The following is a 57671-nucleotide window of genomic DNA, read 5'->3' as shown; positions in this document are numbered from 1 at the left end:
ACCTTAACTTTTAAAGGTACGCCTACAGCGATGAATGATAACTGGGGATTCTTTATCCAGGATCATCCTAAAACGCTCGATCAGGATGGCGAATGGTATTATCAGGCATCCACTAAACAAATCATGCTTTATTCATCGTCTGATCCGAACGGCAGAAATATTGAAGCTTCGATATACACAGCAGGTATAAACATTGTTGGCCAGTCTAACATCGTCATCAAAGATATAGCCATTGCTGAGCAGCGCCAGTTTGGTATTAATGGTAAAAACCTTAGAGGGCTAACTGTAAAAAACGTAACCATAAGTGATGTCGGTCAGGATGGAATTTCGATATTAGGCCGCGGTAACAATGTAGTTATTGATGGTTGCACTATATCGGATATCAATAACAATGCGGTGGTGGTTTACGATCACTCCGGTTTTAGGTTCTTGAATAATACGGTTAAAAACATTGGCCTGGTTGTTGGTCGCGGTACCAACAGTTCTGGCAGTTTTGTAGGCCTACGTTACAATGCTAAAGCAGGCAGCGCCATCATACAGAACAACACCATCGAGAATGTGGGATATATTGGTATCGATTTCCGTTCGGCAAATGTTACTATCCAAAACAACCTGATCAAAAACATCAACCTCACTAAAAGTGATGGCGGTGGTATATATACCTATAGCGGGAAAAATCCCAACAACTATACTAACCAAAAAATAGTATCAAACATAATATTAAACTCCGTCGGATCGTATGACGGATCGTACAATGCCAACCAAAACGCGCATGGCATTTACCTGGATGACAGATCGCACGATATAGATATCCAGAATAATACTATTGCTAATTGCACCGGTTCGGGTATATTTTTAAATGGGGCAAGCCGTATCAACATCCAGAATAATACCTGCTACGGCAACGGTACGCAACTGCTGGTAAGTACAACGCCGGGTGCCGATCCGGTAAATAATACCATTTTGAGTAATATTTTAGTGGGTAAAAAGAAACAGGTAATGTCATTAAACCGTAGCCGGTTGTTACGTACGGCCGTGGCTTTGGCTAATTCAAACAAGCAGATGCAGGATATAAGCGACGACACTGCCCGGTTTGAGTATAATGCCAGCGCATCACCAAAAACAATAAACCTGAACGGTACTTATAAGGATGCAAATAACAAAACCTACACCGGTAAAGTTACCTTGCAGCCGTATTCATCAATTGTTTTAACTAAGTAAATAACAATATAGATAACCTGATAAACAGTATAAAAAGTATATGGGTAACGAGTATGATCTGATTTTAATTGGCGGAGGTATTGTAGGCCTGGCCACAGCATTTAAAATAAATTCACGTAACCCCGATCTGAAAATACTGTTGCTTGAAAAGGAAGACCATGTGGCCGCGCACCAAACCGGCCATAATTCGGGTGTTATCCATTCAGGTATATATTATAAACCCAATTCATACAAGGCGCGCTTGTGCATATCTGGCCGCAGGGAGCTGGTTGAGTTTGCCAAAGAGCACCGTATACCGCATGATATATGCGGAAAGGTGATCGTGGCAACTGATCCGTCGGAACTTACCCATATGAACCGTGTATTTAACAATGGTTTGGCCAATGGGGTAGAAGGCATTGAAAAAATTGGTATCGACCGTATAAAAGAGATCGAACCATATTGCAGCGGTATTGAAGGTATTTGGGTGCCTTGCACCGGTATAATTGATTTTGCGAGCGTTGCCACTAAATATAAAGAGATTATTGAGGCCCGCTTTCCGCAAAGCAGGGTGCTTACTGGTTACGAGGTAACAGGTATCGACCGCCAGGGCGATGTTACCACAGTAGCTACACCAAGGGGTATATTTAAAGCAAAAAATATAATAGCCTGCGCCGGTTTACAGGCCGACAGGATTGCACAGAAAACGGGTATTGATACCGATGCCCGTATTATCGGCTTTCGTGGCGATTATTACGATCTGTCTGAAAAAGGGATGAGTAAGGTGCGTAACCTGATCTACCCGGTGCCAGATCCTAAATTCCCGTTCCTGGGTGTGCACTTTACCCGAATGATACAGGGCGGGGTAGAGTGTGGCCCGAACGCGGTGTTCGTATTTAAACGCGAAGGATATGGCAAAACTGATTTTTCGCTGCGCGATACTGCCGCCGCTTTCGGTTTTAAGGGAACCTGGAAATTTTTTGCCAAACACTGGAAGTTCGGTATTGATGAGTATCAGCGTGCTTTCTCAAAACGCTTGTTTTTGGATCGCCTGCAAAAACTGATACCAAGCCTGCAAATGGACGATATTGTACCGGGCAGGGCGGGCGTTCGTGCTATGGCGGTGAGCAGCAACGGCGAAATGATAGATGATTTTAAAATTGAGCAGCAAGGTAACATGATACACGTGTTAAACGCGCCATCGCCTGCCGCAACGGCCTCCTTAGCCATCGGGAATGAGATTGCCGGTATGGCCAGCAAACAATTCGGGTACAATTAATATTATTATTTATTATTTTGACAATAAAAAGCTTTTTTATTATTATCTTCACATAATTTTTTACTTAATGATGTGAAAAATAAAATTTAACATCAATCTAATACATCCTATACAAAACAAGTTATCACTCTACTAAACATAATATGGGCAAAAAAGCATTAATTACAGGTATAACAGGGCAAGACGGTGCATACTTAACCGAATTGCTGCTGAGTAAAGGTTATGAAGTTCACGGTATTAAACGCCGCAGTTCATTGTTTAATACAGACAGGATTGACCACCTGTACCAGGATCCGCACGAGCTTAATCCGAAACTGGTTTTACATTACGGCGACCTGAGCGACTCAACCAACCTGATACGCATTGTACAGGATGTACAGCCCGATGAAATTTATAACCTGGGTGCCATGAGCCACGTAAAGGTGAGCTTTGATACCCCTGAGTATACCGCTAATGCCGATGGTATTGGTACCCTGCGTATACTGGAAGCAGTACGTATTTTAGGTTTAACTGAAAAAACCAAGATCTACCAGGCTTCAACCTCTGAGCTTTATGGTTTGGTACAAGCTGTGCCACAATCAGAAACTACGCCTTTCTATCCACGCTCGCCCTATGCGGTAGCAAAATTATACGGTTACTGGATCACGGTTAACTATCGCGAAGCTTACGGTATGTATGCCTGCAACGGTATCTTGTTCAACCACGAAAGCCCGCTACGTGGCGAGACCTTTGTAACCCGTAAAATTACCCGCGGTACCGCTAAAATAGCGATGGGCTTACAAGATAAACTTTACCTGGGTAACCTTGACGCGCAACGCGACTGGGGCCACGCTAAAGATTATGTTGAGGCCATGTACCTGATATTACAACAGGAAACTCCGGAAGATTACGTTATTGCTACAGGTGTAACTACCCGCGTACGTGAATTCGTGCGTATGTCGTTCGCTGAAACCGGTATCGAAATTGAATTTAAGGGTGAAGGCTCTGACGAAAAAGCTTATGTAGTAAGTTGCAGCAACCCGCTTTACCAATTGCCTGTTGGCAAAGAGGTGGTAGCGGTTGACCCTAAATACTTCCGTCCGACTGAGGTGGAGCTGTTGATAGGTGACCCAACCAAATCAAACCAGAAACTGGGCTGGAAACCGAAGTATGACCTGGCTGGCTTGGTTAAAGAAATGATGGCTGCCGACCTTGAACTGTTTGAGCGTGAAAAATTGCTTAAAGATTCAGGTTATTCTATCAAAAACCAGTACGAATAAGCTATCGTATCAACATCTGAAATTTAAATGGATAAGAATTCCAAGATCTATATAGCAGGTCATCGCGGCATGGTTGGATCAGCCATTTACCGTAAACTGCAAAAAGAGGGCTATACCAACATTATAACCCGTACATCAGCCGAGCTTGACTTGCGCGATCAGAAACAGGTGGCCGATTTTTTCGCTACTGAAAAACCTGATTACGTGTTTTTAGCTGCCGCGAAGGTAGGGGGCATTGTGGCCAACAATACTTACCGTGCCGAGTTTTTGTATGATAACCTGCAAATCCAGAACAACATCATACATAATTCGCACTTAAACGGTGTTACTAAGCTGATGTTCTTAGGTTCAAGCTGTATCTACCCTAAAATGGCGCCTCAGCCATTAGAGGAAGATTATTTGCTAACCGGTCCGCTTGAGCCTACGAATGAGCCTTACGCTATAGCCAAGATAGCGGGTATCAAAATGTGTGATGCTTACCGCGATCAGTACGGTTGTAATTACATTTCGGTAATGCCTACCAACTTATATGGTTATAACGATAACTATCATCCGCAAAATTCGCACGTGTTGCCGGCGTTAATCCGCCGTTTCCACGAGGCTAAGGAGTCGGGTGCGGCTACGGTTACCATTTGGGGCACAGGCTCGCCTAAGCGTGAGTTTTTGTTTGCCGATGATTTGGCCGAGGCCTGCTATTACCTGATGGAGCATTACAATGAGCCGGGTTTGGTAAACATAGGTACCGGCGAGGACATCGCCATAAAAGACCTGGCTTACCTGGTGAAAGATATTGTTGGTTTTGAGGGCGACATCGACTTTGATACCACCAAGCCCGACGGTACACCACGCAAGTTGATGGATGTTGGCAAACTGCATGGCTACGGCTGGAAACATACCATAGAGCTGCCTGAAGGTATCAAGCTCGCATACGAAGATTTTAAAAGCAAACTTTAACAGCTTTGAATGATAACGATAGCCTTGCCGATAAACGGTGAGGCTATTTTGTTTTATACTTGGCGGTATTAACCCGGCTTAGTACTTTAGTGTTATGGAAGAACAAAACGACAACCAATTAAACATAGAGCTATCTGAAGAGATGGCCGAAGGCATATATTCCAACCTGGCTATCATTACCCACTCAACATCAGAGTTTGTACTCGATTTTATTCGCATAATGCCGGGCGTGCCAAAAGCCAAAGTAAAATCGCGCATCATATTAACACCGGAACATGCCAAACGCCTGTTAACCGCTATTGAAGAGAACGTTGCCAAGTTTGAAGCCGCAAACGGCCGCATACGCATACCCGAGGATAATCCCGGCTTCCCGATGAACTTCGGCGGGCCGGTAGGGCAGGCTTAATGGTCAATAAATTATTTTATTTAGTATGAAGCTAAAGCTGGTTTTGATTTTAAGCGGGATTTGGTTCAATTCCTTGGCACAACAAGTTCCCAAGCGAGCTTCTTTTGAAGATACCATAAAATTTATTGAGCATGAAGTGGTTGATCTGACCGCTATTGGCGAGTTATTTCGTGTTAACGCTTTCGTTGAGATATACAAGCAGCCTGATTTGTATCAGGATTCAGTTTTAACGTTTTTAAAACAACATCATACTTATCAGCAAAATGTTATTGCTGCCTGCTCTATGATTGGCCTTCCGCGTGAGCAGTACTTGTCTTTATTATTATCCTATTATGATTTATATAACCACGGTTATATCAATGAAGAATTATTAGAGGATATTGTTGTTAATCCCGCTGATTCGAGGTATAAATTTATAAGCAATTACAATAGTGACAAAACGAAGCAATTGGCATTGCTGATACAAAAGGATAAAAGGTTGTCAAAAAAATTTAAAAAGGAGATGGCTAAAATAGCCAGTGGTAAAATTTATAAAGACCTCAAGGGAGGCGGCTTTATCCCGGATTAACTAAAATAAAAAGGCTCACTGTTTAGGTGAGCCTTTTTTGTATCTGTTTACCGGATGCTTATTCCCAAAGGTTGGCAGGGTAGGTGCCGTTCTCAACTAATTCAGAGATACTTTTTTGTACGATCGGTTTATCTTCTTTATAAGTAACACCAAACCATTTATTAGCGGTTGGGATTACTTTAAATGATGCCGTACCTGATTTTATCAGTTCGTCAGCTACCAGCGGAATAAAGAATTCAGCTTTCGGGTTGTTCTCGTTAGCATGAGCAAACTTCACAAACATTGGCTCGCTTTGCTTAAATACAGCCGGTGTAAAGCCCCAGAAGTTCATGGATACACGGGTATCATTCGGTAGCGGATATTCTACTCCCCCTTCTTCATACACTACGCTGCCATCTTCTTTAAAATATACCTGCGTACGCTCATTGATCTCAACCATGTTGCCATCCTCAACCTTACACACACCGCGTGATACTGAGCCATGCTCTGAAAGGGTTTTGTCTATCTGGTAACCGATCAGTGAATAAGTATCATCGCTAACCTCAGTTGTCAGGAATTTTGCCATTTTTTCAAAGGCATCATAACCATAAAAATCATCAGCGTTAATTACGCAAAAAGGTTCGGTAACCTGATTGCGGGCAGCTAACACCGCGTGGGCGGTACCCCATGGTTTAGCACGCTCAATCTCTTTATCAATACCATATTGCTTTAGGTCGAAATTTTGAAAAACGTAATCAGTTTCAACGCGGCCTTTTAGTTTCGGTTCAAATATGGCTTTAAATGGCTCGGCAAATTCTTCGCGGATGATGAAGCTTATTTTACCAAAACCGGCTTTGATGGCATCGTATATAGAGTAATCAATAATAGTTTCGCCGTTGGGGCCAAAGCCATCAATTTGCTTCATGCTGCCATAGCGGCTGGCCATGCCTGCTGCAAGTATCAGTAAAGTTGGTTTCATGTTGTTTTTATGTTATTGGAGTAATGTTAATTATTGATGAATGCTATTTTGAGCGTTTGGTTTTAAAAAAATGCAGATGCGATCAGTTTACGTTAAAATAAGTAACAATAATAAGCAGTAAATATCGGTAATGATAAGTGATAGACGCTTTTATTGATAATTTAACACGTTTACCGCAATAATAAAAAGTATTTAATAATAATCTCATCATTATTTCAAAATAATGCGGAAGCATTGCTTTTTGCCGGCTTTAGCCAACATCTAACATATTAATGCTGTTTTTTGTACGTAATTTTACGGCGATGGGTTATTCGAGTTTACAAGCCTGCGTTGCCGACCTTGAGCGCAATGGCCACCTGATACGTATTAAGGAAGAGGTTGATCCGTACCTGCAAATGGCAGCCATACACCTGCGTGTTTTTGAGCACGAGGGGCCTGCTATTCTGTTTGAAAATGTTAAAGGCAGTAAGTTTCCGGCAGTGTCAAACCTGTTTGGTACGCTGGAAAGGTCGAAGTTTATTTTTAAGGATACACTGGAGAAGGTAAAGACACTGGTGGATATCAAGAACGACCCCATTAAGGCCATTAAAAATCCGTTTAAATATGCTAATGTGGGTTTAACCGCACTCTCGGCTTTGCCTATGAAGGTAGGGCAGCGCTCGGCACCCGTCAGCTTTGGCCGTACCCAAATAAGTGAGTTGCCGCAGGTTGTGAACTGGCCTATGGATGGCGGCCCTTTTGTGACCATGCCTCAGGTATACACCGAGGATATTGAAAAGCCCGGCATCATGAACGCCAACCTGGGTATGTACCGCATTCAGCTTGCCGGTAACGAGTATGTGCTTAACAACGAGATAGGCCTGCACTACCAATTACACCGGGGCATAGGCGTGCACCAAACCAAGGCCAATGCCAAGGGGCAGCCACTAAAGGTGAGCATATTTGTAGGCGGCCCGCCATCGCACCCGGTGGCGGCAGTAATGCCATTGCCCGAAGGCTTGTCAGAAATGACTTTCGGCGGGGCATTGGGTAACCGCCGGTTCCGTTATTTTTATGACAGCGAAGGCTTTTGTATTTCGGCTGATGCGGACTTTGTAATAACCGGCACGGTAATGCCTCATGACAATAAACCCGAAGGGCCTTTCGGGGATCATCTCGGCTATTACAGCCTTACGCACCACTTCCCGCTGATGAAGGTGCACAATGTTTACCATCGTAAGGATGCAATATGGTCGTTCACGGTAGTGGGCCGCCCGCCGCAGGAAGATACCAGCTTTGGCGCGCTGATTCACGAGATAGCCGGATCGGCCCTGCCTAAGGAAATACCCGGGCTTGTAGCTGTAAATGCTGTAGATGCCGCCGGTGTGCACCCCTTGCTGTTCGCTATCGGCAGCGAGCGTTACACGCCGTATCTAAATGAGCGCCATCCGCAGGAAATATTGACCATAGCCAACCATATTTTAGGTAAAAACCAGTTGAGCCTGGCCAAGTACCTTTTTATTGCCGCTAAGGAAGACGACCCCAAGTTGGATATACATGATATAGGCGGTTTCCTGAAACATGTTCTGCAACGTGTCGACCTTACCCGCGATCTGCATTTTTATACCAAAACCACCATTGACACGCTTGATTACAGCGGCAGCAGACTAAACAGCGGCAGTAAGGTTACCATCACTGTGGCGGGTAACATTAAGCGTGAGCTTTGGAACGAACTTCCTGCCTGGTTCACGCTGCCAAGGCCATTTAGTGGCTTTAAAATGGCAATGCCGGGCGTGCTCGCCGTTGAGGTGCCCAAAAATATTACCACCAGCGATATGCCGCTGATGTTGGAGATACTGGAAGAAGCATTAGGCGATAAAGAATTGAGCGGCCTACCGCTGATAGTACTGTGTGATGATGCAGCTTTTACCGCCCAAAATATCAACAATCTGGTGTGGGTTACCTTTACCCGCAGCAACCCGTCGCACGATATTTATGGTATCGGCAGCTTTACCGAGCACAAGCATTGGGGTTGTACTGGTCCGCTGATTATAGACGCGAGGATAAAACCACACCATGCACCGGTGCTGGAACGGGATCCGGCTACTGAAAAACTGGTTGATAAAATGGGTGAAAAGGGTGGAGCTTTATACGGGATAATATAGTTACACTATAAGTCCTTTGTCATTTCGAACGAGGTACGAGGAGAAATCTGTCGCTTAACTATGAACGCAGACAAATTTATTGCTAATGCTTCGAAATGACATCATATAATGCGTAAAACTTACTCCTGCACAAAATTAGCCAGCTCGACAGAAGTTTCGTAGCTGGCATTTTTATAACGCGTAATCTTATCGTCAAGGCAAACAGTATCAATGCTGCCATCGGTATTGGTAAGCAACAGTTTTACCCTAACGTCGGGCTCATAGGCGTTATCAGTTTTTTGTAAGCTTTCAAGCAAGTCGTTCAGTTTATCAAGCGAGGCTTTGTCGCTAATGGTTTTGCTGCGCCATTTGTCTGCATAGTAAGTATCAAATTTTTCGCAGCTGATCTTAAACATGGTTTCGGTTTGGTAAGATATCGCTTCAACTTTAGCGGCTTTGAGGGTGTTCTCGGGCTTTGAATGCTGGCAAGCGCCAAACAAGCCCATACATGCAAAGGCTGCAAATAATCTTCTCATAAATCCTGGTTTTAAAAGCGAAAGCAATTTATCACTTTCAATAAATATCAGGAAAAATATCCTTTCTAAAAGGCCGTCCTACTTGATTTTTAAAAAATTTATGTGCTTGATGATGAGTTGATTTATATGTTAAGTTTCGTATATAGAAAATTTTTTTCATAAAAGGCGTTATTATAACATCCAATAACCAAAAGTATATCCATACACACTAATTAACCATCACTTATGCGTTTAAAACATTTAACACCAGCATTGGCGCTGTTTGCGCTTGCAGCATGCAGCAAATCGTCGCAGAATGACGTACAACCCGAATCCGTTGCAAACATAACCGATAGTACAAGTAACGAGATAGATTATTTTGCTGACGGTAGTTTACCCCAGGTTTGTGTTGATATGACGGACACAACCGACGATAGCCGCTTGCAAACGGATGCCGTATATGTAGGTAATCACAAATGGGCGAACGGAAAAACGCTAAAGATTTTTTTTATTAACGGCGGCGACTTTTTACAAGGTAAAGTAATGAAGTATGCCCGTAAATGGGCCGACCACGCTAACATTCATTTTGTGAAGACCGGTAATAAAGCCGAGTCAGACATACGGGTCGGCTTTAAGGTTAACAATAACAAAGGTTCATGGTCATACATCGGTACCGATGCCAATAATCATAAAGGTGAGCAAACCATGAATTTTGGTTGGTTTGACAGCAAAACAGAGGAGAAGGAGTTCAGCCGTACTGTAACCCATGAGTTTGGCCACGCCATAGGCCTGGCACACGAGCAAAGCAGCCCCGTGTCAGAAATTAAGTGGGACAAGCCAAAGGTATACGCTTATTACAAAAAGTATTATGGTTGGGGTAAAAAGAAGGTAGACCAAAACGTATTAAATAGATATCAGGATTCGGATGTGCGGAACACCAAGTTTGATCCGGCGTCAATTATGCAATACCCGGTTGATGCCTCATTAACACGCGATGGCATGTCAATAGGGTACAATTATTATTTATCCGCCAAGGACAAAAACTTTATAGGCCGGATCTACCCCGATTAAATATCTTAACAACGAAGGCGGATAACTATCCGCCTTTGTTGTGTTCTTTAATTTTTAAAGCTATTTATTTTGCAGACCGAATGTAGATCATCGGCTTACTGCCTGCTTGCGTTCTTAATACGTTTTTATAGCTGTAGGCAGTTTGCGTAATACCCGGTGACGCCTTTCCGTTTGTGCCTTGTTGGTCACCAAAATAAACCTGCGTTTGGTCGTTAATCGCCAGGTCATTGTGTTTAAATTTAGTGATGTTGTAACCGTTTATTACAATAAATATTCGGTTGTCTATCATACCACCTAAGTGAATAACATTACGTGAGGTGTATACGGTATCTGAACTGCGGGAAATGGCCAGCGGGCCATGCTCTACAAAGTCAAGCAATTCATTGTTAGAATTGACATAGTACGAAACGGCCTCAAATGAAAGTGAGCTGTTGTTTTTTACGATATAGCTCGAGGTGCCGTTACCCACCTTAATGGCATGTGTGCTAACCGAACTGCCCGCGGTAAGTTTCACGGTATAATTACCGGCTTTAGTGTAGGCATGTGTAGGGTTCGCATCCGTTGATGTGCTGCCATCGCCAAAATCCCATAAATAACTACTCCCGTTTTGTGAGGTGTTATTAAACGTTACAGATTCAGTCAAATAAAATGTTGTTCTTTCGGTTGAAAAACCCGCTACCGGGTCTTTTTTACATGATGATGCCGCGATAAGCACTACGGCCAACAGAGAGCAGATTTTTTTCATATCAGTGATAAGGATTAAATAAGGCTTACAAGATATGAAATTAATTGCAAGTTGGTTTTTTATCTTTGAAATAATTAATCGCCTGCTTAAAACAAGAACGCCGCCTTATTAAGGCGGCGTTCTTGTTTTTTTACTGATACTGTATGTAAATAGGTATCGGTTTATATTTCATTAGCTCGGCAGGGGTAAGCATACGCTTAGGCTCCTTTTTGATGTCGTTTTTGTAGAATAGCTTAAAGCCCGTGAATTGCACCGGCTCAGGGTATATCCAGTGGCGGTACGTGCCCAGTTTAAGCGATGGTTCGCCCCAGCCATCCATATCCATCACCACCTGTACTTCCGGGCGGGTTTTAATATCTTTTGTATTGGTAACCATTTTACGGGTAAAGCGGTGTACAACCAATATTTTGGGCGGCAGGTTGTTCTTTTTTACCAGGTCGGCCAGGTAGTTACTCACATAGTTTATATCGGCAGCATCATAAGTGCCTATGCGTTTGCCCGGCTTGCTGCCATCCTTCATGGAGAATTCAGGATCCATACCAAAATGCACGTTTGGCATAGCCAGGTATTTCTCCAGCAAAGGTAATTCTGTTTTAATATCGCTCAACGCTACCTGTACATCTAAAAATACCAGGGCGTCTATCTTTTTTGCCAGGTAAAGCACGGTGTCAATCTGCTTGAACGGCATACGGTAGCGGTACTTACCATCTTTGCCGCCGTCACCTTGTGCCACCACGGCAATGTAATGCAATGCAGGCACAACAGGTGTTTTAGGGTCAGCTTTTTCCCAGTTCTTTACTTCGGTTTTTAGCTTGGCCAGCATCTGGTCGGCAGGCAGCTCACCTAAAATGCCCATCTTTTTTGAGAACAGGTTACCATAAAAGGCAACCACGCGTTTAAAAGGTAATACGGCTCCGGGCAGCGGGTAGGCCGCCTTTTTTACCGGCCAGTAACCATTGGTATCGCCATTGGCCAGGCGAACGTTTAGCGAATCATACAATGCCGTATCCAACGGTGGATAGGTTGATTTTTTGGTGGTATCACCATCCTCGCTTTCCCCTTTAGCTGCGGTTAAGCCGGTTTTTGATGCCGGTTTGCCGTTGCCGGTGCAGTTAGATAATAACGTTAAGGTTGATAAACAAAATAATAATAACAGGAAGATGTGCTTTGCTCTCATGGCAGATTTAAAGGCAGTTTTTAGTTCAATTAAGTTGTAAATATAATGGAATGGCCCGGCTGTCAAGCTTTTATTTTACAAAACTTGCCAAACACGCCAAGCGGCAGTTTTGGCCCGGCGGTAGCTTGCAGATATAGTTCGCCGGTTTCAAAATTCTGAACCTGCGGATAGGCGCTTTTAACCAGGTTTTCAATAATTACGGATGAAAAACCCAGCGAGTAAGTGTTCAATATCAAAAAGTGTTCTTCGGGGTCGAGCAATTGTACCACGTCGCGCATCATCTCTTTAATGTGATCTTCCAGCTTCCATTTTTCACCGTTGGGGCCATGCCCGTAAGCCGGCGGGTCAAGGATGATGCCATTGTATTTTTTACCACGTTTAAGCTCGCGTTTTACAAATTTAAGGGCATCCTCAACCACCCAACGGATGTTGTTTAAACCCGAAATTTCCTGGTTCTCATTAGCCCAGGTAACTACCTGTTTAATGGAGTCAACGTGTGTGGTTTCGGCGCCCGCCGCGTTAGCAATAAGGGATGCGCCGCCGGTGTAAGCAAACAGGTTAAGCACCTTTGGGTTAGGTGTTTTAAACTTTTTAATGTTGCTGCTGATGTAATCCCAGTTAACGGCTTGCTCCGGGAATATGCCTACATGCTTAAATGAGGTTAACCCAAGACGGAACTTGATAGCAGCTTCAGGGTTTTTGTATTCAATATGCCAGCGGTCTGGTGTTTTGGGGCTCTTCTTTACCCAATCGCCCGCCGTTGCCGAACGGCCTTTGAATTTGATATGATGGCGTTTTTGCCATTCGCTTTCGGGCAGTGCCTTATCCCATACCGCTTGAGGTTCAGGGCGTATAAGTATCAGGTCGCCAAAGCGTTCCAGCTTCTCAAAGTCGCCGCAATCAATCAGTTCGTAATCTTTCCAGTGCGTAGGCGTAAGTAGTTGGATCATTATTATTTTTGCAGTCCGAAAGTCGGAAAGACCGAAAGTCCGGAAGTTTTTAGTTGCCTGAGAATAAAAGTTTAGGGGCAAAAATACTATATCTTTTTGAAGTGCGGAAGAGAGCGGAGTGCTAAAGTATTAAAGCCAGTAAGTAAATCGCGACGCTCATTACTTACTGGCTTCCGGACTTTCGGTCTTTTCTGTCTTTCCGACAACTACAGCTTTTCTTTTGCCGCTTCCATAAATCTGCTGGCAAACACAAAGTCGTTTAGCTCCTGGTTATCGGTATGGGCAATTTCTTTGTTTGAACCTTCCCACCATTTCTGGCCCTGGTGCAGAAACAGTATATGGTCGCCAATACCCATTACGGAGTTCATATCATGCGTAACTACAACGGTTGTAATTTCATACTCCTTGGTTAGCTCGGCAATCAGTTCATCTATCAGGATGGATGTTTTAGGATCGAGGCCGGAGTTGGGCTCATCCACAAATAAATACTTGGGTTGCATGGATATGGCGCGGGCAATGCCTACACGCTTCTTCATACCGCCTGAAAGCTCGGCAGGGTACAACTTATTCTTGCCTTTCAGGTTCACCCTTTCCAGGCAAAAGTTGGCGCGGTCAAGCTTTTCGCTTCTGGATTGGTTGGTGAACAGGTTGAGCGGAAACATGATGTTCTCTTCAACCGTCATGCTATCAAACAAGGCCGAGTTTTGAAAAAGCATACCTATTTCCGTACGGATAGGAACACGTTCTTCAAAGCTCATTTCCGTAAAGTTCTGTTCGTTGAAAAACACCTGTCCTTTGGTTGGCTCGTGCAGGCCAACAATGCATTTTAGCAAGGTTGTTTTACCGGATCCGGACCCCCCTATGATCAGGTTGTTTTTACCGGGTAAAAATTTAGCGCTGATGCCTTTTAGTACCTCATTGTCGCCGAATGTTTTAAAAATGTCCTTGATCTCGATCATAGCATTATACGGGATATAATAAGGTCAGCAAAAAGGATCATGATACAGCTCCAAACCACACCTTGTGTAGCCGACTGGCCAACCTCTAAAGCGCCGCCCGAGGTGTAAAAGCCCTGGTAGGCACAAACCGAAGTTATAATAAAACCAAAGGTGAATGATTTTACCAGAGATGCCTGTAAGGTGATGGGTAAAAAGCCATCGCGTAAGCCTAAAACGTAATCGGCAGGGGCAATGTCGCCGGATGCGGCGCAGGCAATGTAGCCACCGGCCAGGCCAAGGCATATTGATAATATATTAAGCATAGGCACCATGGTAATACCCGCAAATATTTTAGGAGATATTAAGTAGCCAGGGGCGTTAACACCCATAATTTCGAGCGCGTCTATTTGTTCGGTAACACGCATGGTGCCTATTTGCGAGGCAATGCTTGAACCTACACGGCCAGCCAGTACCAACGCTGATATGGTGGGACTGAACTCCAGGATGGTCGAATCGCGCGAGATGCTACCCGCTATGGTTGCAGGTACCAGCGGACTGGTAAGCTGAAAAGCCACCTGTATAACCGCTACGGCACCAATAAATAGTGATATTACACTGATGATGCCCAGCGAGCCTAAGCCTATGGAAACCATTTCGCGCATGATCTCGGCCCAGTATACACTGAACTTCTCGGGCTTTCTGAAACTTAATCTGAGTAAGAGTATATATCTGCCTAAACTGGTAAACATTAGTATCTGTATAAATCGGGTTAAAAGTACATTTTTAATATCAAACTGTTTGGTTGGCCCTTTTGCTGACAGGGAGATTGAGCAGCCGTACTAAAATTATGTATTAAAGCCGAAGAATGTAAAAATTGTTTGGTGCGCTGAATGAATTATACCGATATATGTAAACATACCGAGAATTGTTTACATATAGATTATGATTACAAGTTTTGAAAATATACATCAGTCGGTTACCAGCTTAGTTGATTTTGCGCTTTACTGGCGTTTTAAAGGCGAGACAATTCCTGACCGCGACCTTAAATTAATTGCGCCGTTAAACGCTCAAGGTGCTACATTTTTAAAAGATTTTTTGATAAAAGCCCAATTACACGCCAATGAACCGTTTAAAAAAGACTTTTTTGAAACAGAAGAGCATATCATTATGATGGACGATAATGCGGCGCGCATAAAGCAGTGGTTATATGGAAAAGGTGTACAACCGGATGAGCAGGTATATTTGTTATGGAATAGCAAAGTTGCAGCTGTTGTGCCGTTTAGTGTGCTTGTTGAATACTTTGAAGATTTTTACTACCCATCGTCAGACGATCTGACGGTGTTTGATGGACAACTAAACTGGGCTTTATTGTTTCATCATGCGGAAGTATTGTTTTGGGGATCGGGCCGACCAATTCCTATATAGCTTACCATAACTGGCATCCTCTACCATTTGTAAACGTTATTTAATCTTTGATTATTTTTTAACTTCACATAAAACCATTTCAAAAACGGCTTGTTGCATTATTTAGAAAGCGAACCCACCACACGCTAATCAACCTTACAATTTATTAGAAGTTCCTGTTTCATTTTGAGCTGATTCACCCTGTTAGGCGTGTTAATTTTTTGTTTGCGTTTTTTTTACAACATCTACCGTATATGAAAGAAGTATTGTTATTAAGTGATGGCTCGATCCATAGCGACCGCGCCCTGCGTGTGGCTGCCAAAATTTCGCGGCTTGCCGAAGTGCCTTTAGTGCTGGCCAACGTGGCCGATGTTAAGGCTGGTGTTAAAGTGTTGGTTTCGGGCAGGTTTGAGGAGGCGACGGAATCGCGGGAAACAGAGGGTAACGTCTACGGTGAAGAAATAGACGCCCACGGCTTAAATGAGCAGGAGCTGGCTCAACTAATCAATCAAAGAGCTTCATCATTACTGATAAGCGGTATTAGCGACAGTACTACCCTTTGTTTACACAAAATACTTAGCCGCATTACCTGCCCCATGCTGGTACTGCCCGAATATCATACCTTTAATGGCTTTAAACGCATTACCTACATGGCCGATTTGCGTTACTGCCAATTGCCTATTGTGCGTTACCTGGCTAACATGGCTAAGGATAATGATGCCAGCGTGCACATTGCCCACTTACCTGCCAGCGGCCTGCCCCGTATGGATGAAAACTACGCCCTCGAAGTTTTTAACGATGGCATACGCCGCTATGTAAAATACGATAATCTGAAATTTAGCAACACCACCGAGCGCGACCTGCAAAAAGCGACGGATGTAATTATCAATACGATGAAAACAGACCTGCTGGCGTTGGCTAACCATCAATACCACTTTAGGGAAGTGCTGCAGGGCAAGCTCAACGGCGAGGCAATGAATGCCCTGCGCGTGCCGGTGCTGGTGTTTCCGGGATGATTTAGATATCTACAGATAAAATTTAATCCAAAAGACTAAATCAACTATGGTGAAAAATAAGAATTGATGAAAAGCGAAGCGCTTAATGTCTTTAAGTTCTTCAAAAAAGTATTTCTTTAAAACGTATGTTAACAGGTATGATATTACTGTAAAAATCATACCTGTTGCAATTCCATAAATCACTATGCCCCAAATTCCTAATAATGCATCCGGTGATACATATAAGTTCAGGAATGGCAAATATAGAAATACTAAAGCCAGCAAGTTATTTATAACAAGTAAAGCAATGTAGATGACACTGGCAGCTTTAGAAGGCTTTTGGGTCGACTGCATGTTCAATTATTTTCTTATAAACGCTGATACATCCGCCTCGTTCCCTTTAAATGCGCCGGATATACCTGCCTTTAACCCGGCCATAGCCGAGGCAAAGTGCCCTGCCTCCGCAATGCCCGCACCCGTGGCGCGTTTGTAAAGAAAGCCGGCCATATAGGTATCGCCGCAACCGGTGGCATCTTTAAATTTCAGCGGTTTATAAACCGGGATATTATGAAATTCGCCATCAGCATAAATTATCGAGCCTTGTGTACCCAATGTAATTACTACCTCTTTAACGCCCAATCCGGCCAATTGCTTTGCACCTTCATGTATATTGGTAGTACCGGTAAGTACGGCAACTTCATGCTCATTCACTTTCAGTATATGTACGTAGGGTAGCAGTGTCAGTTTGTCTTTCCAATCAATGGCGACAACATTGGTACCGACAACTTCGCGCAGCAAACCCTGTGCATCCAGCGAAAGGGTTCCTTTTGCTGACAGCACCTCAAAAATAGCCGCGTCCATATCATCAGCCAGTAAAGGCCCTAAATGATAATAGCGGGCATTGGTATCAGCTACATCAGCAACCGTAAAAGCATCCGCCTTTTGCAGCACACGCTGGGTGCGATGGTCCGAGTTTCCGGCATAGCTGTTCTCAAAGTAAACGGTATGTTCGCTGGGCAGTGCGGTAAGGTTAATACCTGCATGCCGTAACCCCTCTGCATAAGCAATTTGCTCCTGAGCCAGGGCGGTAATCAGTTTATAGTTCACCGGCATCTGCCTCATGGCATGCGAAAAGTAAAAGGCCGTACCGCCAGGCATATAAACTTCGTGCTGCGGGTTAACCACCTTATCGTGCGTAATGTGGCCAATGCAGCATATATCGTAAATAGTATTATCTGTGCTCATGAAATAAGGTTGAAACGGTAAAGGTAAAATTAGTATTAACTTTAAGCTATATCTTAGCCCAACTATTCAACCAAAAAACGTTAAATCAACATGAAAAACGCCATCATTACCGGCGGTACCAAGGGTATGGGCCGCGCCATCACTATAGCATTGGTTAAGCAAAACATCAATGTATCCATCTGCTCGCGTAACGCTGCCGAATTGGATGCGTTTAAATCCGAATTGCTTACCATCAACCCCGAAATACAGGTGTTCAGTACTGTTGCCGACTGCAGCATCCTTGCTGAACTGAAAAATTTTGCCGAATTCACCGAGAAAAACATGGGCTTCGTCGATATTTTGGTAAATAATGTGGGTATGTTTAAGCCTGCCGCTATACTTAATGATGATGATGAATCATACCAAAAACAGATGGATACCAACCTGCGCCCGGCCTATGAATTATACCGTTTCTTCGGTAAACGCATGGTTTCTGTCGGTAAAGGGCACATCTTCAATATATGCTCTGTAGCCGGGCTTGACCCTATACCCGAGGCAGGGGTGTACAGCGTAACAAAGTATGCTTTGGTAGGTCTTAATAAGGTAATGAAGCTCGAAATGCAGCCACACGGTGTAAAGGTCACCGCAGTAATTCCGGGGTCAACGTATACCGACTCATGGAAAGGCGCACAGGTTGATACCAACCGGATGGTTTTACCCGAAGACGTTGCATCGGCCATTACAACTATTTTAAATATGAGTAACGGCGCGAACGTTGACGAGATCATCATCAAACCAACCTTCGGCCAGATTTAGAGACAAACTAACTGACAAAGCAATGGAAAAGAAACTTTATCGCGATGAGCTCCGCAAAAAAATAGGTGGTGTTTGCGCTGGCTTAGCCGACTACTTCGGCGTTGATGTATCAATAATCAGGGTGTTATTTGTAATAACCTTTGTTGTAAAAGGCTTTGGCGGCCTGCTATATGTAATACTTTGGATAGTGTTACCAAAACGTAACGAGTTTTTAGATCCAACGGTAAATTACAATGTACCGCCGCAGGATCCATACAATCCGTTTAAAAGCAGCAGTCAGCCAAACTTTACTATGCCCAACTTTGATGCTGCCAAGCCATTCGGCAGCGTGCCGCCTGTAAAGAAAAGCTCAAGCGTAGGCGTAATAACCGGCGCGATACTGATCATAATTGGAGGCGCCTTTTTGCTGGATGAGTTTAACCTGATACCTGATGTTGATTTTGATGTGCTTTGGCCTTTACTATTGGTAGGCGCGGGTGTCGCTTTCATCTTATCGGGCGCAAAAAAACAGCCATGGGAGCAAAAGGACTGGAATCAGCCCGCACCTGAACAGCCAGTTGCAGCAGAGCCTGAAAAAAAGGAAGAGCAAAACTTTAATGATAACCCTCCAACTGTATAAGCCATGAGAAACGATAAACTGATGACAGGCTTAGTGCTTGTTTTAATAGGGGTAGCGTATTTATTATCGCACTTTGGATATGTAGATATACACTGGATGAACTTTTGGCGCCTGTGGCCTATATTCCTGGTAATTGCAGGTGTTAACCTCATCTTCGCCAACAATAGATCGGGCACGGCAACGGCTATCAGAGCCATAGTTTTGGTAGGTGGTTTAGCGGTGATATTATTTGCCGATACCGGCAGCCGTTACTTTTGGGAGCCGCGCAACTTCCGTTACCATTTGGATGATAAAGGCTGGCATCGTAATGATAACAACAATGATGATGACGACGATGATGATAACGATAACCGCCGCGACATTGTTAAGGTAGAAGGTAACAGCAACTTTAAATACAATTACTCGCCTGATATTAAGATCGCCCAATTAAACATAATTGGCGGTGGCGCATCGTACAAGTTAAGCGATACCACGGAGACAGAACTGTTTAGTGCCCAAACCAAAGAGTTTTTGAATCGATATGAGTTTACCAACAGCAAAACCGATTCGCTTGCGGTATTGAACTTTAAAATGCGCGACCGCCAGGGAAAAAATAACTTTAACTGGAGTAGCGACCATGCAAATGAGGCTGACTTTAAATTGAACGCTTTACCGGTTTGGGATATCTATGTAAAAACAGGCGCGGCAGAGATTAATTTTGATCTGTCGAAATTTAAAGTACGCAAATTGGATCTCAATGGCGGTGCGGCATCGTTCACCGTAAAGTTGGGCCAACCGCTGGCTATCACTAACGTAGAGGTGTCAACAGGAGTGTCAGAGATTAATCTAAAAGTGCCTGAAGGCGCTGCATGCAGCATCACAACTGATTCCGGCTTATCATCAACAGATATAAACGGCTTTACCAAGGTAGATGATAACCGCTACGAAACTCCAGGCTTCGCATCAGCCAAAAACAAGATGTACATCAAAATGAAAGGCGGCATATCTGACTTTAATGTAAGTAAATATTAATTCCTTTTCACAATTGCTATATAACAATCGCTAAGCCGGCCGTAACAGGTCGGCTTTTTTGTTATTTTTAAGATTAGATCAATTACTTTTGCCGGGTAATTGATCTACTAAATGAAAAAACACCTCGATATAACGGTTACCGGTAAAGTGCAGCATGTTTTCTACAGGGCATCAACCAAGGCCGTGGCCGATCAGCTGGGTGTTAGGGGCTATGTTAAAAACCAACCCGACGGCAGCGTTTTTATTGAGGCCGAGGCCGACAAGCTTACACTTGATATGTTTATTGACTGGTGTAAGGAGGGGCCGGAGGATGCCGCCGTTGCCGCCGTTGAAACCCATGAGGGCGAATTGAAAAACTATCGTAATTTTGAGGTTGTAAAAAAATCAGGCGCGCAGGCGCAGGGTTAAAAACTATAGTCATTGTCAACTGCTAAAAAATTTGCCGGGCAAACCGCTGTTTATGGCTTAACCACCATATTGCCACGCATACTCACGTTTTTTTTAACGCCTGTTTATGTAAAAACCTTTACCACCAGTACCTATGGTATTTTAAATACCATGTACAACTGGACCACGCTACTTAATCCGTTGCTGGCCTTTGGTATGGAAACCACCTACTTCAGGTACCTGAACAAGCATCCCGAAAAAAAGCAGAGCGTGTATGATAACTCCTTCGGGGTAATTTTGCTAATGATTGGTTTGTTGTTGTTTGTTACCCTGCCTTGGGTTAACCACCTGGCCGCCTGGATAGCTATTGATGATAAAACCCCGGTATCTGAATATGCGCTTTATATAAAACTATTTATTACCGTAATGGCGCTTGATGCCATTTGCGTAGTGCCCTTTGCCAAAATACGCGGCGAAGGCCGGCCGGGCCGGTATGGCTTTATAAAAGTAGCCAACATACTGATCTTTGTTGGACTTAACCTGTTCCTCATTTTTGGTATACCTTTCATAATTGATAACGGCTTACCCGGTGCAAACTGGATGGCGGGTTGGTACCGCCCGCATTGGCTGGGTTATGTATTTATTTCAAACTTGGTTGCCAGCAGCGTAACCGTGCTGATGATACTGCCCGAGCTGCTGCATTTTAAACTGCGGTTTGACAGGCAGATGCTGCGCGAAATGCTGGGTTACAGCTGGCCTGTGCTGATTGCCAATTTTTCATTCATTATCAATGAGAACCTGGATAAACTGCTTTTGGGGCAGTTGCTGCCTATTGATGTTGCCAGCGAGCAGGTAGGTATTTACACGGCTTGTGCCAAAATATCGGTGTTCCTGAACATTTTTATCCAGGCGTTCAGGCTGGGGGCGGAGCCCTTCTTTTTCAGCAGTGCCAAAAACAAAAACTCCGGGCAAATATATGCCCGCATCATGAATTATTTTGTGATCGCTATCTGCGTCATCTTTATAGGTATTATAGCCAACATTGAGCTGCTTAAGTTCTTCATCAAGGCGAAGGGTGCTATACAGCGCGACCTGTACTGGTCGGGCTTGCGGGTGGTACCTATTCTGCTTTTTGGTTACCTGAGCCTGGGTATATACATGAACCTTTCGGTATGGTATAAGCTGTCTGATCAAACCCGCTATGGCCTGTACATTTCGGGTATCGGCGCGCTTGTAACCATTGTTCTGAACGTGATCTTCATCCCATCATACAGTTATATGGCTTCGGCCTGGATATCACTATTGGCTTATACGCTGATGGCTGTACTGTCATATGTATGGGGGCAAAAAAACTACCCTATTCCGTATAACCTCAAAAAAAATCTGGCTTATATATTAAGTTCGGCGGCAATTGTTTACCTGTCGTTCGTGGTATTTAGCCGTAACATTTTTGTGGGTAACGGCTTGTTGCTTGCCTATGGCGCAACCGCCTTTTATTTTGAACGTAAAGAATTATTGAGCATATTTAAGAGATGATCGTACGAGTAATTAACAAGTCGGCCAATGCGTTGCCGGCTTACGAAACTTTGCATGCCGCCGGTATGGACCTCCGTGCCGACCTGCAGGAACCTGTAACATTGCAACCGCTTGAGCGCCAGCTGATACCAACAGGGTTGCATATTGAACTGCCTGAAGGCTTTGAAGCGCAAATACGCCCACGCAGCGGCCTGGCGTTTAAGCATGGCATCAGCATAGTAAACTCTCCGGGTACGGTAGATGCCGATTATCGCGGCGAGATCAAGGTATTGCTGGTAAACCTATCCAACCAGGATTTTGTAGTTAACCCCGGTGAGCGCATTGCGCAAATGGTAGTTGCCCGTCACGAAAAGGTAGAATGGCAGGAAGTTGAGCTGCTGAATGAAACAAGCCGCGGTACAGGCGGTTACGGACATACCGGTATCGGGTAGTCAGGTTATATTTCAAAGATGAAAAAGTTGTTGATTATGATACTGCTGCTGCCTGTTGCGGCCGTTGCCCAAAGTAAAAAGGGGGCAAAGGCTAACAGCGTGGTGATGGTTGTGGGCAAGCCCATGACCTCGCTGGACAGCATTATGGTAAAGCAGCTTTTTTTTTCGGCCATCCGCGAAAAAACTATTGAGAACTTCACCCTCGCGGCTGATCTGTTTAACCGTTGCCTGCAAATTGATCCGGCTAATGACGCGGCCATGTATGAGCTTGCCGCCCTGCGCAAAACCCAGAAACGTGAAGCGGATGCCCTGGTGTTGCTGGAGCGCGCGGTTACGGTTAATCGCGAAAATGAGTGGTATTGGGTTGCACTGGCCGATAGTTATCAAAAGACCAATGACCTGGACAAACTCGAGAATGTGTATGACGAGTTGATCCGCATCAATCAAAAGCCCGATTATTACTTTGATAAGGCTAACGCCTATTTTTTATTAAAAAAATACGACGCGGCTTTAAAGGTTTATAACCAGTTGGAAGGATTGACCGGCTTAACCGATGATCTGCTCATCAATCGCCAAAAGGTTTATCTTAAGCAAAATAAACTGGATAAAGCTACCGCAGAGCTGGATACCATGATTGCCGGCAACCCGAATGAGTTGCGCTATTATTTGCTTCAGGCCGAATTGTATAACTCAAACGGTTTTAGCGATAAGGCTTTGAAGGTGCTGGAACAGGCTGCCAAACTTAACCCGAACAATGGTATGCTGCATTTGGCGTTAGCAGAAATTTACCGGGATAAAAAGGATATTGACGGAAGTTTTAAGCAGCTATCGGTTGCGTTTGCCAGTGCCGATGTTGACGTTAACCAAAAGATCAAGATCATTCTTAGCTATCTGCCCAAACTGCAGGAGCCCGCGGCAAGGGCCAGCGCGCTTGAGTTGAGCCGAATATTAGCCAATACCCATCCTGACGATGCAAAGGCGCAGGCCTTGTATGCCGATATGCTGGTGCAGAATGAAAAGTATGCCGATGCCAAGCCCTTGTTTCGGAAGGCTATCCAGTTAAGCAAGGATAATTACGCCGCCTTTGAACAACTGGTGCGTATTGAGCTATCGGAAAATAAGGTGGACGATGCCATTCGTGATGGCGAAGAAGCCATGACCTACTTCCCTAACCAGGCCTGGATGAACTACCTGCTGGGTACGGCTTATTACCAAAAAAAGAATTACTCCAAAGCGTTAAGCTATCTTAAAAATGCAGCGTCCCTTAACACGGACGATAATAACCTGGCCGGATTTGTTTATTCCGTTTTGGGTGATTGCTTTCATGAATTAAAGAACGATAAGGCATCGGACGATGCTTACACCAAATCGCTCACGTATAACCCCGATAATGCGTACACGCTGAACAATTATGCGTACTATTTATCGTTAAGAGGAGAGCAATTGGATAAGGCTGCGCAAATGGCCAAACGCGCAAATGAGCTGCAGCCCAATACCGCCTCGTTTGAAGATACTTATGCCTGGATACTGTTTAAACAAAAAAAATACACTGAGGCTAAAGTATGGATGGAGAAGGCGCTGGTGCACGATAAAAATAATAGTGCGGTACAAACAGAACATTATGGCGATATAATGTTTTATTTAGGCGATACCGAAGCTGCCGTGCAAAACTGGAAAAAAGCAAAGCAAAACGGCAGCAAATCGGCAGTGTTAGAGCGAAAGATCAATGAAAAAAAATACGTGGAATAAAATATTTGTAGTAGCCTTTGGTTTGCTGGTGTTTGCAAGCTGTAAATCAAAAAAACAGGTAGTAGTAAACCGTAATGCAACAGCAACGGTAAAACCGGCAAGCGATGTAGAAACCAGGCTGGCTGCTATCCGTTCAAAACAGCTTACTTTCAATACCTTTTCGGCCAAGGCCAAAACGCAGTTAAACATCAATGGTAATGATCAGGATGTAACGCTGAACATCCGCATTGCCCGCGATAAAAAAATATGGGTGTCGGTAACCGCAATATTAGGAGTAGAGGTGGCGCGGGCACTCATAACGCCAGACAGTATACTGGTGCTGAACAAATTTCAGGGCGTGTACCTGAAAAAGCCATTTAGCTACATTCACAAATTTGCCAGCAAGCAAATTGATTATACCACACTGCAATCATTATTGGTAGGCAACGCCATACCTAAGCTGCTTAACGAAGATATTACATTTGAACCTTCGGCAAACAATATTACCGGTTCAGGCAAGCTGGATGAGCTGATGTATAAGCTTGTTTTAGGGCCTGATATGCGGGTAACGCAAACCAGTTTGGCTAACGAGCAGTTGCAGCAATCGTTACAGGTTACCAACAATGTTTTCATCCAAACGCCCGATAATAAAGTAGTGCCATCGCAAATTGATATCGCATCTGTTGTGAAAAAACAAAAAATACAGGTTAATTTGCGTTACAATAAAGTTGAGTTTGACCAGCAGCTCGATTATCCTTTCAGCATTCCTGACAAGTATTCGCCCGCTGCCGATTGATCCTTTAAATAAGCTTAATGAAATTATTTAGACTATTACTACTCTTTATCAGTACCTGCGTAGCCGTAAATACCTTTGCGCAAAGCAGTGCCGAGCTTAAGCGCCGTAAAGAAAAGCTCAACGATGAGCTGGCCGAACTTAACCGCGAATATGATAAAGTAAGAAAAGATAAAAGCGTTTCTATTAAGCAGCTCAACATCCTGAAAGCGCAGATAAACCTGCGCGAGGATAAGATCAAGACCATCAATAGCGAGGTGCGTAATTTGGATAACCAGATATCAGAAAATACCAACACCGTACATACCCTGCAAGGCCAGCTGGATCAGCTGAAAAAAGATTATGCCGGCATGGTACTGTTTGCCTACCATAATAAAAGTGCCTATAACAAACTGATGTTTGTTTTCGCGGCTAATGATTTTAACCAGGCATACAAACGGCTTAAATATTTGCAGCAGTTTGGTAACTATCGCCAAAGGCAGGCCGAATCTATACAAGGCACGCAAAAGGACCTGGGCGTTAAGATCAATGAGCTTGATCGTACTAAAAAAGAAAAACGCACATTATTGCAGGATCAGGAGAAGGAAAAACAGAACCTGGACAGGCAGCGCTCAGACCAGGCCGTTGTGATAAACAAATTATCAAAACAGCAAGGTTACCTGAAACAACAGCAGCGTACCAAGAGCAAGCAGATCAGCTCAATAAACAGGCAGATATCATCAGCTATCCGTAGGGAAATTGCCGAGGCAAGGCGTAAAGCAGAGGCCGAGGCCCGCGAACGTGCCGCCGCCGAGCGTGCCCGCGCAGCGGCAGCCGAAAGGGATAATAAACCGGCGCCGGTTGCGGCAAACAGGCCAAAAGAAATTACTAAAAGCTCAAGCAATAGCGAGGTGTTGAACGCTACACCGGAAGCCGCCCGTTTATCAAACGATTTTTTGGGTAATCGCGGAAGTTTACCATGGCCCGTAGCCAACGGCACAATAACTCAGGGCTTTGGTACGTATTATATAGAGGGGATTAAAACCGAGAACACGGGCGTGGATATACGCACAAGCGGCGGGGCAGCAGTAAGAGCTGTATTTAGCGGCGAAGTGAGTAACGTAGTTAACGTTAGTGGTACCTACCTGGTAGTGATCAGGCACGGTGAATACTTTACGGCATATTCTAACCTGCGTTCGGCAAGTGTAGCAAGGGGGCAGAAGGTTAGCACAAAACAAACCATAGGGGTTGTAGCAACTGACGGTGCCACCGGCGAAACGGAAGTGCACTTTGATTTATACAAAGGCCAAACCCCGGTGAACCCTAAAATATGGCTTGCGCCTGATTAATTGGGAAACCATATAAGATAGTAATTGTATATATTTGTACGCTAATTGAATATCATGCACAATTCAGTTTTTTTGTTTTTGAATATTGGTACGGGCGAACTGATGCTGATATTTTTTGTAGCCCTGCTGTTATTCGGTGGCGAAAAGCTGCCGGGACTGGCACGCAGCCTGGGCAGGGGTATAAGGGATTTTAAGGATGCATCAGAAGATGTGAAGCGTGAAATCAATAAGCAGATCAACAGTTTTGACGAGGACAAGCCAAGCAAAACAAAACAGATTGCCGCTGCCGAACCCGCTGAAGAAAATATTGCTGTTGTCGAAATAAATGAGCATACCGACAACCATGTAGCCGAAAATAACGTACATGAAGAAGTAACAGCTACTGAAATTGCCGCTAACCCTGTTGAAGACAGCAGCGCTGATGAAGAACCTGAAGTAAAAAAGCCTGATTTTACCAGGCCGGCCAATACATTTGAGTACAAAGGCTGATACAAGGACGAATTATTTTAATCATACATAAAATTTAGAGATCATGGGATTAGGAACACCGGAAATTATTGTAATCGTTGTGGTGATCTTGTTGCTGTTTGGGGGTAAAAAAATTCCTGAACTTATGCGAGGTTTAGGCAAGGGTGTTAAAGAGTTTAAAGATGCGAGCAACAATCCATCTGACGACAATGTTACCGCTACGCATACCAACGAGCATACTAACACTACCAAAGCTAACTCGTAACGTTTGCTTAAGTTGTTCGCCCACATGGCGAGAAAAAGGTATTTAAAACTTATCTGTTGATAATTGTATATTCAACGGATAAGTTTTTTATTTTAGCCCCATGGCTAATTTCTATTCCTCTTTAACTGAAATAAAAAGTAAGTTAAAAAGCGGAGAGGCAACGGTTGAAAAACTTGTTGCCGGGTATCTTGATCAGATTAACACTTACGCGCACCTCAACGCCTTTAACGAGGTGTTTGCTGATGAAGCCGCCGCGCAAGCCAAACAGGTTGATGCGCGTATAAAGCAGGGTACTGCCGGCAAATTGGCCGGTATGGTTATCGCCATAAAGGATAACATTTGTTACGAAGGCCATAAAGTTTCAGCTTCCTCAAAAATTCTTTCTGATTTTACTTCCATATTCTCATCAACCATAGTTAAGCGGTTGCTTGCTGAGGATGCGGTGATTATAGGCCGTTGCAATTGCGACGAGTTTGCCATGGGCGCCGCTAACGAGAATTCATACTACGGGCCGGTACAAAACTTTGCGGATACTACACGTGTTTCGGGTGGCTCCTCCGGCGGTTCGGCAGTGGCGGTACAGGCTAATATGTGCCATGCCGCTATCGGCACAGATACGGGTGGCTCGGTGAGGCAGCCGGCATCATTTTGTGGTATGATAGGCTTTAAGCCTACCTATGGCCGTATCTCTCGTCATGGTATTATCGCGTATGCTTCATCATTCGACCAGGTAGGGCCAATAACCCGCTCGGTTGAAGATGCCGCCTTGTTGTATGAGGTAATGGCTGGTGCCGATGAGTATGATAGTACGCTTTCTCGTCAGGCGGTTAATGCTACACCGGTAATTGCCGATGCTTCAAAGAAGCGTATTGCATACTTACAGGAGGCTGTATCAAGCCGGGGCGTAGACACCGAGGTTAAAGCCGCGCTGGTAAATACAATTGACAAGCTGCGTGCCGAAGGCCATACGGTTGAGCCTATCAGTTTTGAATACCTGGATTACCTGGTGCCAACATATTACATTTTGGCTACAGCCGAAGCATCATCAAACTTGGCGCGTTACGATGGGGTGCACTATGGCTACCGCAGTCCGGAAGCTACCGATTTGCAATCCACCTATAAAAAATCACGATCCGAAGGTTTTGGCAAAGAGGTAAAACGCCGCATTATGCTGGGTACGTTTGTGCTTAGCGCCGGTTATTACGATGCTTATTATGCCAAGGCGCAAAAGGTGCGCAGGCTCATCCGCACTAAAACCGAAGAAATACTTAATCAGTACGATTTTTTATTGGTACCTACCGCGCCCGAACCGGCTTTTGAGATAGGTAAAGGCGAAACAGACCCGGTACGTTCATACTTGGCCGATATATTTACGGTGCAGGCCTCACTGGTTGGCGTGCCGGCCATATCATTACCCGTAGGCAATAATAGTAAAGGATTGCCGTTAGGGTTACAATTGTTAGCCAGGCATTTTGCTGAGCAGGAGCTATTCAACTTCGCTGAATATTTCCTGAAGCTATAAAAAATTAATACTTTAGTAAATTGTGCAACTGTGCGCCTTTACTAACCGTATAAAAATCCCTAACGAATGAAGAGATTATTTACGTTTTTTATCTGCTTTTTATCTATCCAGCTTGTAAAAGCTAATTCACTCGACTCCGGCAGGTATAAATTTTTAAGCATAGCATCAACAGGCTATCATCAACAACGAGATACCATTATTGTGCCAATAGCCGCACAGGTAATTCCGCCCGCTAACCAGGAGTTCAGCATATTTAAGCGCCGCCTTGATTCTGTTCAGAAAGATATACAGCTTGATTACAACGAGTACGTACAAAGCTATATAGATGCCTATACCCGCCGCAGAGGGGGGATGGCAGATGTGATTGGCAAATCACAATATTATTTCCCTATCTACGAAAAGGCTTTTCGTGATATGGGCGTTCCCGAAGAAATAAAATTCCTTTCCATTGTAGAGTCAGAGCTTAACCCTAACGCCGTGTCGCGAGTAGGCGCTACCGGCCCATGGCAGTTTATGTTCGCTACCGCGCGCCTGTATGGCTTATCAATGGATAATTATGTTGACGACCGTAAAGACCCGATACAGGCCAGCTACGCTGCGGCAGCTTACCTGCGCGATGCCTACCAGGAGTTTGGCGACTGGCTGCTGGCCATAGCCTCATATAACTGCGGCAAGGGCGCGGTAACCCGTGCCATTGAAAAAGCAGGAGCTAATGATTTTTGGTCGATACGCCCGTACCTGCCTGCCGAAACGCGTGGCTATGTGCCCGCATTCATCGCCATGGCCTATGTAATGAATTATTATAAACACCACAACATAACACCGCAAGCCTGCAACTTCTCCATAAAAACCGATACGGTGATGGTAAACAAGTTTGTACCGCTACAAGGTATTGCCAAAGTGCTTGATGTTGATATGAAAGAACTTTGCCTGCTTAACCCTGCTTATAAAAAGCAAATTGTAAATGGTACAGCGCAGGCACCACGCCGCTTGGTAATACCGCAAGCGGCAAAAGAAAATTATGCTGCTTTATACGAGGCCTTGAACGGCGCAGGCTTTAATGCCCCGGCAAGGGTGCGTTACGCCAGTAACACCACCAACGATGGCGGTGAAGATGCTGAATCCGCACCGGTGAAAGCAACCCGCCACAAAGTACGCCGTGGCGAAACTTTAGGCGCCATTGCCGACCGTTATGGCGTAGAGGTGCAGGATATTAAGGTATGGAACAATTTGCGCAGCAATCGCGCCGTAATTGGACAGGTGTTGCGTTTAACTGCACCTGAACAGGCCGCCCCGGTAAAGCCATCTAAAAACATAAAGGAATTTGTTACCTACAAAGTAAAGCGTGGCGATACGCTTAGCGAGATTGCCGCTAAGTTTGAAGGTGCCTCAGTTGAAAAAATAAAAGAGCTGAACGGCCTGCGCAAAGGCCGCATACAACCCGGAATGACGCTTAAGATAAGCGGCGTTTAAATATAAGGCTCTCATTATCAATGGGTCAAAATAATACTTGCGGCGCTCGCTAAAAGTATTGTAATTTTGACCCATTGACCTTCAATTTGAGATGATGAAAAAACCCAACCGTAAACAGGATGCCCTGGATTACCATGCCAAGGGCCGTCCCGGTAAGATTCAAGTAGTTCCAACCAAACCAACCAATTCTCAGCGCGATTTAACCATGGCTTACTCGCCCGGAGTAGCGGAGCCATGCTTGCGTATAGCCGATAATACCGAAGATGTTTATAAGTATACTGCTAAGGGTAACCTGGTAGCGGTAATAAGCAACGGGACTGCTGTATTGGGTTTGGGAAACATTGGTCCTGAAGCCAGCAAGCCGGTTATGGAGGGTAAAGGCCTGCTGTTTAAAATATATGCCGATATTGATGTGTTTGATTTGGAGTTGAACGCCAAATCGGTTGATGACTTTGTTAATATAGTAAAAGCGCTTGAGCCAACCTTTGGCGGCGTAAACCTTGAGGATATATCAGCCCCCACCTGTTTTGAGATAGAACGCAGGCTGAAAGCCGAGATGAACATCCCGGTGATGCACGATGATCAGCACGGCACGGCTATAATATCCGGTGCTGCGTTGATGAATGCCTGCCAGATACAGGGCAAAAAGCTCGACAAGATAAAAATGGTAGTGAATGGCGCCGGAGCGGCGGCTATTTCCTGCTCTAAAATGTATCTTTCATTAGGTGTAAAAAAAGAGAACCTGGTGATGTTTGACATCAACGGTTTGCTTACCCCTGATCGTACTGATCTGGATGATATACGCCTTGAGTTTGCCACCAACCGTACAGATATTAAAACTTTGGCCGAAGCCATGAAAGGTGCTGACGTTTTTGTGGGCCTTTCGGCAGGTAATGTGGTAACACCGGATATGCTAAAGGCGATGGCTAAAAACCCTATCGTGTTCGCTATGGCTAACCCTGAGCCGGAGATCAATTATGATTTGGCTGTTGCCGCCCGTAAGGATATTATTATGGCTACCGGCCGTAGCGATTTTCCTAACCAGGTAAATAATGTTTTGGGTTTCCCATACATCTTCCGTGGCGCGCTTGATGTTCGCGCAACAGCTATTAATGAGGAAATGAAGATTGCCGCGGTACATGCTATTGCCGAAATGGCTAAAAAGCCTGTGCCCGAAGAGGTTAATCTGGCCTATAATTTAACTAACCTCAAGTTTGGTAAGGATTATATTATCCCTAAACCAATGGATCAGCGTTTGATCACCGAAGTATCTGCCGCGGTGGCGAAAGCGGCTATTGAGTCGGGTGTAGCCCGCGCAGTAATAACTGATTGGGATGCCTATGCCGAAGAATTACGTAACCGCTTGGGTGGCAATGATAAAGTACTGCGGAATCTTACCAGCAAAGCCAAGCAAAACCCTAAACGCGTAGTTTTCGCCGAAGCCGATACCTACAAAATATTGCGTGCCGCGCAGATTGTGAAGGACGATGGCGTAGCCCAGCCTATTTTATTGGGTAACGCCGAGAAGATCAAACAGATCATCCGTGATAACGACCTTGATTTGGATGATGTGCAGATCATCGATCCGCGCGAAGGTAAATGCGAGCGGTTTGAAGAATATGCCCAATATCTTTATAAAAAGCGCCAGCGCCGTGGTATAACCTTGCTGGAGGCACGCAAAGCTATAACCGACCGTAACTATTACGGTGCCTGCATGGTACAGTTTGGTGAAGCCGATGCGCTGATCTCCGGCCTGACGAAAAATTATGCAACTACTATAAAGCCTGCGTTACAAATCATCGGTATAATGGACGGCGTTAACCGGGTAGCCGGTATGTACCTGATGATTACACCGAAAGGGCCGGTCTTCTTTGGTGATACCACGGTGAACGTCGATCCAACGGTTGAGGAACTGGTTGATATTACCGTGCTGATTGAGCGTACCGTACGCCAGTTTAGCGTTGAGCCAAGGGTGGCATTACTGTCCTACTCTAACTTTGGCTCAAATGATGGTGATGTGCCCGAAAAAAGCCGTAAGGCAGTGAAAATGCTGCACCAAAGGTATCCGGATATGATAGTTGATGGCGATGTACAGGCCAATTTTGCCTTGAATGCAAACCTGCTGGCAGATAATTTTCCGTTCTCAACCCTAAACGGTAAACCGGCCAATACACTGATATTCCCTAACCTTGAATCGGGTAATATAGCTTATAAATTGCTGCAGGAGCTTGGTGGCGCCGAGGCTGTGGGCCCTATATTGCTGGGTATGAAAAAGCCGGTACACGTGCTGCAATTAGGCAGCTCGGTGCGTGAGATTGTGAACATGATCACCATTGCGGTTATTGACGCGCAGGAGAAAGAAAAAACGGCCGCCCAAACCTCAATAAAACGCAAATAAATGTACGCTTACATAAGTGGAAAGCTCACTTTTAAAAACCCGGCTTTCGTAGTGGTTGAAGCAGGCGGTGTGGGTTATCACATCAATATTTCGCTGCATACTTTTTCACAACTGGAGCATGAAAGCGTTAAACTTTTTACGTGGCTGCACGTAAAAGAGGATGCCCATACATTGTATGGTTTTGCTGAAGAAGGAGAAAGGCGTTTGTTTCTGCATTTAATATCTATATCAGGCATAGGGCCAAACACCGCGCGCATGATGCTGTCGTCCATCACCCCGGATGAGATACAGGCAGCCATTGTTAATGGTAATGTTCCGCTTATTCAACGTATAAAAGGCATCGGGCCAAAATCGGCGCAACGTATTGTGCTAGAATTACAGGATAAGCTGCGTAAAGAAGGCCCGGATACATTAACGCGTGTGGTAGTTAGCAAAACAGTGAAAGACGAAGCCCTTACGGCGCTGGTAACCCTGGGTTTTGCACGTAACGCTGCCGAAAAAGTGATTGACCAGGAACTAAAACGTACAAACGAAGAACTTACTGTAGAGCAGCTGATAAAGTTTGCTTTAAAAAGTTTATAATTAACCGGTGCAGGCTTGTTATTGAAGAGTTTGCACCGGTTTTTTCTTTTCTCCCTTAATAAAGTTAAACCTGAGCATTTTTTATGGGCATTGCTATTTAGTGAGTTTTAAAAAGTGTATAAATTACCGATTATTTAAGCGTTACTTTTGAAAGGGACTTTTACCGGAAAAATTTTTCTTTGCGTTGCTTTGTGCTGCTTTTTAGGCGGACTTGGTAACGTATTTGCCCAGCAAAAACCGGTTAAAAGAGATAGCGCTAAAGTGCGTGTTCCTATCAAGGCGCCGCAGTCGCGTACAAAAAGGTCGCGCGAGGGTTATTTTCTGCCAGATCCGCCTAACCTGGACCGCAGTGTGGAGTATGATCCGGTAAGCAACCAGTACGTACTTATTGAGCGTGTGGGCAATTTACTGCTGCGCCCGCCGCGTTATATCAGCTTTGCCGAATATTTGCGGCTTACGCAAAAGGAATCCATCCGTCAAAACTTTCGTTCATCTGCCGATCAGTATGCTTATGATTCGCAGCAGGAAGGCTTTGTGCCACGTATTAAAGTGCGTGGGCGAACTTTTGAAAAAATATTTGGCAGTAACGAGATCAGTATCAAGCCACAGGGTTCGGCAGAGATGATCCTGGCCGGGCAGATCAACAAAAACCAAAATCCGTTATTTAACTCGCGCCAGCGCAGTCAGTTCAACTTCAATTTTGACCAGCGCATACAATTAAACGTTACCGGTAATATTGGCGACAGGCTCAAGATCACCACTAATTATAATACCGATGCCCAGTTTCAATTTGATAACCAGTTTAAGCTGGACTATACAGGTAGAGAGGATGACATTATACAAAAGATAGAGGCGGGTAATGTGAGCATGCCGCTTAATACCTCGTTGATTACCGGTAGCCAGGCCTTATTTGGAGTTAAAACCAAACTTCGTTTCGGGCGGTTAGATGTTACCAGCATTTTTTCGCAGCAACGATCGCAATCGCGTACCATTACCATAACCAACGGGCAGCAGCAGGGCGAGTTTAGAGTAACGGCTGCGGATTACGAAGCTAACAAGCACTACTTTTTGGCGCAGTACTTTCGCAGTAATTACAACAACGCGTTGCGCAACCTGCCGCTCATCAGCTCAAATATCAACATAACTAAAATAGAGGTTTGGACAACCAACCGTACTAATAATACCACCGACTCACGCGATATTTTGGCCTTCCTTGATTTGGGTGAGAACCGGCCATATAATACAACGGTTGTACAAGGCGGTACATCAGCTTTGCCTGCGGCTTTTACCGGGCCCGGCTTTCCGCAGCAATCAAACAACCTGCTAAGTCAGTTACCCGCCGCAGCAAGGCAAACCAACTCTAACGCAGTAAACAGCTTGTTTTCCGGAACCGGTAACACAGACAATTACGCCAAGCTCACCTACGCCCGTAAGCTAACTGATCGGGAGTTTACCCTGCATTCGCAATTGGGTTATATATCGCTTAACTATCCGCTAAATAACGATGAGGTGCTGGCCGTAGCTTACCAATACACTTATAACGGCCAAACGTACCAGGTGGGGGAGTTTTCGAGCGATGTATCGGTTGATCCTAACACACCGCGGGTGTTGTTTGTAAAGTTGTTAAAGAATGAACTGCTTAAACCCCGGTTGCCGTCGTGGGATTTGATGATGAAGAACATTTACTCGTTGGGCGCTTTTCAGATCAGTCCAACCGACTTCAGGCTGCGTGTTGCCCGTTTGGATGACAAAAGCAGCGTTGAAGAATATGTGGCGGATGAGGGACAGAACCTGAACCAAAAATTGTGGCTGAGCATTACCGGCCTTGATAACCTGAACATACAGAACGACCGTGAGCCGGATGGTTATTTTGACTTTATTGAGGGCGTTACCATTGATTCGCAGCAGGGGCGCATTATGTTTCCGCAGGTTGAGCCATTTGGTAGCGACCTGGCCGCTAAAATACTACCAGGCGAAACAGATATTTCCCGGCGTTACGTTTATCAACCGTTATATGATTCAACCAAAGCCATTGCGCAGCAATACTTTCCGCAGCTTAACCGGTATGTTATTAAAGGAACTTACAGCTCGCAGGGTGGGGCGGAGTATTTGCTTAATGCTACTAATATTCCGCAAGGCTCGGTAGTGGTAACGGCAGGTACGCTGGTGCTTACCGAGGGTACGGATTATACGGTTGACTACAGCTCCGGCCGTTTACGGATGATTAATCAGGCTTTGCTATCATCAGGGCAGCCGATTAATATAAAGCTGGAAAATAACGAGTTATTCGGAGTACAGCAAAAAACTTTGTTTGGTACCCGGTTAGATTATTTTGCCAGCGAGAAACTGGTTTTGGGTGCTACCATGATGCACCTTAGCGAGCAGCCTATTTCGCAAAATGAGGCGGTTGGGTCGGAGTCTATTTCTAATACTATTTGGGGTTTTGATGGTAATTATTCGTCCAAGTCGCGTTTGCTTACGCGCTGGGTGGATAAAATTCCGTTCATCAATACCAAAGAAGAATCGTCGTTCAACGTAAGCGGCGAATTCGCGCAGCTGATGCCCGGTACCCCAGGCGCGCTTACCTACGCGGGATCAAAAAACGGTACATCGTACCTGGATGATTTTGAGAACAGTAAGTCGGTAATTGATGTGAAGAGCTATATCAACTGGCAGATATCAGGCACGCCGCAGCTGTTTGATGAATCGGCACTTACCGATGATCTGCGTTATGGCTATAACCGTGCAAGGCTGGCGTTTTACAACATCGACCCGATATTTTACAACAGCGCCGGTACGCTAAACGTTTCCCGTGCCGAACTATCGAACCACTACGTAAGGCAGGTGTTGGAGACAGAGGTGTTCCCATACCGGCAATCGGTTACCGGGCAGCCGTTGCTGTTGCCAACCTTTAATCTTGCATTTTATCCTAACCTGCGCGGGCAGTACAATTACACAACAACAGGTATTAATAACGATGGTACGCTGCAAAACCCGCGTTCGCGCTGGGGCGGTATCTTCCGCAAGCTGGAAACTAACGATTTTGAATCGCTAAACGTTGGGTATATAGAATTTTGGATGCTCGATCCGTTTATCTATAAACCCAACTCACCTGGTGGTGATTTATATTTTAACCTCGGCAGTATCTCAGAGGATATTTTAAAGGATGGCCGTAAGAGTTTGGAGAATGGCTTGCCTGTAGATAATGATTTCAGTAAGGTTGACGAAACCGTATGGGGACGTGTAACACGCCTGCAACCTGTAATTAACGCTTTTGATACCGACCCCGCCGTGCGCGCCCGCCAGGACGTGGGTTTGGATGGATTGAATGATGGCGATGAGCGGAACAAGTTTGCCCCTGTGGTGCAGCAGATCAACGGCCAGCTAAGTGCTCAGGCCGCCAACCAGTATTCGGCCGATCCATCGTCAGATAATTTTCAGTACTACCAGGGGCCGGAGCTTAACCAGGCATCAGTACCTATTATGGATCGGTATATCAAATTCAATGGTACCGAGGGTAACTCCAAAACTACCGAGCAATCACAAAGCGAACTGGGCGTAAGTACATCCGCATCAACGCCATTGCCTGATGGGGAGGATATCAACCGCGATAACAATATGAGCCAAACGGATGAGTACTTCCAGTACCGGGTATCATTACGCCCGGCAGATATGCTGGTTGGCCAGAATTTTATAACCGATAAAGTAACCTCGCAGGTAAAATTAGTTGACGGAAACACACAGTCGGTAACGTGGTACCAATTCCGTATACCGATTAACGAGTATGAGCAGGCCGTAGGCAACATTCAGGATTTTAAGGCCATCCGCTTTATGCGCATGTTCCTTACCAATTTTGCCGATACCGCGGTGATGCGCTTTGCCACGCTGCAACTGGTACGCGGCGAGTGGCGCGCTTTTAACCGCGAGAATAATCCGCTGAATATTATTGCCGATCCCGGGATTGCCAACCCAACGCTCGATAACCGGATTATTGATGTACAGGCCGTTAACCTGGAAGAGAACGGTAACCGCACGCCGATACCTTATGTGGTACCGCCGGGCATTAACCGTCAGCGCAATTATAATAACTTAAAAACTAATACGCTGCTTAACGAGCAGTCGCTATCCTTACATGTCGACCGTTTGCGGGATGGTTACTCAAAAGCGGCGTTTAAAACTTTTTACAATGATCTGCGCTCCTATAAAAAACTACAAGCCTTTGTGCATGCCGAGGGCGACCAGTTGAGGGATAATGATATCAGCGCATTTATCCGTTTAGGGGTGGATTACCAGGATAACTATTACGAGTACGAGGTGCCGCTTAAAATTACCCATCCCGGCACCCGCGATCCTGGTGCGATATGGCCAGAGCAAAATCAGATTGACCTGGAGCTGGCTTTGCTTACCCGTGCCAAGCTGGCGCGTAATAATGCCGGTGTGCCGCTTAACGCTATTTACACTTATGTAGAAAACGGCAAAAAGGTACTCATCAAAGGCCAGCCTGATTTGAGCCGCCTGCGCACCATTATGCTGGGTGTACGCAATCCGTTTAAAACTAATGATAATGATGATGGCCTGGATAAAACGGCCACCCTGTGGTATGATGAATTGCGCCTGACCGATTTTGACCAGCGTGGGGGATGGGCGGCAGCCGTGCGCTTTAACGCCAAGCTGGCTGATTTTGCCGATGTAACCGTATCGGGCAGTAAAAGTACCGTAGGCTTTGGCGCGTTGGATTCGCGGGTGAGTGAGCGCAGCCGCAGCGATAACCAGTTGCTTGATGTAGCGGCCAACGCCGAGCTGGGCAAGTTATTTCCGCAAAAAAGCGGCATACGCATACCGGCATACATCAATGTATCTACCCAAAAAGGTACGCCGCAATTTGACCCGGCTTTGGGTGACGTTGAGCTGAAGGACAGGCTGGCCGCTGCCAAAAGCGAACAGCAGCGCGACTCGATACGCAAAGTGTCCGAAAATTATACCGTTCGTAAAAGTTTTAACTTTACCAATGTGCATAAGGCACGCACCAACCCATCGGCGCCGGTACACGTTTGGGATATTGAGAATTTTAGCGTGAGTTATGCTTATACCGAATACCAGCATCATGATTACGTAACCGAGCTCGATCTGCAAAAAACTTACAGGTTTGGCCTGGCTTATAATTACAGTAATCAGCCCAAGTACTATGCACCGTTTGAGAAGCGCATTAAAAGCAACCTGCTGGCGCTGTTTCGGGATATTAACTTTAGTTTGCTGCCGTCAAGGTTAAACTTCAGTATCAATTTCGACAGGTTTTACTCGGAGAATACGCTACGCTTGAATAACGATCCGCTGAATGGCATCGCCATACCATCAACCACCATCCCGACTACCTTTAATAAAAACTTTAACATCACCCGTGTATATGGTATCGGCTGGAACATATCCAAATCATTACAGATGGATATTGATGCTACCAACCTCTCGGTAGTGGATGAACCTGCCGGGCGTATCAACGGCCTTAAGCGTGACACTTTATGGGAGAACCTGAAAAGCCTGGGGCGTACCACCAACTACAGCCATACACTCAACTTTAACTACACCACGCCAATAAGCAAAATACCGGGCCTCAACTGGACATCGGCCATATTACGTTACAGTACGCACTTTAACTGGCAATCGCAACCGGAGTTTTCTTTGCGCGACCCGCAATTACAGGTAGGTAACAGTATACAGAACGCGCGTACCGTACAGCTTAACCCAACGCTGAACTTTGTGAGCCTGTACAACAAGTTTCCATTTATACGCAAGGCCAATAACCCGAATAACAAGGGTAACTTTTGGATAGGATTGCTTACAAGTCTGAAAAGTTTGAGCGGTACCCTAACCCGTACCGAGGGCACATTTTTACCCGGCTATATGCCGATTACAGATGTCTTCGGGCAGGATCTGGGTTACGGCGCGCCGGGACTGGCTTTTGTGCTGGGCAGCCAGGCCGATATAAGGGCTAAGGCAGTTGCCAACGGATGGCTATCTACCGACTCGCTGCAAAATCAGCTTTACGTGAAAACTTTTAATGAAGACATCAGGTTAAAGGGCACCATTGAGCCGATAAAGGATCTTCGTATTGAACTGATCGCTTTCCGAACCAGGGATCGGAATTTTCAAACCAACTATAAGTTCCAGCAATCAACCAGCCAATTTGAGGAGCTAAGCCCGGTTACCACGGGTAGCTATAGCGTATCGTTCCTGTCGCTGGCTACAGCATTTAAAGGTACCAGCGGTATTGATAACGTGTCGAGCGTATTCCAGCAATTTTTACAAAACCGTTCGGTAGTGTCTCAGCGTTTGGGGCAGGCTAACCCTAACTCCGCAGGCGTTACGGGCGGCTATGCTGATGGTTACGGACCAAACTCGCAGGATGTATTGGTAACTTCTTTCCTGGCGGCTTATACCGGTAAGAATGCTTCAAATTATAACCTTAACCCGTTCCCATCAACCCCAATACCCAACTGGCAGATCAATTACAGTGGTTTAAGCCGTGTGCCGCTGCTTTCGGATGTGTTCGACTCGTTCGACCTGCGGCACGGTTATCGTTCATCATACAACGTAAACGGCTATACTACGCTGCTGCAATACCAGGAGCAGAACGGCGCAGTAGCATCAAGGGATATAGATGCCGACTTTTTGCCTTTCTACCAGTTTTCACAAGTAACCATATTTGAGCAGTTTGTACCGCTGGTAGGTATGGATGTACGCTTTAAAAACAGCATGACGGCTAACTTTGAATACCGCAAAAGCCGTACGCTTAGTTTGAGCTTGCTCAATAGCCAATTGGCGCAGCTGAATGAAAACATTGTGGTGCTGGGCTTCGGTTATCGTACCACTAAATTTAAATTTCCGTTCGGTTTGTTCGGCAACTCGCGGAGTAATAATGATGTGAACTTTAAGCTTGATGTTGCTCTGCGCGATAATAAAACGCTCATCTATCGCGCCGATGTGCAGTCGGCAGAGGTATCATCAGGCGCGCAAAATATCACCATACGCCCGGCTATTGATTATGTGATCAATCAACGCTTTAACCTGAATATTTTTTACGATTCAAATATCACCCGCCCTTATACCTCGCAAAGCTTTAACACTTCCTTTACCAATTTTGGTATCAATTTAAAGTTGTTGTTACAATAACGAGCCATAAATTGAGATTTTGCTGAACAGCACTGCCATAGTTTTGTTATCACTAAAAGCTATAACATGGAGGCTACCGCTAAATTTATTCCCGAGCAAAAAGAGGGAGAACATAATGATGTTGTTGAGTTCACCGGTTTGAGTTCGCCCATAGAGGCGCACAAACATTTTTTGCTCGTGAAAAACCGCTTAAAGGATATAAGCAATTGGCACCAATATGTAGGACAGGCGGGTTCAACCTTCGCCATTACTGATACGCAAGGTAACGCGGCCTACAAAATAGCCGAAAAGGGCGATGTGTTATGTATAGATATGCCCGGTCCGGGTCCGGCCGGGGGCGACGGCTATGATTGGGTGCGCATTGAAGAAGTACATGAGCACGAAGATGAAACAGGCAACACGGAATATTATGTAATGACCGTTCGTCCGGTGGCTAACCCGCGCAACCAGGAAGCGGTAACGCATTTTTTTAGTCACGATTCAACCAACACCTTTATAGTGGAACGCAGCGGCAACAAGGTTAGTGCAGAAGTACATGGCCGCAACGAAAAGCCCAATACCGACGGAAACCTGTTGGATAAAGCACGTAATTTTGTAGTAGGACTAACCGCACGCCATGGACTGTCAGCCCCGCACTGGCAAACTTTTGTTGGAAATTTATTGAAGGTTTAGTGATTTATTAATCAATTGTTGCCGATCTTTTCGGCGGGCTTTTTGGTTTGCACCAGTATAACACCATTTGCTCCGCGAGAGCCATATATTGCAGTGGCAGAAGCATCTCTTAGTAATGTAAATGATTTAACGCTCTTTTCATCGATATTCTGTAATTCGTCGACAGACCGTTCTACCCCGTCAATCAAAACCAATGCGCTTGTCCAGCCGAGCCAGGTGCGTTGTGGTATGGTCATTTTACTGGCGTTGATGGTTTTGTCGCCATCCTGAACTTTAACCTTACCATAAAAGGTCATCATTTTTTTTGATGTATCTATCAGAAGTGAATCTTCCGCGCTTATTGATGTTACAGTTTTACCTTTCTCTATTATTGAAATGGATGCTTTTGCCATTTTAACAGAATTTTTATCATGCTTTGGTTTTTTTGCAGATAGTTTTAGCGAGCTATTTTTTTTGTTTTGATTTATCAATGCTGCGTAGTAACCATCTGCCTCGTTTCTTAGCGATGATGAATTGGTTTGCAGCACTTTTAAATATGCTTCAAAGGTATCGCATCCCTTACACTTGTTAATAATGCTTTGCTTTCTAAGGGCTAATACCTCAATAATCGTATTTTCCTGATCGCGGAATTGATAAGTGAAAATACGGTCGATACTAAAGTATCCTGCTTTCTTAACTCTTAAATTAACACTGAGCTTTTTATTCCTGGACGGGCTTGGCTTAACAACTAAATAGCCATTGTTATCGCTTTTGTAGATTTTGTCGCCGTTAATTTCTTTTACTTCTACATCAGCCAAACGCTTACCATTATCCAGGTCATAAAAAATAACCGCATAGGTTTCCGGCGCAACTTGCTGCAGCAAAACCTGATTACGGAATGCCACGAGTATTACTGCCAGTAATAGCAAAATAAAAAGAAATTTAAGCAGGTTAATTTTTGCTGAGCGTGCTTTGTTCATCATCATGATACGGTTTTTTAGGGATGCGAAATTGAATTGATTAGCTATGCGATATTGCGGTATGCCGATAACTTTTAGCAGGTGGTATTGATAAGCCTTTTTATCGATGCCGGTATTTACCACATTATCATCGGCGATGTATTCCAGGTTTTGTTTGATGCTATGCCGGATAAGCCAGGCAAACGGATTATACCAGTTAATGATGCAAAGCAATTCGGCCAGTATTATGTCAAGTGTATGCAACTGCCTAACATGAACATACTCGTGTAGTATGATCTCTTCCAATTCAGCCTCGGTATGCAGGTTTTTGTTAAGGTATATGCTGCTACCGAACGAGAATGGGGTGATGTTACTATTGGTATGATAGATATTCGTATTGCCCTCACTAATAACTACTGATGTTCGCTTTATTTTACGCAGGGCGATTACTTGCACCATCATCCTTAAAAACATTATGGCCGAACCTGCCACTAAGATGTATATTACTACCTGCCACCAGTTGATGGTTTGTGTGGTACTTATTGAAGCTCTGGTTATATTAGCCGTGGTTATGGAGTTTACCGTAGGTACATATTGAACAATTGATCGTCGTCCGGTATTGGTTGTAAGTTTTGATACATCTACAAAAGGCATAACAAAACACAGCACTGTATATCCGGCCAGGTACCATCGGTTAAGATTATAAAACGTAAGTCGGCGCAATACCAACTGGTAAAACAAGTAAATTACGGAAACACTGATAGACAGCTTCAAAAAATATTCGAACAGCGCAGGCATATGGTAAGGTTTAGTGGTTGTCGCCTTTTTCAATCATATTAATGATCTCTTTCAATTCATCCGTGCTTATTTTTTCTTCTTTGGCGAAAAACGCGATCAGCTCTTTGTACGAACTTTTAAAATAATCCTTTACAAAGCCCTTCATAAATTTGGCTTTATACTCTTCGGCTTTTATAAGCGGGGAGTAGCGATACGAGTTAGCCAGCTTTTCGCTTTGTACGTAGCCCTTTTTTTCGAGATTTTTGATGGTTGAAGCAAGGGTAGTGTAGGGTGGTTTAGGCTCAGGCATAGCATCCAGAAAATCCTTTACAAAAGCCGGGGCTTTTTGCCAAATCACCTGCATCGCTTCTTCTTCCTGTTGTGTAAGTTTCTCCATGATAGATTACTAATAGATCGTAAATCTACGAATATTTCGTAATTATCCAAATGCTTTTGATTTTTATTTCAATAGGAGAGTAGCAGCAAACAAAAAAGGCTTGCCATTTGGCAAGCCATAAATATATTCAGTGTTAAGTACTGTTACAGTTTACGTTTTACTTCAACGTTCTCGTAAGCTTCCACTATGTCGCCTACTTCAATATTGTTAAAGTTTTGGATGTTCAAGCCGCACTCGTAACCCGCGTTCACTTCTTTCACATCGTCTTTATAACGCTTAAGTGAAGCCAGTTCGCCGGTGTAAATTACCACACCCTCGCGGATGATACGGATCTTACTGTTACGGGTGATCTTGCCATCCAATACCATACAACCTGCGATGGTACCCACTTTGCTGATCTTAAAGGTTTCACGTATCTCAACGTTAGCCACAATCTTCTCTTCAAAGGTTGGCGCAAGCATACCTTCCATCGCAGCCTTGATCTCGTTGATCGCGTCGTAGATGATAGAGTATAGCCTGATATCGATCTGCTCCTGCTCGGCCAGTTTGCGGGCACCACCTGAAGGGCGTACCTGGAAACCGATGATGATCGCATCAGACGCTGAAGCCAGCAATACGTCAGACTCGGAAATCTGACCAACGGCTTTTGATATGATGTTAACCTGTATCTGCTCGGTAGAGAGTTTCAACAACGAGTCAGACAATGCCTCGATTGAACCATCCACGTCACCTTTAACAATGATGTTAAGCTCCTTAAAGTTACCAACTGCCAAACGACGGCCGATCTCATCAAGCGTGATGTGTTTTTGCGTACGCAAACCTTGCTCACGTTGCAGCTGCAAACGCTTGTTGGCAATTTCACGTGCTTCCGGCTCGCTGTCCATCGCGTTGAACTTATCACCCGCGGTAGGGGCACCCTGCATACCCAACACCTGTACCGGTGTTGACGGGCCTGCTGATTCAACACGCATACCACGCTCGTTGGTTAACGCCTTAACACGGCCGCTGTAGCAACCTGCCAGTATCGGATCGCCCACTTTAAGGCGGCCTGCCTGTACAAGCACCGTAGTAACAATACCACGGCCTTTATCAAGGGCGGCCTCAATAACGGTACCTACGGCACGTTTGTTAGGGTTGGCCTTCAGCTCAAGTAACTCGGCTTCAAGCAATATTTTTTCAAGCAGTTTATCGACGTTCAGGCCTGATTTAGCTGAAATCTCTTGCGACTGGTATTTACCGCCCCATTCTTCAACCAGTATATTCATGCCAGCCAGTTGCTCACGTACCTTATCGGCATTGGCACCCGGTTTATCAATTTTGTTGAAAGCGAAGATGATTGGCGCACCGGCAGCCTGCGCGTGGTTAATGGCCTCACGGGTTTGCGGCATCACGCTATCGTCAGCAGCTATCACAATAATAACAATATCTGTTACCTGGGCACCACGTGCACGCATCGCGGTAAACGCTTCGTGACCCGGCGTATCCAGGAAGGTGATCTTACCTTTATTTTCAGGCAGGGTAACCTCGTAAGCACCAATGTGCTGAGTTATACCACCGGCCTCACCGCCAATTACGTTGGTATTACGTATAAAGTCAAGCAAAGATGTTTTACCGTGGTCAACGTGCCCCATGATGGTAACAATCGGCGCGCGCGGAATCAGATCTGCCGGATCGTCAACCTCTTCCAGGTTGGCTTCCTCATCCTCTGGTTTTACAAACTCTATCTGGTAACCAAACTCATCAGCAACAATGGTTAATGTTTCTGCATCCAGCCTTTGGTTGATGGATACGAACATACCCAAACTCATACAGGTTGAGATGATCTGCGTTACCGCAACATCCATCATGGATGCAAGCTCATTAGCAGTTACAAACTCGGTTACTTTAAGTACCCTTGATTGTGCTTCCTGCTCCATTGCCAGTTCCTCGGCGCTGGCGGCAACATCATCACGTTTTTGGCGGCGGAATTTAGCACGCTGTGCAAATTTGCCCGATTTACCTGCACCGCTAAGGCGGGCAAGTGTTGCCTTAATTTGATCTTGTATATCTTTTTCAGATGGTTCCTCTTTAGGAGCACCTGGCTGAGCATTACGGTTACGGTTATCAGGCCTGTTACCACCCGGATGGTTACCTCGGTTCCTGAAATCCGGACGGCCGCCTTGCTGGCCTTGCCCTTGTCCGGGGCCTTGCTGGCCACCTGGTTGATTAGGGCCACCGCCTTCCTTGCGTTTTCTTTTGCGCTTATGGTCAGCCGCACCCGGGTTTGACGATGATGCCACCGGGTTACGTTTCGGCTCGTTAACCGGCAATTGTATTTTACCTACAATGTTTGGCCCGGTAAGGCGCTGTGCCTTGGCACGTATAACGTCGTCGCCCTCTGCTGCCGGTTGCTCCGGCGCAGGTTGCGCCACCGGTTTAGGCTGCTGTGGCTGCGCCGGTTTATTTTCGGCGGCTACCGGTGCCTGTTTAGGTTGCTCCGGAACGGCCGGTTTCTCTTCCTTAACAGGAGCTGCGGCAGGTGCTTCCGGCTTAACTTCCGGTTTTGCTTCGGCCTTAACTTCAGGAGCCGGTGCCGGTTTTGGCTGCTCTGCAGGTTTTGGTGCCGCAGGCTGCGGCTTGTTCAGGCTGTCAAGGTCAATTTTACCTACAACCTTTACACCCGGCAGGTTATCGCTGCGCTCGTCTGTTTTTTCAGGAGCAGCGGGCTCAGCAGTTTTTGTCTTTTCTGGTTGTGCAGTAAAGTTGCCGGCGTTTTTAATCAGTATCTCTTCGTTTTCAAACTCTTTGGAGCGACGAGGCTCTGCAGGTTTTTCAGGAACGGCAGGTGTCTCCTCTTTCCTGATCTTGCCTATACTGATCTGCTTGGCTTCTTCCTTAATGATCTTGTCAGCAGCAAATTCCTTTAACAATGCGGTATACATGTCACCATCCAGCTTAGCCATAGGTTGTTTTTCAACTTTGAAACCTTTGGTAGCAAGAAAATCGACAATGGTACCCATACCAATGTTCAGTTCCTTTACGGCTTTAATTAATTTTATGCTTTTGTCTTCTGACATTTATTATTCTTTCTCTGCTTATAATATTTGCAAAAATACGATTTTATATCGGCTTAATTGATTTTATTCAAATTCCGCTTGCAATATTGACAGAACTTCTTTTATGGTTTCCTCTTCAAGGTCAGTACGTTTAACCAGTTCGCCAACGCTAAGGGCTAAAACTGATTTGGCTGTATCTAAACCAACGCGTTTAAACTCGTCAAGTATCCAGCTGTCAATCTCGTCTGAGAATTCTTCAATATCAACGTCCTCTTCCAGTTCATCAGCTTCGCGGTAAACATCAATTTCGTAACCGGTTAACTTGCCGGCCAGTTTAATGTTATGGCCGCCACGGCCTATGGCTAATGAAACCTGGTCAGGTTTCAGGTACACGGCAGCGGTTTTCTTTTCATCGTCAAGCTTAATTGAAGTTATCTTGGCCGGTGAAAGGGCGCGCTGTATGTATAACTGAATGTTGTTGGTAAAGTTAATCACGTCGATGTTCTCGTTCTTCAACTCACGAACGATACCATGTATACGTGAACCTTTCATACCTACGCAGGCACCAACAGGGTCAATACGGTCGTCATATGATTCTACCGCTACCTTGGCGCGCTCGCCCGGTTCACGAACAATCTTTTTAATGGTGATCAAACCGTCAAATATCTCCGGTACCTCTTGCTCAAACAAGCGTTGTAAAAACTCAGGGGCAGTACGCGAGATTATAATTTTGGGGTTGCTGTTCATCATATCAACCTTTAAAACCACCGCTTTTACGTTGTCGCCTTTTTTAAAGTAGTCGGCAGGTATCTGCTCTGTTTTAGGTAATAAAAGCTCGTTGCCTTCATCATCCAGTATCAGGGTTTCTTTTTTCCACACCTGGTAAACCTCGCCGGTTACAATTTCGCCTACGCGGTCTTTGTATTTTTTGAAGATCTCGTCTTTCTCAAGCTCCAATATTTTTGACACCAGTGTTTGGCGTGCGGCTAAAATAGCACGGCGGCCAAAGCTTTCCAGCGTAATCTGCTCTACGTGCTCATCACCAACCTCGTAATCCGGGTCAATGTTTTTTGCCTCGGCAAGCTCAATCTCCAGGTCATCATCCTCACTAAAGCCATCCTCAACTATCTGGCGTGTACGCCATATCTCCAAGTCACCATTGTCGGTGTTTACAATTACGTCGCAATTTTCGTCGGTGCCATACTTCTTTTTGATCATGCTTCTGAAAACGTCTTCAAGCACGCTCATCATGGTAGGGCGGTCAATGTTCTTAAAATCTTTGAACTCCTGAAAAGAGTCAATTAAATTAATATTGCTCATTTATTTATTTGAATGATATTAAAACCTTGGTTTCATTTATTTCATTTATCGGGATTACGCTTTCAACCAATTCAGCCTTTTTCCCTTTTTCTTTTACTTTTTCTTCAATGGTCACTGTGTTTTCGTCAGCGGCCAGTAGTTTGCCTTCGCGCTTGGTACCCGCGGTTGTTTTGATTGATAACTGCCTGCCCATGTTTTTGGCATATTGCCTTAGCAAGGTAAGCGGCATATCAATACCCGGCGATGATACTTCAAGGTTGTAAGCCGTTTCAATGGTGTTCTCCTCTTCCAGATGGAAGCCAACATGGCGGCTTATCTTTACACAATCATCAATGCCGATGCCGTTATCACCATCAACCAGTATTACCAGTTTCCCGTTCGAGTGAAACTTAATGCTTACAATGAACAGGTCAGGGCGGTCGGCTATCTTCTCTTCAACAAGTTCTTTAACCCTTTGCTCAATATTCATGTACGTGTATTCCGTTTTTATCGGTAAAATAAAAGAGGGGGCTACCCAGCCCCCTCCGTATTTCAAATGCAAATATAAGTATTTTTATTTGTATTTCAAGTACTTTCTTATAGTTTAAACGGTATGTCGTGATAGGGATGGCTGCCCGGCTTGTTCTTCTTGCTTACAATGTCCCACAGGCTGCCGCCTTCGGCGTAATGATAGTAGCGAACAAAATATTTTTGCCCTTTAACAAATGCGGTGTCCGGTACAAATTGCACTTCATCCTTTACAATTTTGTACCTTCCGGGTTGTTCGGGCTGGTCATCAATCAAATCTTCATCGGCAGGCAAACGGTAAACGGGCAGCAGATTTTGCCATACCCTGCCGGATGTGTCGCCCGCTATATGCTCTAATGCTTCGGCCGGTACACCTTGAATGCTGATCTCATTTTTGGCGCTCACTTTTACCTTAATCTGGTCTTTGTTGGCAGCCGTACATCCGCAGAATAGCACCAGTAATATTAATCCGATTTTTTTCATGACGATTAATTCATTACACGGCCGGTAAGATCCACCCGCCGGGCGAATGGGTTAATAAACTTATTGGCCAGCGCCGCGAATTCATAGCGGGTAACCGGGCGGTTCATGTCAAACGTGGTTTTAAATTTATAGGTTGTTTGCCAGTTTTTTTGCATGATCTTTTTCAGCGTCTCCGGGTCGGTAAGGGTAACATCGCTGATGAACGACATGAGGTTGCCAACGGTGAATCTTTCGCCCGGTTTATTTTGATTGAACCAGATGAACGCGCGGGTATAGTATTCATTCAGTAATGGCTTGATGTCGGCGGTATTGATGGTTGAATCAGGCTGAAAGATCACGGCTACACGGTCTCCTTCCGGCTTAAATACGGCTTGGAGCAAACCCGTAGCGCAAACTTGTTGTACGGCACGGAAATACGGATCGCTAAAAGGAATATCGCTGATCGGAAAAATATAACCTTTATGATCCAGCACCTCACCCTGAATAATGCGGGCGTGCAGGTTTTTGGTAGTTGTTTTAAAGAAGGCTAAAAAAGCGGCTGTTGCCCCCGCACTTTGCCCTAAGGTCATTTGCACAGCCGGGTCGGCCGTTGTGCCATTGGCCAGGTGACTTACGGATAAGCCTTTTTCGGTGATCACCAGGTTCTCCGCGTCACGCGCCACAAAAGCGGTAAGCGGAATACCATACGCCGGGAAGGGCGGATAGTTCACCTTGTTCTTATCATCGCTGTAAGCCTGCATTGGCAGGGCATCACCAACCGTTATATAGGTACGATACAACTTATTTGGGCGCGAATACGGTTGATAAATATCATCAACGGTAAACTTCAGGATGCCGTTTGCCCGCTGGTATTCGCGGATAAAGGGTATGTAAGGCAGCTTATCGGGCGTGTTGTATTCCTCTAAACTGAAGCTCTTGTAACCCAATACGGTTTGCAGATAGTAAATAAGTCCCAACGTATGCAGGCGTGCTTTTTTAAACGTTTGGGCACGGTTTTCAGGCGTGAGTTGCTCTACCGAAACGGTGTATTGGTTAGCGCACCAGTTGATGAGGTATTTATCATTTGGTAGCTTACTATTGGCCAATAGTTTTTTTACATCCGCGCCTTTAAGGCAACTGTATGCCGCGGGATCATAGCCCTCCGGTTTTTTTATAGTTCTATCAGCCGCCCGTCCGTTATCCTTTACTATGGCAGCAAAGCTGATATCCTGAATTTCGGAAGTTGCGTTAGCCGGAGCCAGCGCCTCGCCGGTTTGGGTGCGGCTATCGGTACCGGCATCAAACTTTACTCCCACTGCGGTAGCGGCATCAGCCAGTTCGGTAGCATCAATCAATACACGAGCTTTAATGGTGACCGGTTCGTTTTTTTCGGTAATGGTGACCTCCCAGCCGGTGCCATCTTTTTTAAGGTTGGTGTAGGGTGTGTTGAGCTTGTACGTGAGATTTTTAACGGTATCGGCTATTTTTTTAAGGATAGCCGCGCCGGTGTAAGGTTCATAACGCAATACGGCGTTCAGCGTGGTATCATAGCCGGGGGTCTTTTTGTAAAATGTGGTGATATGCCTGCGAAACTCTGCCCATATACCCGACTGAAAGTTCCGGTTCGCATCGAGCACGCAAATGCCGCCTGCCGTCATGCTGCCACCCAGCCAGGGGCCGGTTTCAATCAGCATGGTTTTTACGTTGCTGCGCGCGCATTGTATGGCTGCCGCTGTACCGCTGGCACTACCGCCTATAACCAGAACATCGGTTTTAATGGTTTCAGCAAAACAAACAGCACATTTCAGAAAAACACAAAGCAGCAGTAACTTTTTTATCATCAGGCTTAAATAACAAAATACAAAACGCTAATTTGGGCAAAACCTTGTTGAACTGAAAAATTAATACATAATATATTCTACCCATGCTTACCGACGAACAAATGCGCTACCCGATAGGTAAATTTCAGCCCCCGGCATCGTATACGGATGATGACCTTTATCGTTGGCTGAATGATATACGCATGCTACCGGGGCAACTGCGGCAGGCGGTTATCGGTTTAAATGATGATGACCTGAACACCCCGTACCGCCAGGGCGGCTGGACGCTGCGGCAGGTGGTGCACCATGTAGCCGACAGCCACATGAACTCCATTACCCGCATTAAACTTGCCCTCACCGAAGATAGCCCAATCATAAAACCATACGAAGAAGCATACTGGGCATTGCAAGCAGACTACCACCTGCCGGTTGAGCCATCATTAAAAATGCTGGAAGGCATCCATCAGCGCATGATTGCCCTTTTTGAGAGCTTTACCGAAAATGAGTGGGAGCGTACCTTCATCCACCCGGAAACAGGTGCCGCTAACTCGCTGAAGAAAACGTTAGCCACTTACTCATGGCACGGCCGTCATCATCTGGCACATATTACCGAAACGAGGAAGAAGTATGGATTTTAATAAACCAATAAACCAAGCTTTCTACATCAAAAAGCTTGGTTTATCACTCCCCCTTTAGGGGGGCGGGGGGGCTTCTACAAGCCGAAAATATTATACTCAAACCTCAGCAAATACATATTTTTGCTATTACGCACCATATCATTATATAATGGTGTGCGGTAGCTCAGATCCAGCCGGCATACACTGTTAAATATGAGCTGTACAGCCGGCGCTATATCCAGGTAACTTTGCGCATGGCCCGGGTTGGTTTTACCCAGCAGTTCAACATATAGGTTGAGGTTTACCTGGTCGTAATTCTCATACTTTTTAGGCAGTAATAAATATCCCGCTGATAGGGTATAGCCTATGCTATTACGCGCATAGCCATCAGCAAAGTTATATCCGCCACGGTTATCGAATCCGCGCAGGTAACTTGCCGAGCCGGATAAAGCCAGCTTGTGCATCAGTTGCGTAAATACCAAGCCGCTTTGCAGGCCGGAGTTATCGCCCTCCAGGGAGATTTCCTGGTTTACCAATGGATTTTTGATACTGGATGCCTTAACAAACAGGGCTCCCCTAAAATGCCGTTGCACGGTGTCAACCGATAAAAACCGGTACTTGGCGTACACACTTCCGCCCTCAAAACGCTGCCCCTGTTGGTAAAAGTTTGACATATAGGCTGAGCCATGAAACATAAAGTATTTGCTCGCGCCGTACATTAGTTCAATGGTGCTGCGGTTTTTATATTCAGGCTCAAAAAAGCCCTGGTTTTCCACCCGTATGCCTAATGATCGTGCGGCCATGTTGCTGGCCGGTTCGGTGTTTACGTATAACTCCTGGGCGTAGGTTGTTATGGTGATCGCTGTTAGTATGGCGATGAATAGTAGTTTTTTCATGACCCCTCCTAAATCCTTCCCTTTGGGGAGGACTTGATTATGTTGTTAATTATTGTCATTTCGAACGATAGTGAGAAATCTATCGCTTGGTTATTAACCCCTACAGATTTCCCCTACGTCGAAATGACAGGATTAAAAAAGAAGACGAAGACCGATCATAAACTAATCCTCCGGCCTCTTAATTTTCGGGTAGCAGGTGGATGCACTGTCTTTCAAAGAAAATTAAACAGCCGGCGACTTTTGCTTCTTTTGTTCGCACAAAAGAAGTTGAGGACAGGATGAACTGTGCTTTGATTAGCAGTAAGTGCTATAATCATCTTCAGTCTGCTCTTGGCCGCAGAGGCCAGTTACTTTACCTTAGATGCAAAGTAACCAAACATCAAGGCAGAAAAAACCTTCATCCGCACATGGCCATACTCCCCGGCCCGGTTTTCTGCCAGGCCCACGCTCTTTTTCTTTTCTCAATTTTTTACTGTCATTTCGAATGAGGTACGAGGAGAAATTTGCCTGCGTTCATAAGCCAGCGACAGATTTCTCGCTATCGCTCGAAATGACAAGCTGAGGGCTTATATCGCTACGCAATAAATCTTCTTACCATCAGGTGCGGTGGGTTTTTGCGGGGCGTACTTTTTGTTGGTAGCTACGGGCGCAAAGCCTTTGTCTAAAAAGGTGATACCTATCGGGCCATTTAGGTCTTTATCGCCGGCGTTTACCAGGTGGAAGTGTTTGCCTGAATACTCGAACATGTTATTGCTGAGTTTGGTGCCGGCAAAGTTGTATGTAGCTTTCAGGTTGTTTACCGAAAAGCCCGCGCTTTGCACCTTGCTGCTTAATTTGTCAAAATCAACAGCGGCGTCCTTTTTAAAGGTTACGATGAAGATGTTACGGTTAAGGTCAGGCTTTACATCGCCGACAAAGCTTAACGAGCGGAGTGATTTTTCGGTGGCTTTTGAGCACATGGAGCAGGTGAGTCCGCTTACCTGTACTTCGGCTTTGGTGAATTGGGCTTTGGCAATGCTTATAGAGATAGCCATTATGGCTATGAATATTTTTAAGATTTTCATATCGTTATTAAAAAAAATTTAATGTAAAAAACTATGGCACGCGGTTTAAAAACGCATGTCAAATCGGAATTTCAGATCAAAATTTGAATCAGATACGCAGGTTGCAGTTGATCAGGAAGATAGAGTTTTTGGACTTGGGCTCGTCCTGCGGCGGGCCGCGGTCAAATAGTTTTTCAAATAATGCCCTTTGTGCTGAAAGGAAGAACTCCTCAAACGGCAGCGCGGCAATATCAAATGAAAAAACTTTGCTTAAAAGCGATTGTGGCTTTTCGGCCTGGTGGGCATCCTTTACCTTAACATCTACCTTTTTATCCTTACAGCACTTCATTTTTGAAGCCGCTGTTTCGGTGTGGCATTTTTTGGCAGGCTGCTCTATTTTAACAGATGCTACCGTCTTACCGCAATAATGAAAATTCAGGGCAAACCCGGATACCGTAGCAAAGTACAGCAACAGTAAAGTTATGACACCTGTTTTTTTCAGCATAACACAAATCTATGTGCTTTTATAATGATATGCAAGTGTTTAACATTTTATAACACTCGCATATCGTAATTATAATGGTAGTAGTTAGGCTACCGTTCCTTCTTTTAGTTTCTCAGCGTTCTCCGCAAATTGCAGCGATTCCAGTATGTCCTGAATGCCGCCATTCATCACCTCGGGCAGGTTATAAATGGTTAGGCCGATGCGGTGTTCAGTTAAACGGCCTTGAGGGAAATTATAAGTACGCACTTTTGCCGAACGGTCACCCGTGGCTACCATTGTCTTGCGTTTCTTAGAGGTTTCTTCCAGGTGCTTTTGCAACTCCATTTCGTAAACACGTGAACGGAGTACCTGTAAGGCCTTATCGAAATTTTTTAACTGCGATTTCTGATCCTGGCACTGCGCCACAATACCGGTTGGTATGTGCGTTAAGCGTACAGCTGAGTAAGTGGTGTTAACCGACTGCCCACCCGGACCGGATGCGCAGAACAGATCCTTACGGATGTCGTTCATGTTCAGGTCGATGTCAAACTCGTCAACCTCAGGCAGTACTACTACTGATGCTGCTGAAGTGTGTACACGGCCCTGTGTTTCGGTATCAGGTACCCGTTGCACACGGTGCACGCCCGACTCAAATTTCAACGTACCGTAAGCATCCTCTGCCAGTACGTTAAACACGATCTCCTTATAGCCGCCTGATGTACCCTCGGTATAGTCAACCAGTTCGGTACGCCAGCCGCGTTTTTCGCAAAAGCGCATATACATGCGGTAAAGGTCGCCGGCAAAAAGGGCAGCCTCATCACCACCGGTACCGCCACGTATCTCAATAATGGCATTCTTTGAATCTTCCGGATCTTTCGGGATCAGCATCAAACGGATCTGCTCCTCTTTTTCTTCCTGTTGTACTAACAAGGTATCCAGCTCTTCTTTGGCCATCTCCCTGAATTCAGGGTCCTTTTCAGTAGCCAGTATCTCCTTATTGGTTTCAATATTGCTCATGATGTTGCGGTAGATGAAATACTCGTCAACAATCTTGTTCAAATCCTTATATTCTTTGTTAAGCTGGGCAAAACGCTTCATGTCAGCCATGGCATCAGGGCTGCTCAGTTCACCTTCTACTGTTTTCCAGCGCTGGTGTATAGCTTCTAATTTATCTAACATAAAATTATCAGTCGGTTAGCAAGGTAAAAGGCCTCGCTAAAAAGTGCACAAAAGTACAGTTTTTTTGGCGGATTTTATTCAGCGAAAGGTAAACGTTACGGGTTAACTGTCGGCTTCTCAAAATACTCAAGTCGCAGGCTTTCCCCGTCAAAAACAGCGTATGAGTTGTAATTAAACCACTCGCCAAGGTTAATATAACGGCTACCTTTATTCAGCTGAACATCCAGCGGCAGGTGGCGGTGGCCAAAAATAAAGTAATCATAATAGGTGTGCTCCAATACCTGGTTGCTGAAAGTTACCAGCCATTCATGCTCGCCAGGTTTCAGGTCTGGCTGTTTTAAGTTAGTATCACGGCTATGTTGCGACCATGCCCCGGCAACGCCGATGCCAAAGTTTGGATGCAACCGTGCAAACAGCCATTGGCATAACCTGCTGCGAAATACTTTTTTCAGTATTTTATAACTGCCATCACCCGGGCCAAGCCCGTCTCCATGGTGCAGATAGAATTTTTTGCCGTTACGCTCAATAACCAGTTCATTGCTGATAATGGTGGCGCCCAACTCTTCGGTGAAATAGCTGAACATCCACATATCATGGTTGCCTTTAAACAAGTATAGCTTTATGCCGGCATCGGCCAGTTCGGCCAGCTTACCCAAAAAGCGGATGTAGCCTCTGGGCACAACAGTTTTGTACTCAAACCAAAACTCAAATACATCGCCCATTAAAAAGAGTTCGGCGGCATCGTGCTTAATACTGTCTAACCAACGGATGATACGCGCTTCGCGGATACGGCTGGGGCCGTAACTATCGGTACCTAAATGAAAGTCAGACGCGAAGTAGAGTTTGTTGCGTAAAGCCATGCTGTGGCAAAAGTAAGTTATTACAGCGATTTTTTGCAGTTATACCCAAAACGCAATAGATTGTTTTAATGGTTAAATAACATTTCATTTTAATTTCATGTAGCGCCTGTACTTTAGCCTGCGTATTAGCATAATAAGTTTCACTTTAAAACTAACAAATATGCTGGCTGTAAAGAATTTAGTAAGCAAGTCAACCATATACAGGCATTCAACCATGCTAATGGGTACCCGTTTCGAGATCACCGTTGTTGGTGAAAATCCAGGCTGGGCTACTGAGCGTATTAATGATGCCATTTTCGAAATAAACCGTGTTGACAAACTGCTGAGCACCTTTGGTGATGACAGCATAGTGAACCAGGTTAACCGTAATGCCGGTGTAGCGCCGGTAAAGGTTAACGGCGAATTGTTCAGGTTGATTGATCGCTCGTTACAAATAGCGGAACTTACTTATGGCACTTTTGATATTACTTACAGCGCCGGGCAAAAAACCGTTGCAGGTGTTAGTTATAAAGATGTGGTGCTTAATGCTGCCGAGCAAACCGTGTTTTTAATACAGGAAGGTATGCGCATCAGCTTTGCTGCAAACAGTAAAGGTTACGCTGCTGACAGGGCGAAGTTTGTATTACAGATGAGCGGTGTAAGCAGCGGTGTTATTAACGCCGGAGGCGATATGATTGCCTGGGGAACACAGCCGGATAGCGAACCCTGGACGGTTGCTGCTGCCGACCCGGAACAAGCGGATAAACCTTATGCTCAGCTAAATATCAGTAATCAGGCCTTAGCTACATCTGTAAATGTTGATGCTGTAAATACTAAAAAGAACATTACCGCCATTAGCAATAAAGGTTTTGCATTGAGCGCTATAAAGAGTGTAACCATTGTGAGCCCAACTGCTGAACTGGCTGATGCTATGGCAGCACCGGTGATAAGCATTGGCGTTAACGCGGGTTTATACCTAATTAACAGGCTTAACCAGGTGGCATGCGTAATAGTTGATGACCACGATAGGGTATATACCTCAAAAAGCATTACGCTTTAAAAAGCAATTTCAACCAAACAATTTATATACAATTAAATTAATTAACCGCTGTATTAATTATAGCGGTTTTATGTTTTTTATGCACTGGTAAATTGTTATTGTGTGATATTGCGAATATTTTTACTATCCTCTGTTAAATGATAAAGTGGCTATATATAATACTGTTGTTCCTGGCAGTTCCGCTATTATCATCTGCTGCAAAAAACTACCGGGAAAATTCAGCCAACAATAATATCGTTACGGCATCCGTTGCTACTTTTTATCAAACCCGCGGCGATACAATTATCAACAAGCGGTCAAAAAAACAACAAGACGAAGAGGAAAAGAATAAAATAAAGGAAATTGCGCGTGCAAAAAAGCAACTTAAACCTGAAAAGGTAGGCGCAGATACAGGCCAAACCAAAAAGCGCAAACAACGCAGGCCTGACGGTATGGAGCGCCCACCGGAAATTATCAGGCGTAACGGCGGTTAATTGAAAAAACGGCAAATGAAGTATTTAAGCTTATTTATTTTTTCGTTTTTATTTGCTGTGGCCAACGCCGCTGCAACCGAGCCGCGCTTTTATTTGCCGCCTGGCGCTATTGCTGCTGCCGATAGTGATAGCGTTCCGGTACGCAAACGGTCTCTGTCAGTAGGTATAAATTATGGTAACGATGCCATATTTTTTGGCCGTGTTGGTCCGGTTAAATATCCATATGTAGCAACTGATGTGGTTTACAATGATAAATCGGGCTTTTTTATTTACGGCTCGGCGCTTAAGGTTTTAGGTTACGATCCGCTGTTTGATGAGGTTGACCTCGGCGCCGGATATTATTTCAAGTCAAAAAATAAGAGATATTCCAGCAACATTAGCTACACGCGCTTTATATTCAATAACGATGCGCGTATTATAAAATCGGCATCAACAAACGATATAAACTTCAAGAACTCGTACGACTGGAAGATACTGAAAACGAGTGCTACGGCTGATTTTCTGTTCGGTAAGTCAAATGATTTCTTTTTAACGGTAAGCCAGTCTAAATATATTGAGCCCGACTGGAGCATTTTTACCGATAACGATTACCTTACTATCAACCCGTCTGTAAACGTTATTTTGGGTACACAAAACTTTGTAAACCGTTACTCTGAGGATAGGTTTTACGCTTATAACCGAGATAAAATATTTAACGCGGCTATGCTTACCCGGAATAACGGACGTTTTACAGTACTCAATTATTATTTAAAAGTTCCGGTGGCTTATAACACGCCGCATTACACCCTCGAGGCCGCTTACCGGTACTCCATACCCGTAAATGTTGAAAACGCGTTGCAGAACAGGCACGCATCTTTTTTTA

The 57671-nt window shown here is 44.9% G+C and carries 51 protein-coding genes (2 of these 51 running past the window's edge); 31 read left to right on the top strand and 20 right to left on the bottom strand.

Annotation, left to right across the window (positions count from 1 at the left end):
* The 6 genes from LT679_RS07915 to LT679_RS07890 all read left to right on the top strand — a co-directional run.
* Window positions 1-1221 carry the 3' portion of a right-handed parallel beta-helix repeat-containing protein gene (locus LT679_RS07915; RefSeq protein ID WP_232176920.1) on the top strand. Its footprint begins 582 nt before the window's first position, so 1221 of the gene's 1803 nt are visible here — the last part of the coding sequence; its start codon lies beyond the left edge, outside the window; the stop codon is at window positions 1219-1221.
* Window positions 1222-1261: 40 nt separating this feature from the next.
* Window positions 1262-2479 (top strand): L-2-hydroxyglutarate oxidase, encoded by a 1218-nt coding sequence (gene lhgO / locus LT679_RS07910; protein WP_232176919.1) that lies wholly within the window; start codon window positions 1262-1264, stop codon window positions 2477-2479.
* Window positions 2480-2622: 143 nt separating this feature from the next.
* Window positions 2623-3738 (top strand): GDP-mannose 4,6-dehydratase, encoded by a 1116-nt coding sequence (gene gmd / locus LT679_RS07905; RefSeq protein ID WP_232176918.1) that lies wholly within the window; start codon window positions 2623-2625, stop codon window positions 3736-3738.
* A gap of 27 nt (window positions 3739-3765) precedes the next feature.
* A complete protein-coding gene (fcl, locus tag LT679_RS07900; RefSeq protein WP_232176917.1) occupies window positions 3766-4692 on the top strand; it encodes a GDP-L-fucose synthase in 927 nt (308 codons plus the stop codon).
* Between the two features lie 94 nt (window positions 4693-4786).
* Window positions 4787-5098, top strand: coding sequence for a DUF3467 domain-containing protein (locus tag LT679_RS07895; RefSeq protein ID WP_232176916.1), 312 nt, complete (start codon window positions 4787-4789; stop codon window positions 5096-5098).
* A 73-nt stretch (window positions 5099-5171) separates the two neighbouring features.
* Window positions 5172-5666: a hypothetical protein gene (locus LT679_RS07890; protein WP_232176915.1), complete on the top strand. Its 495-nt coding sequence runs from the start codon at window positions 5172-5174 to the stop codon at window positions 5664-5666.
* A 58-nt stretch (window positions 5667-5724) separates the two neighbouring features.
* Here the strand turns inward: LT679_RS07890 and LT679_RS07885 are convergent, their stop codons facing one another.
* The gene (locus LT679_RS07885; protein WP_232176914.1) at window positions 5725-6624 is read right to left on the bottom strand and encodes a nucleotidyltransferase family protein; all 900 of its coding nucleotides are present in this window, start codon (window positions 6622-6624) and stop codon (window positions 5725-5727) included.
* A 302-nt stretch (window positions 6625-6926) separates the two neighbouring features.
* Between LT679_RS07885 and LT679_RS07880 the strand changes: the two genes are divergently transcribed.
* A complete protein-coding gene (locus LT679_RS07880; protein WP_232177165.1) occupies window positions 6927-8768 on the top strand; it encodes a UbiD family decarboxylase in 1842 nt (613 codons plus the stop codon).
* 119 nt (window positions 8769-8887) lie between these two features.
* Here the strand turns inward: LT679_RS07880 and LT679_RS07875 are convergent, their stop codons facing one another.
* Window positions 8888-9283: a hypothetical protein gene (locus LT679_RS07875; protein WP_232176913.1), complete on the bottom strand. Its 396-nt coding sequence runs from the start codon at window positions 9281-9283 to the stop codon at window positions 8888-8890.
* Window positions 9284-9508: 225 nt separating this feature from the next.
* Between LT679_RS07875 and LT679_RS07870 the strand changes: the two genes are divergently transcribed.
* Window positions 9509-10333, top strand: coding sequence for a M12 family metallopeptidase (locus LT679_RS07870; RefSeq protein ID WP_232176912.1), 825 nt, complete (start codon window positions 9509-9511; stop codon window positions 10331-10333).
* Window positions 10334-10397: 64 nt separating this feature from the next.
* On the opposite strand, the gene LT679_RS07865 is transcribed toward LT679_RS07870, so the two are convergent.
* From LT679_RS07865 to LT679_RS07845, 5 genes are all read right to left on the bottom strand, one after another.
* Window positions 10398-11078: a PKD domain-containing protein gene (locus LT679_RS07865; RefSeq protein ID WP_232176911.1), complete on the bottom strand. Its 681-nt coding sequence runs from the start codon at window positions 11076-11078 to the stop codon at window positions 10398-10400.
* 130 nt (window positions 11079-11208) lie between these two features.
* On the bottom strand, window positions 11209-12255 hold the full coding sequence (locus tag LT679_RS07860; protein WP_232176910.1) for a hypothetical protein: 1047 nt from the start codon (window positions 12253-12255) through the stop codon (window positions 11209-11211).
* Between the two features lie 62 nt (window positions 12256-12317).
* The gene (locus LT679_RS07855) at window positions 12318-13205 is read right to left on the bottom strand and encodes a class I SAM-dependent methyltransferase (protein WP_232176909.1); all 888 of its coding nucleotides are present in this window, start codon (window positions 13203-13205) and stop codon (window positions 12318-12320) included.
* Window positions 13206-13411: 206 nt separating this feature from the next.
* Complete coding sequence (locus tag LT679_RS07850) at window positions 13412-14164, bottom strand: ABC transporter ATP-binding protein (RefSeq protein WP_232176908.1); 753 nt, start codon at window positions 14162-14164, stop codon at window positions 13412-13414.
* On the bottom strand, window positions 14161-14892 hold the full coding sequence (locus LT679_RS07845; RefSeq protein WP_232176907.1) for an MlaE family ABC transporter permease: 732 nt from the start codon (window positions 14890-14892) through the stop codon (window positions 14161-14163). Before LT679_RS07845 ends, LT679_RS07850 begins: the two co-directional genes overlap by 4 nt.
* A 193-nt stretch (window positions 14893-15085) precedes the next feature.
* On the opposite strand from LT679_RS07845, the gene LT679_RS07840 reads away from it, so the two are divergent.
* Both LT679_RS07840 and LT679_RS07835 read left to right on the top strand, forming a co-directional pair.
* Entirely contained in the window at window positions 15086-15568 is a 483-nt protein-coding gene (locus LT679_RS07840; protein WP_232176906.1) for a hypothetical protein, read from the top strand.
* 233 nt (window positions 15569-15801) lie between these two features.
* A complete protein-coding gene (locus LT679_RS07835; RefSeq protein WP_232176905.1) occupies window positions 15802-16563 on the top strand; it encodes a universal stress protein in 762 nt (253 codons plus the stop codon).
* Between the two features lie 339 nt (window positions 16564-16902).
* Here the strand turns inward: LT679_RS07835 and LT679_RS07830 are convergent, their stop codons facing one another.
* Window positions 16903-17787 carry a PfkB family carbohydrate kinase gene (locus LT679_RS07830; protein WP_232176904.1) on the bottom strand — a complete coding sequence of 295 codons (885 nt, stop codon included), beginning with the start codon at window positions 17785-17787 and terminating at the stop codon, window positions 16903-16905.
* 90 nt (window positions 17788-17877) lie between these two features.
* On the opposite strand from LT679_RS07830, the gene LT679_RS07825 reads away from it, so the two are divergent.
* From LT679_RS07825 to LT679_RS07745, 17 genes are all read left to right on the top strand, one after another.
* Complete coding sequence (locus tag LT679_RS07825; protein ID WP_232176903.1) at window positions 17878-18582, top strand: SDR family oxidoreductase; 705 nt, start codon at window positions 17878-17880, stop codon at window positions 18580-18582.
* 22 nt (window positions 18583-18604) lie between these two features.
* Window positions 18605-19201 carry a PspC domain-containing protein gene (locus LT679_RS07820; RefSeq protein WP_232176902.1) on the top strand — a complete coding sequence of 199 codons (597 nt, stop codon included), beginning with the start codon at window positions 18605-18607 and terminating at the stop codon, window positions 19199-19201.
* 3 nt (window positions 19202-19204) lie between these two features.
* Window positions 19205-20212 (top strand): LiaI-LiaF-like domain-containing protein, encoded by a 1008-nt coding sequence (locus LT679_RS07815; protein ID WP_232176901.1) that lies wholly within the window; start codon window positions 19205-19207, stop codon window positions 20210-20212.
* A gap of 111 nt (window positions 20213-20323) precedes the next feature.
* On the top strand, window positions 20324-20620 hold the full coding sequence (locus LT679_RS07810; protein ID WP_232176900.1) for an acylphosphatase: 297 nt from the start codon (window positions 20324-20326) through the stop codon (window positions 20618-20620).
* A 12-nt stretch (window positions 20621-20632) separates the two neighbouring features.
* On the top strand, window positions 20633-22135 hold the full coding sequence (locus tag LT679_RS07805; RefSeq protein ID WP_232176899.1) for a lipopolysaccharide biosynthesis protein: 1503 nt from the start codon (window positions 20633-20635) through the stop codon (window positions 22133-22135).
* Entirely contained in the window at window positions 22132-22566 is a 435-nt protein-coding gene (dut, locus tag LT679_RS07800; RefSeq protein ID WP_232176898.1) for a dUTP diphosphatase, read from the top strand. Before LT679_RS07805 ends, dut begins: the two co-directional genes overlap by 4 nt.
* A gap of 18 nt (window positions 22567-22584) precedes the next feature.
* A complete protein-coding gene (locus tag LT679_RS07795) occupies window positions 22585-24315 on the top strand; it encodes a tetratricopeptide repeat protein (protein WP_232176897.1) in 1731 nt (576 codons plus the stop codon).
* The gene (locus tag LT679_RS07790; RefSeq protein ID WP_232176896.1) at window positions 24293-25090 is read left to right on the top strand and encodes a DUF4292 domain-containing protein; all 798 of its coding nucleotides are present in this window, start codon (window positions 24293-24295) and stop codon (window positions 25088-25090) included. Before LT679_RS07795 ends, LT679_RS07790 begins: the two co-directional genes overlap by 23 nt.
* Before the next feature lie 17 nt (window positions 25091-25107).
* A complete protein-coding gene (locus tag LT679_RS07785; protein ID WP_232176895.1) occupies window positions 25108-26415 on the top strand; it encodes a murein hydrolase activator EnvC family protein in 1308 nt (435 codons plus the stop codon).
* 54 nt (window positions 26416-26469) lie between these two features.
* Entirely contained in the window at window positions 26470-26904 is a 435-nt protein-coding gene (locus tag LT679_RS07780) for a Sec-independent protein translocase subunit TatA/TatB (protein ID WP_232176894.1), read from the top strand.
* Between the two features lie 43 nt (window positions 26905-26947).
* On the top strand, window positions 26948-27148 hold the full coding sequence (locus tag LT679_RS07775) for a Sec-independent protein translocase subunit TatA/TatB (RefSeq protein ID WP_232176893.1): 201 nt from the start codon (window positions 26948-26950) through the stop codon (window positions 27146-27148).
* 100 nt (window positions 27149-27248) lie between these two features.
* Complete coding sequence (gene gatA / locus LT679_RS07770) at window positions 27249-28670, top strand: Asp-tRNA(Asn)/Glu-tRNA(Gln) amidotransferase subunit GatA (protein ID WP_232176892.1); 1422 nt, start codon at window positions 27249-27251, stop codon at window positions 28668-28670.
* A 66-nt stretch (window positions 28671-28736) separates the two neighbouring features.
* Window positions 28737-30143, top strand: a complete 1407-nt coding sequence (locus tag LT679_RS07765; protein ID WP_232176891.1) for a lytic transglycosylase domain-containing protein — start codon at window positions 28737-28739, stop codon at window positions 30141-30143.
* 94 nt (window positions 30144-30237) lie between these two features.
* Window positions 30238-32541 (top strand): NADP-dependent malic enzyme, encoded by a 2304-nt coding sequence (locus LT679_RS07760; RefSeq protein WP_232177164.1) that lies wholly within the window; start codon window positions 30238-30240, stop codon window positions 32539-32541.
* Window positions 32542-33123, top strand: a complete 582-nt coding sequence (ruvA, locus tag LT679_RS07755) for a Holliday junction branch migration protein RuvA (RefSeq protein WP_232176890.1) — start codon at window positions 32542-32544, stop codon at window positions 33121-33123.
* A 147-nt stretch (window positions 33124-33270) separates the two neighbouring features.
* On the top strand, window positions 33271-40290 hold the full coding sequence (gene sov / locus LT679_RS07750; RefSeq protein ID WP_232176889.1) for a T9SS outer membrane translocon Sov/SprA: 7020 nt from the start codon (window positions 33271-33273) through the stop codon (window positions 40288-40290).
* A 66-nt stretch (window positions 40291-40356) separates the two neighbouring features.
* A complete protein-coding gene (locus LT679_RS07745; RefSeq protein WP_232176888.1) occupies window positions 40357-40962 on the top strand; it encodes a hypothetical protein in 606 nt (201 codons plus the stop codon).
* Between the two features lie 11 nt (window positions 40963-40973).
* On the opposite strand, the gene LT679_RS07740 is transcribed toward LT679_RS07745, so the two are convergent.
* From LT679_RS07740 to LT679_RS07710, 7 genes are all read right to left on the bottom strand, one after another.
* Window positions 40974-42698, bottom strand: coding sequence for a M56 family metallopeptidase (locus LT679_RS07740; RefSeq protein ID WP_232176887.1), 1725 nt, complete (start codon window positions 42696-42698; stop codon window positions 40974-40976).
* A 10-nt stretch (window positions 42699-42708) separates the two neighbouring features.
* Window positions 42709-43074: a BlaI/MecI/CopY family transcriptional regulator gene (locus LT679_RS07735; protein WP_232176886.1), complete on the bottom strand. Its 366-nt coding sequence runs from the start codon at window positions 43072-43074 to the stop codon at window positions 42709-42711.
* A gap of 143 nt (window positions 43075-43217) precedes the next feature.
* Window positions 43218-46130: a translation initiation factor IF-2 gene (gene infB, locus LT679_RS07730; protein ID WP_232176885.1), complete on the bottom strand. Its 2913-nt coding sequence runs from the start codon at window positions 46128-46130 to the stop codon at window positions 43218-43220.
* 63 nt (window positions 46131-46193) lie between these two features.
* The gene (gene nusA / locus LT679_RS07725; RefSeq protein WP_232176884.1) at window positions 46194-47429 is read right to left on the bottom strand and encodes a transcription termination factor NusA; all 1236 of its coding nucleotides are present in this window, start codon (window positions 47427-47429) and stop codon (window positions 46194-46196) included.
* Between the two features lie 4 nt (window positions 47430-47433).
* The gene (gene rimP, locus LT679_RS07720) at window positions 47434-47898 is read right to left on the bottom strand and encodes a ribosome assembly cofactor RimP (RefSeq protein ID WP_232176883.1); all 465 of its coding nucleotides are present in this window, start codon (window positions 47896-47898) and stop codon (window positions 47434-47436) included.
* Window positions 47899-48005: 107 nt separating this feature from the next.
* The gene (locus LT679_RS07715) at window positions 48006-48419 is read right to left on the bottom strand and encodes a hypothetical protein (protein ID WP_232176882.1); all 414 of its coding nucleotides are present in this window, start codon (window positions 48417-48419) and stop codon (window positions 48006-48008) included.
* A 5-nt stretch (window positions 48420-48424) separates the two neighbouring features.
* Window positions 48425-50239: an FAD-dependent oxidoreductase gene (locus LT679_RS07710; protein ID WP_232176881.1), complete on the bottom strand. Its 1815-nt coding sequence runs from the start codon at window positions 50237-50239 to the stop codon at window positions 48425-48427.
* 83 nt (window positions 50240-50322) lie between these two features.
* Between LT679_RS07710 and LT679_RS07705 the strand changes: the two genes are divergently transcribed.
* A complete protein-coding gene (locus tag LT679_RS07705; RefSeq protein ID WP_232176880.1) occupies window positions 50323-50856 on the top strand; it encodes a YfiT family bacillithiol transferase in 534 nt (177 codons plus the stop codon).
* Window positions 50857-50930: 74 nt separating this feature from the next.
* Here the strand turns inward: LT679_RS07705 and LT679_RS07700 are convergent, their stop codons facing one another.
* The 5 genes from LT679_RS07700 to LT679_RS07680 form a co-directional block, all read right to left on the bottom strand.
* Window positions 50931-51731 carry a hypothetical protein gene (locus tag LT679_RS07700; protein ID WP_232176879.1) on the bottom strand — a complete coding sequence of 267 codons (801 nt, stop codon included), beginning with the start codon at window positions 51729-51731 and terminating at the stop codon, window positions 50931-50933.
* A 566-nt stretch (window positions 51732-52297) separates the two neighbouring features.
* Window positions 52298-52795 carry a heavy-metal-associated domain-containing protein gene (locus LT679_RS07695; RefSeq protein WP_232176878.1) on the bottom strand — a complete coding sequence of 166 codons (498 nt, stop codon included), beginning with the start codon at window positions 52793-52795 and terminating at the stop codon, window positions 52298-52300.
* Between the two features lie 88 nt (window positions 52796-52883).
* On the bottom strand, window positions 52884-53279 hold the full coding sequence (locus LT679_RS07690; RefSeq protein WP_232176877.1) for an HYC_CC_PP family protein: 396 nt from the start codon (window positions 53277-53279) through the stop codon (window positions 52884-52886).
* Window positions 53280-53363: 84 nt separating this feature from the next.
* Entirely contained in the window at window positions 53364-54437 is a 1074-nt protein-coding gene (gene prfA, locus LT679_RS07685; protein WP_232176876.1) for a peptide chain release factor 1, read from the bottom strand.
* Between the two features lie 95 nt (window positions 54438-54532).
* On the bottom strand, window positions 54533-55297 hold the full coding sequence (locus LT679_RS07680; protein WP_232176875.1) for a UDP-2,3-diacylglucosamine diphosphatase: 765 nt from the start codon (window positions 55295-55297) through the stop codon (window positions 54533-54535).
* A 160-nt stretch (window positions 55298-55457) separates the two neighbouring features.
* Here LT679_RS07680 and LT679_RS07675 point away from each other — a divergent pair, with 160 nt between their 5' ends.
* From LT679_RS07675 to LT679_RS07665, 3 genes are all read left to right on the top strand, one after another.
* Entirely contained in the window at window positions 55458-56336 is an 879-nt protein-coding gene (locus LT679_RS07675; protein ID WP_232176874.1) for an FAD:protein FMN transferase, read from the top strand.
* Between the two features lie 137 nt (window positions 56337-56473).
* Window positions 56474-56809 carry a hypothetical protein gene (locus LT679_RS07670; RefSeq protein WP_232176873.1) on the top strand — a complete coding sequence of 112 codons (336 nt, stop codon included), beginning with the start codon at window positions 56474-56476 and terminating at the stop codon, window positions 56807-56809.
* A gap of 15 nt (window positions 56810-56824) precedes the next feature.
* On the top strand, window positions 56825-57671 hold the 5' portion of the coding sequence (locus tag LT679_RS07665) for a hypothetical protein (RefSeq protein ID WP_232176872.1). It continues 29 nt past the right edge of the window; 847 of the gene's 876 nt are visible here — the first part of the coding sequence; the start codon lies at window positions 56825-56827; its stop codon lies beyond the right edge, outside the window.

Origin of the sequence: Mucilaginibacter roseus (assembly GCF_021215455.1) — a bacterium.
GTDB lineage: Bacteria > Bacteroidota > Bacteroidia > Sphingobacteriales > Sphingobacteriaceae > Mucilaginibacter > Mucilaginibacter roseus.
This window is presented reverse-complemented; position numbering and strand designations above follow the sequence as displayed.

What these genes read in the sequence shown, in the direction of transcription:
- lhgO (WP_232176919.1), top strand. Translation starts at nt 1,262, where the DNA reads ATGGGTAACGAGTATGATCTGATTTTAATTGGCGGAGGTATTGTAGGC.
- gmd (WP_232176918.1), top strand. Translation starts at nt 2,623, where the DNA reads ATGGGCAAAAAAGCATTAATTACAGGTATAACAGGGCAAGACGGTGCA.
- fcl (WP_232176917.1), top strand. Translation starts at nt 3,766, where the DNA reads ATGGATAAGAATTCCAAGATCTATATAGCAGGTCATCGCGGCATGGTT.
- LT679_RS07895 (WP_232176916.1), top strand. Translation starts at nt 4,787, where the DNA reads ATGGAAGAACAAAACGACAACCAATTAAACATAGAGCTATCTGAAGAG.
- LT679_RS07885 (WP_232176914.1), bottom strand. Translation starts at nt 6,624, where the DNA reads ATGAAACCAACTTTACTGATACTTGCAGCAGGCATGGCCAGCCGCTAT.
- LT679_RS07880 (WP_232177165.1), top strand. Translation starts at nt 6,927, where the DNA reads ATGGGTTATTCGAGTTTACAAGCCTGCGTTGCCGACCTTGAGCGCAAT.
- LT679_RS07875 (WP_232176913.1), bottom strand. Translation starts at nt 9,283, where the DNA reads ATGAGAAGATTATTTGCAGCCTTTGCATGTATGGGCTTGTTTGGCGCT.
- LT679_RS07870 (WP_232176912.1), top strand. Translation starts at nt 9,509, where the DNA reads ATGCGTTTAAAACATTTAACACCAGCATTGGCGCTGTTTGCGCTTGCA.
- LT679_RS07865 (WP_232176911.1), bottom strand. Translation starts at nt 11,078, where the DNA reads ATGAAAAAAATCTGCTCTCTGTTGGCCGTAGTGCTTATCGCGGCATCA.
- LT679_RS07860 (WP_232176910.1), bottom strand. Translation starts at nt 12,255, where the DNA reads ATGAGAGCAAAGCACATCTTCCTGTTATTATTATTTTGTTTATCAACC.
- LT679_RS07855 (WP_232176909.1), bottom strand. Translation starts at nt 13,205, where the DNA reads ATGATCCAACTACTTACGCCTACGCACTGGAAAGATTACGAACTGATT.
- LT679_RS07850 (WP_232176908.1), bottom strand. Translation starts at nt 14,164, where the DNA reads ATGATCGAGATCAAGGACATTTTTAAAACATTCGGCGACAATGAGGTA.
- LT679_RS07845 (WP_232176907.1), bottom strand. Translation starts at nt 14,892, where the DNA reads ATGTTTACCAGTTTAGGCAGATATATACTCTTACTCAGATTAAGTTTC.
- LT679_RS07840 (WP_232176906.1), top strand. Translation starts at nt 15,086, where the DNA reads ATGATTACAAGTTTTGAAAATATACATCAGTCGGTTACCAGCTTAGTT.
- LT679_RS07835 (WP_232176905.1), top strand. Translation starts at nt 15,802, where the DNA reads ATGAAAGAAGTATTGTTATTAAGTGATGGCTCGATCCATAGCGACCGC.
- LT679_RS07830 (WP_232176904.1), bottom strand. Translation starts at nt 17,787, where the DNA reads ATGAGCACAGATAATACTATTTACGATATATGCTGCATTGGCCACATT.
- LT679_RS07825 (WP_232176903.1), top strand. Translation starts at nt 17,878, where the DNA reads ATGAAAAACGCCATCATTACCGGCGGTACCAAGGGTATGGGCCGCGCC.
- LT679_RS07820 (WP_232176902.1), top strand. Translation starts at nt 18,605, where the DNA reads ATGGAAAAGAAACTTTATCGCGATGAGCTCCGCAAAAAAATAGGTGGT.
- LT679_RS07815 (WP_232176901.1), top strand. Translation starts at nt 19,205, where the DNA reads ATGAGAAACGATAAACTGATGACAGGCTTAGTGCTTGTTTTAATAGGG.
- LT679_RS07810 (WP_232176900.1), top strand. Translation starts at nt 20,324, where the DNA reads ATGAAAAAACACCTCGATATAACGGTTACCGGTAAAGTGCAGCATGTT.
- dut (WP_232176898.1), top strand. Translation starts at nt 22,132, where the DNA reads ATGATCGTACGAGTAATTAACAAGTCGGCCAATGCGTTGCCGGCTTAC.
- LT679_RS07795 (WP_232176897.1), top strand. Translation starts at nt 22,585, where the DNA reads ATGAAAAAGTTGTTGATTATGATACTGCTGCTGCCTGTTGCGGCCGTT.
- LT679_RS07790 (WP_232176896.1), top strand. Translation starts at nt 24,293, where the DNA reads ATGAAAAAAAATACGTGGAATAAAATATTTGTAGTAGCCTTTGGTTTG.
- LT679_RS07785 (WP_232176895.1), top strand. Translation starts at nt 25,108, where the DNA reads ATGAAATTATTTAGACTATTACTACTCTTTATCAGTACCTGCGTAGCC.
- LT679_RS07780 (WP_232176894.1), top strand. Translation starts at nt 26,470, where the DNA reads ATGCACAATTCAGTTTTTTTGTTTTTGAATATTGGTACGGGCGAACTG.
- LT679_RS07775 (WP_232176893.1), top strand. Translation starts at nt 26,948, where the DNA reads ATGGGATTAGGAACACCGGAAATTATTGTAATCGTTGTGGTGATCTTG.
- gatA (WP_232176892.1), top strand. Translation starts at nt 27,249, where the DNA reads ATGGCTAATTTCTATTCCTCTTTAACTGAAATAAAAAGTAAGTTAAAA.
- LT679_RS07765 (WP_232176891.1), top strand. Translation starts at nt 28,737, where the DNA reads ATGAAGAGATTATTTACGTTTTTTATCTGCTTTTTATCTATCCAGCTT.
- LT679_RS07760 (WP_232177164.1), top strand. Translation starts at nt 30,238, where the DNA reads ATGAAAAAACCCAACCGTAAACAGGATGCCCTGGATTACCATGCCAAG.
- ruvA (WP_232176890.1), top strand. Translation starts at nt 32,542, where the DNA reads ATGTACGCTTACATAAGTGGAAAGCTCACTTTTAAAAACCCGGCTTTC.
- LT679_RS07745 (WP_232176888.1), top strand. Translation starts at nt 40,357, where the DNA reads ATGGAGGCTACCGCTAAATTTATTCCCGAGCAAAAAGAGGGAGAACAT.
- LT679_RS07740 (WP_232176887.1), bottom strand. Translation starts at nt 42,698, where the DNA reads ATGCCTGCGCTGTTCGAATATTTTTTGAAGCTGTCTATCAGTGTTTCC.
- LT679_RS07735 (WP_232176886.1), bottom strand. Translation starts at nt 43,074, where the DNA reads ATGGAGAAACTTACACAACAGGAAGAAGAAGCGATGCAGGTGATTTGG.
- infB (WP_232176885.1), bottom strand. Translation starts at nt 46,130, where the DNA reads ATGTCAGAAGACAAAAGCATAAAATTAATTAAAGCCGTAAAGGAACTG.
- nusA (WP_232176884.1), bottom strand. Translation starts at nt 47,429, where the DNA reads ATGAGCAATATTAATTTAATTGACTCTTTTCAGGAGTTCAAAGATTTT.
- rimP (WP_232176883.1), bottom strand. Translation starts at nt 47,898, where the DNA reads ATGAATATTGAGCAAAGGGTTAAAGAACTTGTTGAAGAGAAGATAGCC.
- LT679_RS07715 (WP_232176882.1), bottom strand. Translation starts at nt 48,419, where the DNA reads ATGAAAAAAATCGGATTAATATTACTGGTGCTATTCTGCGGATGTACG.
- LT679_RS07710 (WP_232176881.1), bottom strand. Translation starts at nt 50,239, where the DNA reads ATGATAAAAAAGTTACTGCTGCTTTGTGTTTTTCTGAAATGTGCTGTT.
- LT679_RS07705 (WP_232176880.1), top strand. Translation starts at nt 50,323, where the DNA reads ATGCTTACCGACGAACAAATGCGCTACCCGATAGGTAAATTTCAGCCC.
- LT679_RS07700 (WP_232176879.1), bottom strand. Translation starts at nt 51,731, where the DNA reads ATGAAAAAACTACTATTCATCGCCATACTAACAGCGATCACCATAACA.
- LT679_RS07695 (WP_232176878.1), bottom strand. Translation starts at nt 52,795, where the DNA reads ATGAAAATCTTAAAAATATTCATAGCCATAATGGCTATCTCTATAAGC.
- LT679_RS07690 (WP_232176877.1), bottom strand. Translation starts at nt 53,279, where the DNA reads ATGCTGAAAAAAACAGGTGTCATAACTTTACTGTTGCTGTACTTTGCT.
- prfA (WP_232176876.1), bottom strand. Translation starts at nt 54,437, where the DNA reads ATGTTAGATAAATTAGAAGCTATACACCAGCGCTGGAAAACAGTAGAA.
- LT679_RS07680 (WP_232176875.1), bottom strand. Translation starts at nt 55,297, where the DNA reads ATGGCTTTACGCAACAAACTCTACTTCGCGTCTGACTTTCATTTAGGT.
- LT679_RS07675 (WP_232176874.1), top strand. Translation starts at nt 55,458, where the DNA reads ATGCTGGCTGTAAAGAATTTAGTAAGCAAGTCAACCATATACAGGCAT.
- LT679_RS07670 (WP_232176873.1), top strand. Translation starts at nt 56,474, where the DNA reads ATGATAAAGTGGCTATATATAATACTGTTGTTCCTGGCAGTTCCGCTA.